The following is a 50,813-nucleotide window of genomic DNA, read 5'->3' on the forward strand; positions in this document are numbered from 1 at the left end:
GGGGGGGGGGCCCCCCCCCCGGGGGCCAGTGGCCCGGGCCGTCAGTTTTCGGACTTGCCGCGGCGCCAGTAGCCCATGAATGCCACCTGCTTGCGGTCCATGCCGGCATCGCGCACCAGATAGCGGCGCATCTCCTTGATCACTCCGGCCTCCCCGGCCAGCCAGGCGTAGAACGGCTGGGTGGACACCGTGGCGGTCTCCCAGAGGATCTGTTCATCCACGTCGACGTCCTCGGGTTCCGCCCCGGTCATCACGGCGCCGGCGGCGGGAATCGCCACGATGTCGCGCACCGCGGCGGCCAGCAGCTCGCCGTGCGGATGGGATCCGCGCGGCAGCCACTGCACCGACACCCCCGAGCGAGTCGATGAGCCCTGGATGTCCCCGGTGTCGGGTACCTCTATCAGCGCATGTCCGGTGACCCCGGCCGGCAATGCCTCAAGGATGGAGCAGATGGCCGGCGCGGCGGTCTCGTCGCCCGCCAGCAGCACGCGCTTGGCAGCCCCGCGGCGGAACTCGATGCCGCCGTAGTTTTCGTCGCACAACCCCGCGTTGGGGCCCAGCAGGAGCATCGCGTCGCCGACCTGAGCCTGCGCGGCCCACACGGTGGCGGGTCCGCCGACCAGCATGCCGCCCTCGGTGCGCAGGTGCAGCACGAAGTCGATGTCGATTTCCGCGTGTTCGCCGCGGTTGTCCCGGTGCCCTGCAGCACGCAGCGCCCGCACGGTGTAGGTGCGCATGTCCCCGCGGGATTCGGCAGGCAGCGCCAGCCAACGGCGGTACCAACCGCCGGCATCCTCGGCATTCAGCCAGGCACCCGGGCGCAGGGAGTCGAATTCGGAAGGCAGCTCCGGCGCCTGGGCACCGGGCTGCGGGGCCGGCGGGATCATGAGCTTGATACGCAAATCCAGCGGCACTTCCCCCGCACCGAAGTGCCCGAGGTCAGCACCGGTGAGGGTGATCCGCCGGTAGTTCGCGCTGAGCTCGGTGGTTGCCAGGACGCGGGTGGAGAAGGCCAGCATCTCGCTGATCTCCTCGGCGCGCTGCAGCCCGTCGCGAGGCGCCGCTTCCGGTGCGTGTGCCCCTGCCACGGCCGAAGCCGGGGCGCCGGCGGATGCTTGAGGTTCCGGGTCCACCGCCGACGTGGCGGCCACGGAGCCCGCCTCCAGCCCGGCATCGGGGTTCTGCGTGCGGTAGATGCCCTTGGCTGCAAGCACCGATTCGGCGCGCAGCACGCGGTGGCGGCCGATCGGCAGCACCAGCGGGGTTCCGGCCACGGGATCCGGGATGACCCGGCACGGCATGCCGAAGACGTTCTTGACCATGTCCTCGGTGACCACCGCGGCGGGGTGCCCGGCCGCGACGATCTTGCCGTGCTTCAGCGCCACCAGGTGGTCCGCGTAGCGCGCCGCAAGGTTGAGGTCGTGCAGCACGATCACCACGGTGGTGCCGCGGGAGCGGTTGAGCTCGGAGATCACGTCGAGCACCTCCAGCTGGTGCGCCACGTCCAGGTAGGTCGTCGGCTCATCCAGCAGCAGCAGCTCGGTTTCCTGGGCCAGGGCCATGGCGATCCAGACGCGCTGGCGCTGCCCGCCGGAGAGCTCGTCGATGGGCCGTTCGGCCAGGTCGGTGGTGCCGGTCAGGTTCATGGCGCGGTCCACCGCCGCCTCGTCCTGGGCGGAGAAGCGCTTGAACCAGCCCTGGTGCGGGTAGCGGCCGCGGCCGATGAGCTCGCGCACCGTGATCCCGTCCGGGGCGACGGGGGTCTGCGGCAACAGCCCCAAGAGCTTGGCGACCTCGCGGGCCGGGCGGGAGTGGATGTCCTCCCCGTCCAGCAGCACCTGTCCCCCGGCGGGCTTGAGCAGCCTGGAGAGTCCGCGCAGCAGCGTGGACTTTCCGCAGCCGTTGGCGCCCACGATGATCGTCACCTCGCCCTTGGGCAGCTGCAGCGAGAGCTCGTCGACGATGCTCACCGAATCGTAGGCGAGTGTGAGGTCCTGTGCTTCGAGAAGTGCCATGCGTACCCTCAGCTTCCTTCCTTGTTGGCGCGCACCAAGACCCAGATCAGGAATGGTGCTCCCAGTGCGCCGGTGACGACGCCGACTGGCAATTGTATGTCGTGCAGGATATTGGTGGCGATGAAGGTCGCCGCGGTGACCAGCAGCGCGCCGATGAACGCCGCGGAGAACAGGTTGCCGCGTCCGGCGCTCAGGCGCAGGGCCAGCGGCCCGGCCAGGAAGGAGACGAACGCCAGCGGGCCGGTGACCGCCGTGGCCACCGCGGTGAGCCCGACCCCAAGCAGGATCAGCCCCAGCCGGGTGCCGCGGACAGAGAGCCCCAGCCCGGCGGCGGTGTCGTCGCCCAGTTCCAGGATCCGCAGTTTTCCTGCGGCGGGCACCAGCAGCGGCAGCAGGATCGCCAGCGCCGCCCCCAGCATTCCCGCCCGCTCCCAGGTGCTGGCGGACAGCGACCCGGTCAACCAGCGCAGCGCATCGGAGGCCATGCGGATGTCGGTGCGGGTGAGCAGGTAGGAGATGATGCCCTGCAGCATGGCTGCGACCGCGATGCCGGCCAGGATCAGCCGCGCCCCGGTGTGCTTGCCGGCATCGGCGATGGCGTAGATCAGCAGCGCCACGGCCAGCGCGCCGGCGCAGGCGATCAGCGAAAGCCCGAGCCCCTGGGCTCCGAAGAACAGCATCCCTGCCACCGCCGCGGCGCTGGCCCCGTAGCCGACGCCGATGACGTCGGGGCTGGCCAAAGGGTTCCGCAGCATGCGCTGGAAGATGGCTCCGGAGGCGCCGAACGCAGCCCCTGCCAGCACGCCGACGGCCGCCTGCGGCAGCCGGTCCTCCCAGAGCATGAACGAGACCCCGGGCACCCGTTCCCCGGACAGGGCCGCCAGCAGGTCGGGCAGGGCAATGGGGTGGTGCCCGGCCACCAGGTTCAGTACGACGGAGACCACGATGCCCGCAGCGGCCAGCAGGTTGACCCGCGCCACCGGCCCGATGCGGCGCCTGGCGCGGGGCCGACGGTTGCCGCTCCCGGTCGCTTCCGGTGGGGACGCAGGTGTTTGCCTGGGCTTCGGCACGCGCACGGCGGCCGGCACGGCTCCGGCCGGCGCCCGTGAATCGCCGGCAAGCTCGATGGGGGGAACGGGGATGGCGGTGTCGCCGAACCCGGCCAGCGTCTGGCGGCTCACAGCGTGACCTTCCTTCCGCGGCGCAACAGCCAGAGGAAGAGTGGCGCGCCAATCACCGCGGTCATGACCCCGACCTGGATTTCCGCGGGCGGGGCGATCACCCGGCCGACCACATCGGCACCCAGCAGCAGCACCGGGCCCGCGAGCATGGACAGCGGCAGCAGCCAGCGGTAGTCCCCGCCTGCCAGCACGCGGATCGCATGCGGCACGATCAGCCCGACGAAGCCGATGGGTCCGGCCAGCGCGGTGGCGGCGCCGCACAGCAGCACCACACCTGCGGCGGAAACGGCGCGGCCGCGGCCCACGCGGAACCCGAGCCCCACGGCGGAATCGTCGCCCAGCGCCAGCGCATTGAACAGCCGGGCACCTGCCAGCACCGCGACGGCACCGAGCGCCAGGAACGGGGCGACGGCGAGCATCTCGGGCACCTCCCGGGCACCGAGCGTGCCGACCTGCCAGAACCTGAAGCGGTCCAGGGCCTCCTGGCCGACCATCAGCACGGCGTTGGTCAGCGACCCCAGGCCCGCGGCCATTGCTGCCCCGGCCAGTGCCAGCTTCAGCCCCGTGGCTCCGTCGCGGCCCAGCGATGCCACCAGATAGACCAGCAGCGAGGCTCCGGCGGCTCCCGCGAACGCGAAAAGGATGTAGCCGTGCAGCGTGGACACGGCGAAGAACTGGATGCCCACCACCACGGCCAGCGCGGCACCCGCATTGACGCCCAGGATGCCCGGGTCGGCCAGCGGGTTGCGGGTGATGCCCTGCATCCCGGCTCCGGCCAGTCCCAGGGCGGCGCCGATCAGCAGCCCGGCAACGGTGCGCGGGATGCGCGAGGCGACGACCGCATGGTCCCCGTTGGCCGGATCCAGGTTGGCCAGGGCGTCGAAGACGGTTGACGGTGCGATGGGCCGGGCGCCGATGAGCAGGGACAGGAAGAGCATCGCGACCAGGGCTGCAGCGAGGACCAGCCCCAGCATGGGTGCCGGCATGAGGCCGGGGCGCCGGGCGGGTATGCGGGAGCCTGATTGGCTCGCGGCCACCGGGCCCGGTGCATCGGGCGCGGACACCGACAACGCCCCTGATCGGTTCCGCTCAGGGATTTGCGCGCTCACGGATTGACCACCGTTTCCCGGTCCAAGGTTGGCGTCGTGGCCCTAGACTGGGGGCCATGAGCAAGCCCCAAGCCACCCGCGCCTCCAACCAGGCCGCCTACTATCTGGCTCCCAATCCCGGACCGATGTCGCTGGACGGAACCAATTCCTACATCCTGCGTGCACCGGGTTCCGAGCATGCAGTCATCGTGGATCCGGGACCCGAGCACGCCGCGCACCTGGGGGCGCTGGCCGCCGAATCCGTCGAGCTGATCCTCATCACGCACCGCCACCATGACCACACCGAGGGCATCGACACGCTGCACCGGCTCACCGGCGCGCCCGTCCGCGCTGCCCTGCCGGAGCATTGCCGCGAGGCCAACGTGCTGGTTGACGGGGAGGAAATCCACGCGGCGGGCCTGCGCCTGCGGGTGCTGGGGACCCCGGGGCACACCTCCGATTCGCTGAGTTTCCTGCTGCCCGACGACGGGGCGAACGGCTCGATGCTCACCGGGGACACCATCCTGGGCCGCGGCACCACCATCCTCGATGCGCCCGACGGCACCCTGGGCGACTACCTGGCCTCGCTGGACAAGCTGGAGGCGGCGCCCGATGCGCTGGTGCTGCCGGCGCACGGCCCGGTGTTGGGGTCCCTGCACGACATCGTGCGCGAATACCGCGCGCACCGGCACGAACGCCTGGCCCAGATCCGCGCCGCGCTGGCGCAGATCCGGGCCGCTTCCGCGGACGGGCCCACCATCGCCCAAGTCACCGACGCCGTCTACGCGGACGTGGATCCGCGGGTGCGACGGGCTGCCGAGATCTCCGTGGCAGCGCAATTGCACTACCTCAAGGAGTCCGAAGCTTCCTGACATTGCGTGTGGGTTCCCGCCTGATCGGTGCCGGTGCGTGGGTGGGGTGTGCCGGCTACTTGCCGGCGGCTGCCTGCGCGCCTGCAGCGAACACCGGGACGACCTTGTCGATGGCGTAGGGCACCGACAGCGGGGACGCTGCCGAGATGGCGAGCACCTCCATGTCGTTGGCCGCTGCCACCAGTCCGCCCTTGCCCACTGCGGGGATCTGGGCGAAGAGCTTGTTCTTGGCGATCGCGTCGGTGCCCGTGGCTTCGTCGGCCCAGGTGAAGAAGAGGTCGGCGTCGAGCTCGTTGGCTCGCTCGGCGGTCCAAGGCAGGTAGAACTCGCCGTCCTTGGCATTCTCATCGACGATCTTGGCCTGGGTCATGCCCAGCGCGGTGAGGAAGCGCGGACGGGAATCCCCGGTGGCGTAGAGGCTGATGGTGTTGTCGGACGGTTCCAGGTTTCCGGCGATGAACGTGGTGTCCTTGAAGACCGGGTTCGCCTCGGCGGCCGCGGCGATCTTGCCCTCGACGCCGGTGATGACGTCCTTGGCCTCGGCGTCCTTGCCCAGGGCCTGGCCAACCGCGGTGGTCACGTCCTGCCAGCCGGCGGTGTAGTTCGGTGCCACCGGGCCGATGACCGGCGCGATCTTCGAGAGCTTGTCGTACTCGTCCTTCGTCAAGCCCGAGTAGCCGGCTACGATCAGGTCCGGCTGCGCCTCGGCCAGGGCGGTGAAGTTCACGCCGTCGGCCTCCGAGTACTGAACCGGGGCCTTCTCGCTGCCGATCGAGGCGCCGAGCTCGGCGAGCTTGGCGTCCTTCCAGTCGGTGGAGCCCTGCTTGTTGTTGCCCCAGGTGTCCTCGGCCATGGCCACCGGAACCACTCCCAGCGCCAACACCGCATCGGCGTTGACCCAGGAAACCGTGGCAACGCGCTCGGGCTTCTCGGTGATCTCGGTGGTGCCGTAGATGTGCTTGATGCTGACCGGGAACGCGGCGCTTGCCGCTGCGGAGCTGCTCGCCGGGGCGCTGTCGGCGGCTCCGCCGCAGGCGCTGAGGGTCAAGGCAAGGGCGGTTGTTGCTGCGGCGATGAGGCCGGCGCGTCGAGTGAACTTCATGTGAGTGTGGAATCCTTTGCGATTCAGCGGTGGAAGCGAGGGAGACGAAGCTTGTTCGGCAGACACGGAGATGAGCTAATTCACAACGACCTGCCGAGTAAGGCTAACCTCACTAAATCCAAATACGCAACATGACTCGGTCCTAATTGGTCACAAAATGCCGCGTCGCAGGATGACAAATCCCCGTCATCTCGCACCCCAACCCGACCCCTGGTGACTAGGCTCACATTATGAACGAAACCTTGCCCCCGGACACCACGAACCCGCACCGCAGCCGGGGCACGGCCCTGGTCACCGGAGCAACCGCGGGGCTGGGGGCCGAATTCTGCACGCAGCTGGCCGCACAGGGTCATGACCTTGTCATCGTGGCCCGAGACAAGCGGCGACTTGGTGAGGTTGCGGCACGGCTGCATGCGCAATTTGCCGTCAACGTGGAAGTCCTCGCCGCGGATCTGGTGACGGACGAGGGGACCGCGGCAGTTGCCGCCCGCCTCGCTCTTGAATCAAGCCCCGTGTCACTACTGGTCAACAGCGCAGGGTTCGGATTGCGCGGGAACTTTGCCGACAACAACCTCGGCGAAGAGCTCGCGCACCTGCGCATCCATGCCCAGACGCCACTGGTCCTGATGCATGCGGCGATCGACGCCATGGGCACCCGCGGCGGCGGGCGGGTCATCAATGTTGCCTCGGTTGCTGCATTCACTCCGCGCGGGAGCTACTCGGCAGCGAAGGCCATGATTGTGAACTTCAGCAGGTGGGCCAACGTCTTCTATGCTGACCGCGGCATCTCCGTCACCGCCTTGTGCCCCGGCTTCGTGCGCACTGAATTCCACGACCGCATGGGCGCCGACAAGTCCAAGATTCCGTCATGGGGCTGGCTGAACGCATCGGACGTGGTGCGCCGGGCCCTGGGCGACAGCGAAGCGGGCAAGTCGATATCGATCCCCTCCAAGCGCTACAAGATCGCCGTCACCTTGGCACGGATCGCGCCCGACGCCTTGGTGGAGCGGTTGGCCCGGCGAGGACGCTGACGAGGACTGCCCATTAAGGCCGCCCGCCACACACCCCGCGAACCGGCGCAGTCCAGCCTCCCCAGCCATTCCGCCCGGACCTCGGCACATGGCGACGTCACGCTCGAGACGCATATCGCAATATGACGGAGATTACTTTTACCGACGAAAGGTGCACAGTTTTCCCGGGTTCACGGCACTCATTAGGCTACCCTTCCCTTCCGTTAGGTCGGAGGCAACAACCCATGAAGGTTGTCCGGTTTGCACATAGGCGTGCCTTATCTATAGCGTTTCAACCAAGTTCATTTACGCAACGAGGTAGTTCGCTAATTGCCGAAGGCCTCGAGCAGCAGCCCCACCATCGGAGTTATACATCGTGAAGACCCCTGTTCGAGTCGTCCTTGGCGCACTCGCCGCCGGCGCATCCCTGCTGGCACTCACCGCTTGCGGTGGCTCCACCGAGGCCGGCGCCAACGCCGCCGACGCGAAGACTGTCAGCATCACCCACGCACAGGGAACCACCGAGGTTCCGGTCAACCCCGAGACCGTCTACACCTTCGACCTGGGCATCCTCGACTCGATGACGGCCCTTGGCCTGGAGGCCGACGGCGTCCCGGAAACCGAATACCCCGAAGCGCTGTCCAAGTACAACGACGCGGCGTTCACCAAGATCGGCGCCATGAAGGAACCCGACTTCGAGGCCATCGCCAACGGCAACCCGGACCTGATCATCATCACCGGCCGCACCGCCCCGGCGTATGAGGAACTGTCAAAGATCGCCCCCACCGTCGATTTGACCGTGGATGCCACCAAGCCGCTGGAGTCCTTCAAGGAGCAGGCCGGCAAGATCGGTGCGATCTTCGACGTCGAATCCAAGGTCGATGAGAAGCTCGCGGCACTCGACACCAAGATCGCCGACGCGAAGGCCAAGAGCGCCAGCGCAGGCAAGGGCCTGATCATCATGACTTCCGGCGGAGAGCTGACCGCCTACGGCGCAGGTTCGCGCTTCGGCCTGATCCACGATGTGCTGGGCGTAGCCACCGTTGCCGACATCAAGTCCGAGGGCTCACACGGCGAATCGATCTCCTTCGAGTTCCTGAAGACCAACAACCCCGACACCCTGTACGTCGTGGACCGCGACTCGGCCATGGGCACCTCGGGCGAGGCCGCCAAGGCCGTGCTGGACAACGAGCTGGTTGCCTCGACCAACGCCGCCAAGAACGACAAGATCGTGAACCTGGACTCCAACGCCTGGTACATGATCGGCTACGGACTGAACAACACCGCGAAGATGATCGACGAGGTCGCTTCGGCCCTGTAGGCACCGCCTCGTCGACGACTCCCACACCATGAGCGCACCAGTACTAAACCGGCCGGCCGCCGCGGAGCAAGTTCCCGCGGTGGCCGGCCGGCGTTCCAGAAAACCCTCGGAATCCACCTGGCTTCTTCTTGGCACCATCGCCGTGCTGTTGCTGTCGGCCGTGAGCCTGTTCGTCGGGGTCTCCAACGTCACCCTGCCGCAGCTGCTGGCCGGCGACCCCGAGGCATGGGACCTGTTGTGGATCTCCCGGGTGCCGCGCACCCTGGCCGTCGTGCTGGCCGGAACCGCGGTGGCGGTCGCGGGGCTGATCATGCAGTTGATGGTGCGCAACCGCTTCGTCGAACCCTCGACCGTGGGCACCGTGGAGTCCGCGACCCTGGGCATCCTGGTGGTCACCGTCGCACTGCCCGCCGCCCCCATCATGCTGAAGATGGGCGTGGCAGGCGTGTTTGCGCTCGGCGGCACCGCACTCTTCCTGGCCGTGCTGGGTCGACTGCCGGCCCGCAACACGCTGCTGGTGCCCATCGTGGGCATCATGCTCGGCGGTGTCATCGGCTCGGTCACCACGTTCTTCGCCTACAAGTACGATCTGCTCCAGACGCTGAGCAACTGGATGATCGGCGACTTCTCCGGGGTGCTGCGCGGGCGCTACGAGCTTCTGTGGCTCGTCGCCGCGCTCACGCTGGCCGGCTACCTCGCCGCAGACAGGTTCACCGTCGCGGGCCTGGGTGCGGACTTCACCACCAATTTGGGCATGAACCACAAGGCGATCATGCGCCTGGGGCTGGTGCTGGTCTCGCTGATTTCCGCCGTGGTGGTCACCACCGTGGGCGCCGTGCCGTTCCTGGGTCTGATCGTGCCGAACATCGTCTCGCTGCTCTTCGGCGACAACCTGCGCCGGGCCGTGCCCTGGACCGCACTCTTCGGCGCGGGCTTCGTGCTGCTGTGCGACATCATCGGACGCACCATCCGTTTCCCCTACGAGGTCCCCGTGGGCATGGTGATGAGCGTGCTTGGCGCCATCATCTTCCTGGCCCTGCTGCTGAAAACCAGGAAGTCCAATGCCTAAGACCCTCGCCCCCGTTCCTGCTTCGGTCCCCGGGAACCCCGGGCCGCGCCGTCCGCGCGCCGGGTTCACGCTGCGTTCGCTGTCCCCCAAGACCATTTCACCCGGAACGCTGATCATCGTCCTGGCGGTCGTCGTCCTGGGCTGCATCGCCGCGTTCATGACCCTGGAGCTACGCGGGAACCTCTCCTACGCGTTGACCCGCCGCGGCATCCGCGTCGGGGCCATGCTGGTGGTCGCGGTCGCCGTGGGCCTGTCGACGTTGATGTTCCAGACCGTGACGGCCAACCGCATCCTGACCCCCTCGATCATGGGGTTCGACGCCCTGTACATCCTGATCCAGACCGCCCTGGTGTTCACGCTGGGCTCCTCCACGCTGCTCACAGCCTCCCCCGCGCTAAAGTTCGGGGTGGAGGTGGGGCTGATGATCGTGTTCTCCGCATTGCTCTACCGTTGGCTGTTCACCGGCGGCACCGGCTCGCTGCACCTGATGCTGCTGGTGGGCATCGTCATCGGCACGCTCTTCCGCGGGTTCTCCTCGCTGCTGCAGCGGTTGATGGAACCGAGCGAATACATCGTGCTGCAGGATCTGTTCTTCGCCTCCTTCAACCAGGTCGACTCGGTGCTGCTGGGAATCTCGGCGGCCATCGTGGCGCTGGTGGCCGGCGTGGTGTGGAAGTTGCGCAAGACCTTCGACGTGCTGGCCCTCGGCCGCGACACGGCCGTCAACCTGGGCGTGGACCACCGGCGCATCGTCACGCTGGTGCTGGTGCTCTGTTCGATCTTGGTCGCGATCTCCACCGCGCTGGTGGGGCCGGTGACCTTCTTCGGGCTATTGGTGGTCTCGCTGGCCTACCAGATGGTGCGCAAGTTCTCCCACGCCGCCCTGATTCCCATCGTCTGCCTTCTCGGTGCCATCACGCTGATCGGCGGCCAGCTGGTGCTGGAGCGCGTCTTCGGCTTTGCCACGGCACTGAGCGTGATCATCGAGTTCGTCGGCGGACTGCTGTTCCTCTACCTGCTGTTGAAGGGTTCCCTGAAGTGATTTGCATTGATTCGGTGACCAAGTCATACTCCGGGACCACCGTGGTGGACGCGGTAAGCACCACCATTCCCGCCGGCGGGGTCACCTCCATCATCGGGCCCAACGGCGCGGGGAAATCCACGCTGCTCTCGCTGATTTCGCGGCTGATCCCGATGGACGCCGGTTCCGTCTCGATCGCCGGCCTGGATATCGGGCGCACCCCCAGCAAGCAACTGGCCAAGTCGATGGCGATCCTGCGGCAGGAAAACCACATCACCATGCGCCTGCGCGTGCGCGACCTCGTGGGCTTCGGCCGCTTCCCGCACTCGGGGGGCCACCCGACCGCGGAGGACGAGCGGCACATCCTTGAGGCGATGGAGCAGCTGGACCTGACGCCGCTGGCCGACAGGTTCCTGGACGAGCTCTCCGGCGGGCAGCGCCAGCGCGCCTACATCGCCATGGTGCTGGCCCAGGACACCGACTACCTGCTGCTTGACGAGCCGCTGAACAACCTGGACATGAAGCACTCGGTGGAAATGATGCGCATGATCCGCCGGCTGGCCGACGAGCTGGGCAAGACCGTGGTCATCGTCATCCACGACATCAATTTCGCCTCCTGCTACTCGGACACCATCCTGGCGATGCGCGAGGGCGTGCTGGTGCACCAAGGGACGCCGGCGGAGATCATGACCGGGGACGTGTTGCGCGACGTGTACGACATCGACATCCGCATTGAGGAGATCGACGGCAACCGGATCGGCGTGTACTTCGCCTGATCGCGCGTGCGGCGAGCGTGCGGCGAGCGTGCGGCGAGCGTGCGGCGAGCGTGCGGCGAGCTGCAGGCGGCGGAAAGTCTCGGGCGGACTCGCGAGGAATTCGGTTCCCCGCGGAGCCGCCCTTTCCATGCCCCGGGGCGGCTCTGGTGGAATCGCGTTCGGGCGAATGAATGGTTTTGCGTAAGGGTGACTGCCCTGCGCATCCCGAATTCGGTCTCTGAAGCCGTGAAAAATACCGGATTTCGGTGGGATTCGGGTAAGTTTGCCCACAATGCGAGACAGCGGCAGCTGCTAATAACTATTCATTGACCTGCATATTGCGCGGTTTTTGGGCGATCGACTGCCAACTGCAGCAAATATCGCGTCCCCGGAAGAATGCAAAAATTGCGTACATGACCACGCACAACATCGCACCGGGCGCCACACGTCCGACGCTGCGCCAGCAACTGGGTGCCCGCAAGCCTATCGAGTCGTTCATCGCCGAGGCCGGCAACGGGACCGGCGACGGACCCAAGCTGCGCCGCACGCTCGGGCTGTTGCACCTGACCATGATCAGCGTCGGCGCCACGCTGGGCACCGGCATCTTCGTGGTGCTCTCCTCCTCGGTGCCCATGGCCGGGCCCGCGGTGTGGATCTCCTTTGCCATCGCCGGACTCGCGGCACTCTTCGCCGCGCTGTCCTACGCAGAAATGGCCGGCGCGGTCCCGGTGTCCGGGTCCAGCTACACCTACACGTACGCGACCATGGGTGAGGGCCTGGCCTGGATCTGCGGATGGTGCCTGGTGCTCGAGTACGCGGTCTCCGTGGCGGCGATCGCGGTGGGTGCCGGAGAATACCTCAATGAGATGGCCCGCTCGCTGGGCATCGACCTGCCCGCGGCACTGACCAATCCCCCGGGCAGCGACGGCGGCGTGTTCAACATCCCCGCCCTGCTGATCGTCCTGTTCGCCACGGTGTTGCTGGTGCGCGGCACCAGGGAATCCGCCATGGTCAACACCGTGCTGGTCTTCATCAAGATCGCGGTGTTGGTGTTCTTCATCGTCATCGCCTTCAGCGCCTTCACCTCCGGGAACTTCGACCCGCTGCTGCCCATGGGCACCGCCGGGGTCTCGGCGGCAGCTGCGCGCCTGTTCTTCTCCTACATCGGCTTCGACGCGGCCTCCACGGCCGGCGAGGAAGCGAAGAACCCGCAGCGCGACCTGCCGCGGGCCATCGTGCTGTCCATGGTCATCATCACCGCGTTGTACATCCTGGTGGCCATCGCCGCGATCGGCGCCCGCCAGTGGACCTGGTTCGAGGGCAAGGAGGCCGCCCTGGTGCAGCTGCTCGAGGAGGTCACCGGGCAGGGCTGGGTGGCACTGCTTTTTGCCGCCGGCGCAGTGCTGGCCATCGTCTCGATCGTGATCACCGTGCTCTACGGCCAGACCCGCATCCTCGTGGCGATGAGCCGCGACGGCATGGTGCCGGCGGTCTTCGGGCGGATCAGCAAGCGCAACGGCGCACCGGTGGCCGGAACCTGGATCACCGGCGGCATCGTGGCCCTGGTGGCCGGTCTGGTTCCGCTGGGCCAGCTGGCCGACGCGACTTCCATCGGCACGCTCTTCGCGTTCTCGCTGGTGTCCCTGGCCGTGATCTTCCTGCGCCGCACGCAGCCGGAGCTGCCACGTACCTTCAAGGTGCCGCTCTACCCCCTGACGCCGATCCTCGCGATCCTCTTCTGCGGCTACCTGATGCTGAACCTCGGGGTCACGACCTGGGTCGTCTTCGCGGTGTGGATGGTCATCGGCGCCGCGATCTACCTCGGCTACGGACGGCGCAACTCGAAGCTTGCCGCCAACTGGGACACGTTCCAGCAGGGCTAAAGGCCTCGCCGGGCAGGCGGTACCGCCCCTCGGGACCGAGTCGTCGGCGGGGGCGGCGGCATCTTGCGACGGACCGGAACCGCTCCGACGATGGTTTGTCCCGGGCCCGTCGGCCACCCACTCCGTGGATCCGTGGCTGGTGGACCTAGAGCTGCGGCGGGTGGACCTAGAGCTGCGGCCGTTCCTTGCCGTCAGGGAGGGGGCGGCCCCGGCGCAACGGGATGGAGCACGCCGCGGCCAACGCCACCATGCAGGCGCCGTAGATCAGGTTATTCAAGGCGAATGCCACGCGTTCGCGCCCGGTGGGCGGGGATGGCAAGAAGAACTTCGGACCGATCGCGGCCAGCAGCGGAATGTGCCCCGCGACGATCGTGCCGGCGGCAATCCGTGCCCAGAGCGGACCGCGGCCGGCCAGCACCATGCCGCCGGCCATGCCCAGCAAGGGGGTCGCGATGGCGTTGGACCCCTCGCCGGTTTCAATGAGTTTGCGCATGAGTCCGGGAAGCGGCAGCGTGCAGGCCGCGAAGACCAGCGGGCTGGCCGAGTACAGGTCCAGGTTTCGTTCCGGGGCGACCGCGCGCAGGTCGGCACTGCGCGCCAGCAACGCGCCCGTGATCGCCCCGGGAAGCATGATCCCCACCATGGTGTTCCGGGCATTGGTCCGCGCGGCGTCGCCGACGAGGTTCCTCATGTAGATGCGCATTGTTGCCGACCACAGCAGTCCGGCGGCAGCTCCCAAGATTGTGCTTCGCATCGTCCCTCGCCCTGTTCCATTGATGGTGGGTCCGATGATCCTCCCAGGCCTCCTTGGGCACAATGGGTGGCTGGCGGGAATCGAATGCGTCTGGCGACGGTTGTACCCCGGTGATGGAACTCGTCCTTTACACCTCCGCCTTTTGCGCACCGTGCGTGCGTGCCCGCTCCGTGCTCGGGAGCGCGGAAAAACTACTGCCGCAGGCACACTTCCGGGAGGTCGATGTGCCGTCGAACCTCGAGACGTCCGAATCCGCCGGCATCGTGTCGACCCCGACGCTGGTGGTGCTCCGCGAGGGCACCGAGGTGTTCCGGGCCTCCGGGGTGCCCAGCGTGCAGCAGGTGCTGGCCGCCGCGGCGCTGGCCCTGGACTAGCTCCACGGGCTGCCGGCCCTCACCTCGCGGCAGTGGCGCGCTAGCGCAACCCGCCGGCCTGAAGGTTCCTCAGGTAGCCCAGGGAGTCGGCCGCGAGCGCATCCTGGCTGCTGGCCAGCGGCCGCCAGATGGACGCGTTGCCGGGCACGAACGATTCGAGGCAGAGCGGCCCGGTGAAGCCGGCCAGGTCCAGCGCGTGGATGAAGCCGTGCCAATCGAAGTGGTCGGCGCCAACCGCCCCTCGGTCGTTCCCGCTGACCTGGACGTGCGCGATGTGCCCCATGGCGCGGGCGATGGCCGCAGCGATGTCCCGTTCCTCGATGTTCATGTGATAGCTGTCAAGGAGCATGCCCAGGCCCGGGCCCAGCAGTGGCTCGAGGGCGTCGAAGGCCTGATCGACGGTGTTGATGAAGCTGGTTTCGTAGCGGTTGAGCGGCTCGATGGCCAGGGTGACGCCGCGGCCCACCGCACGGTCAACCAGCGGGGCGAGGCTGGTGCGCAATTGCGCGTAGGCGGCCTCTCGTTCGGACTCGGTCATCGCCCAGGTGCGCCCGGGCGACGCGTAGAGCGGACCGGCGAGCGTGATGGCGCCGAGCTCGGCGGCCGCATCGATGCACGCCCCCAGGTATTCCTGGGTGGCAGTGATTTCCGCTTCGGGGGCGGCAACCAGGTTCCGGCCCGGGGTCATCACCCCGACGAGCACCGGGGCCAGTCCATGGCGGTCCAACAGCTCGCGGGCGGCAGCGGCATCCCAGTCGCCCGGGTTTTCCAGGGGCAGCTCGATGGCGTCGAAACCCAGGCGTGCGGCATGTGCCGCCAGCTCGGCGAGGGATGCGTCGGTGAGCCGCGGGGTCCACACCCGGGTGCTGACGCCAAGACTGCGTTCCATGGTGGTTCTCCCTTGCCTCGGCGTATCCGTTGCGTTTGTCCGCGGGCGCCGAAGATGCGCCAACGTCCCTGGTGCCAATGCTACGTGCGGCCCGCTGCCCCTGCCAGTGCGGGGGCGGGCACGGTGGCGCCGGCGCCCGGCCGAGGGTCCGCGGCGCGCCGCCGGTTCGCGGTGCGGGGATTTATTGTGAACAATGGGTCAGTGATCCCCTCGCCTGTTGAACCCGCCCCCGCCGCCTGCCTTCGACGCATCGTCGCCGATTCCTCGGACCGGATCGCGTGGCTGCGGGCCCGTTCGCAGGGCATCACCGCCACCGACGCGGCCAAGCTTTCCACCCCGAAGTCCATCCAGTCGGCGGCCTGGGACAAGCTGCACGGTTCTGGCTTCGGCGGGAACCCGTACACCGACCACGGACGGGCACGCGAACCGGTGATCGCCGCATGGGTGCAGGAGAACTTCGGGATCATGCCCTCCACCCAGCTCTTCCACGCGGCGGAGAACCACATCCACCTGGCCACCCCCGACGGGTTGGGGATCCGCGAGGCCGGGCGCGTGGAGCTGGCGGAAATCAAGACCACCAACAAGCCGTTCAAGACGATCCCGCGGAACTACCTGCGGCAGGTGTTCTGGCAGCAATACGTGCTCGGCGCCGAACGCACGCTTTTTGTATGGGAGCCGCACAAGGACTTCGTCCCGACCCATGCCGAACCGCTGACCCGCTGGGTCGACCGGGACGATGCGGCGATCAGGGACCTGATCGCCAAGGCCGACGAGATGGTGGCGATCCTGCGCGAACGCACCGCCGCGGCCCGGGACCGCGCGGATTACGGACCTGCCGCGCTGCACCTCTAAGTACGGCCGGGCGGTCAGGCCGGGGTCGCGCCCGGCATCATGGGCTTGGGCAGCGTGTCGGGATAGTCCCTGCCCAATTCGGCGATCAGGTGCTCGCGGACGTAGTTTCGCAGGTCGTAAAGGTCCCCGGGGTTCCTGGCGCTGAGCGCAATCGTGATCTTCAGGATGCCGCCGATGGCATCGGTCACGTTCAGGTTTCCGGTGCGCCCGTCCCACAAATCGGTGGAGGCGAGCAATTGCTCGGTGCGTGTGCGCAGGTGCTCGATGGGCGCGTTCCAGTTCAAGTCCAGCAGTACGAAACCGCTGATCTCGGTGCTTCGGCGCGACCAGTTCTCGAACGGGGTCGTGGTGAAGTAGGTCGAGGGGATGATCAGCCGTCGCCCGTCCAGCAACAGCACCACCACGTAGGTGAGCGTGATTTCCTCGATGGATCCTCGCTGGGTCTCCACCACCACGGTGTCGTTGACCCGGATCGCATCGGTGAAGGCGATCTGCAGCCCGGCGAAGACATTGGCCAGCGAGGATTGCACGGCGAGCGCCGCGACCACGGAAATCAGGCCGGCCGAGGCCAACAGTCCGGCGCCCAGCGCCCTGACCTCGGGAATCGTGAGCAGGGCCCCTGCAACCGCCAGGGTGATGATCAATGCGCCGACCACCCGGCGCAGCAGTCCGACCTGCGTTTGGATCTTGGCCAGTCGCCGGGGGTTCCCGTCGTCCTCGCGATACTTGGCCAGGAGGATGTCCTCCAGGATTCCCATCGCGGCGATCAGCAGCCAGGCGATGGAGCTGATCAGTCCCAGCAGCAGCAGGAACTGCCAGAGGGTGACCCACTGGTTCGGGGCGAAGGACACCCCCACGGCGATCTTGGTGATGGAGAAGGCCAGGGTGAGCAGCAGCGGCATCCGCCGCAGTCGCCGATCGGGTGCAAGCCCCTGGATCCGGTGGAGCATGCGGTTGAGAATGAACGACACGACCACGGTGATGAGCACGGCGGCCAGTAACCCGATTGCAACCACAACCCACGGTCGGATGGTCTCCGGTAATGCGTTCGTGTTCTCCACAACCTCGTTCAGGGCGTCGTCCAATGTTCCGGTGGCAAAGATCTGCATATCAACAGGTTGTCATACGCCCATGGGCGAGCGCTGGATATCGCCGTACGACGTCCGTCATATCTCCTGTGTGTTGCAATGCCATCGATTGTGCATAACCCCCCTTGCGGCGCCATTTCCCGGCGCGCATGCTGATTTCACCACCCACCTCCACCCGAAATTTCGCCCCTAGCGAGGAACATCATGAAATCCAGGATCACCGCCGGCCTGGCCGGCGCACTACTCATTGCGGGACTCGGCATCTCCCCCGTTTCCCCCGCGGCAACCGCCACTGCGGTCACGGCACCGTATTGCGGCATCATGTGGGGCTCGGTCGCCGACTCGGTCGCCGGATACTCGTCCGCCACGATCACCAACGTCCGCACCGGCCGCCACGCCTGCTTTGACCGGATGGTCATCGACCTCAAGGGCAAGGTGAAAGGCTACGACGTGCGCTACGTCAACGCCGTCTACACCGAGGGACAGGGCAAGTTGGTCCCGCTGTCAGGGGCCGCGGACTTGCGCATCATCGTGAAGGCACCGGCCTACACCAGCTCCGGGGTCCCCACCTACAACCCGGCCAACCGGACCAACGCCAAGAACGTTTCCGGATACACCACCTTCCGGCAAATCGCGTTCCTGGGCAGCTATGAGGGGCAGACTTCCTTCGGCTTGGGCGTCCGCGCCCGGCTGCCGTTCCGCACCTTCGTGCTCACCGGCACCGACGGGACCAGCCGCCTGGTGATCGATGTGGCCCATCGTTGGTAGGGGGGTGCGGGAACCCCGCGGGCACCGGTCCGGCACCACGGTCTCGTGGCGCCGGGCCGGTGCCCTTTCCCTGCACGCCTTTCCCGCCCCGCCCCGCCCCGCCCCGGCCAAGGGGGCGCAACGGGGACGCGGCCGCGGGACTTGGATGACAAAACGGCGTCATCCGGGACGCGGCGCAGGCGGATGTGACACGATTCATCCATGAGTATTGCCCGCCCGTACAAGCAAGTAGACGTCTTCTCCTCCTCCCCCTACACCGGCAACGGCCTGGCCGTGGTGCTTGACGGCGAGGGGCTCAGCGATGCGCAGATGCTGGGCTTCGCCAATTGGACCAACCTCGCCGAGACCGTGTTCCTGCTGCCGGCAACGCACCCGGACGCCGACTACCGGGCACGGATCTTCACCACCACCACCGAGCTGCCCTTCGCCGGACACCCCACCCTGGGGGCTGCGCACGCCTGGCTCGAGGCCGGAGGGGTGCCCAAGAACCCCGCCGGGTTGATCCAGGAATGCGGGGCCGGGCTCATCGAGGTCCGCCGCGTCCCCGGCGAGGACCCCGAGTCCCTGGCGTTCAAGGCCCCGCCGTTGATGCGCACCGGCGAGCTCGAAGACGATGTGCTGGAATGGGCGCTGGGCGGGCTGGGCATCAAGCGCGAGGACGTGCTGGCGCACCAATGGCTGGTCAACGGGCCGAACTGGGCAGGGCTGCTGCTGCGCGATGCGGACCTGGTGCTCTCCCTGGAGCCTGATTATTCGGCCCTTGCCGGGCTGGAGATCGGGGTCATCGGCCCGCACACCGTCGGCGGGGTTCCCGCCCGTTCCTACGACCCGAATGTGCCCGAGGCCCGTCCGGCAGGTGCGCGCGAGGAATTGCGCCCCGTTTCCGCCGCCGACGAACGCCGCGGCGCCCAGCGTTTCCGCAACGTCGTCACCGGGGCGCCGGCCGACTACGAGGTGCGCGCCTTCTGCCCCGGCGAGGGCCTGCAGGAGGACCCTGCCACCGGATCCCTGAATGCGGGCTTCGGCGAGTGGCTCACCGGGACCGGCCTGGCCCCCGCCTCCTACACCGTGCGCCAGGGAACGCGGCTGGGCCGATCGGCGATCCTGCACGTGGATTCCGACGCCGCCGGCGTGTGGATTGCCGGGCATTCGGTGACCTGCATCGACGGCGTCGTCAACCTGCCCTAGGCGCAAAAAACAGTGCACTGTGAGGTGCGGCTCAAGTGTCTGTTGCTGCGCTGCGCCCGGGCGTAAACTCGGGCGGTGAATGTGAACCAGCGCGTGGCGGATACCGAAGCGGACAAGCGTGCGTGGGGTGCCCTGTGGGCGCTGGCCATCGGCTTCTTCATGATCCCGGTGGACTCCACCATCGTCTCCACTGCCATGCCGGCGATCATGAACTCCCTGGACACCGACATCAACGGCGTCATCTGGGTCAACAGCGCGTACCTGCTGGCGTTCGCGGTGCCGCTGCTGATCACCGGGCGGCTGGGAGATCGATTCGGCCCGCGCACCATCTACCTCATCGGCCTGGTCGTTTTCACTGTATCCTCGCTGTGGTGCGGGCTCGCGGGCGACGTCACCACGCTGATCGTTGCGCGCGTGGTGCAGGGACTGGGCGCCTCGCTCATGAGCCCGCAGACCATGACGTTCATTACCCGGATGTTCCCCTATGCCCGGCGTGGCGCGGCCACGGGCCTGTGGGGCGCGGTGGCGGGCATCGCCACGCTGGTGGGCCCGATCCTGGGCGGCATCTTCGTCGACACCCTGGGCTGGGAATGGATCTTCTTCGTCAATGTGCCCATCGGCGTGCTGGCGATCTGGCGGGTGCTTCTCAAGGTGCCCGAACTTGAGCGCCATTCGCACTCGTTCGACTGGCTGGGCGTGGGCCTGAGCGCCGTGGCCATGTTCGCCCTGGTCTTCGGCATCCAGGAGGGCAACACGCATCAATGGGGCCCATTCCTGGGACCCCTCGGATCGTGGCACCTGATCGGTGGCGGAGTGGTGCTGCTGGGGCTGTTCATCTGGTGGCAGGCCGCCACCCGCGCCGAGCCGCTGGTGCCGCTGCGCCTGTTCAGGGACAGGAACTTCTCGCTGGCAAACGTCGCCATCGCCTTCATGGGCCTGTCGATCACCGCCATGAGCTTCCCGATGATCCTCTACCTGCAGTCGGTGCGCGGTCTCACCCCGACGCTCTCGGCCCTGATGCTCGCGCCCATGGCGGTCGTTGCCGGCGCGTTGGCCCCGGTGATCGGCAAGAACGTCGGGAAGGTGGAGGCCAAGTACTTCGCAATCCCCGGATTCTTCCTCTTTGGCGCCTCGATCACCTGGTACGGACTGGTGCTGCGCGCCGACACCCCGTTCTGGCTCTTGCTGCTCCCGCCGGTGTTCATGGGGCTGGGCTCCGCCATGATCTGGCCCGCGGTCTCGCTGACCGCCACCCGCGACCTGGGCCAGGCGGATGCCGGTGCCGGATCCGGGGTCTACAACACCACTCGGCAGGTAGGGGCGGTGCTGGGCTCGGCGCTGATCGCGCTGATGATGGAATCGCGCATCGCGGCGGAATCCGAAAAGGCGGTTGCGGCGCTTGCCGCCGACGGGCCCGCCTCCGTGGTGACAGGCTCCCTGGCCGAGCCGGGAACCGGGGCCGCAGTGCCCGAGTTCCTGCACCAGGCCTTCTCCCTGGCCCTGGGCCAGGCGCTGCTGTTGCCGGGGATCGTGGCCATGGCCGCGGCCCTGCTGGCCGCGATGTTCCGCAAGGGCGCGCGCAGGAACTGACCCCGCACGCGCCCCCTCGCGGGCGCGGCACGGGGACTACTTCTTGGCGGCGACTTCCTTGATCTTGGTCTTGTGCTTGCCGCGGCCGAAGACCAGGGCGATGGCGATGCCGGCGAGCCAGAAGTCCTTGGCCATCGGCACCCCGTTGGGCGTCGGGCGGATGCCGTCTGACTCAGTCAGCCCCGGGGTTTTCAGGTAGGTGGCGACCAGCCCTGCCGCGAAGGCGCCCAGTCCCAGGCCGGCCATGCGCGAGGGGATGAACGGGGTGAGCAGGGCGGAGCCCACGGCGATTTCCCCGGCTGCCAGCGCCTTGCCGAAGAGCGCGGGTTCAATCTTGTTGACCTGCGGGATGGCGTTGGCGGTCATGGATTGCAGGCCCTCGGCGGATTCGGCGGGCATCCGCAGCTTCCCGATGCCGCTGTTGAGGATGTAGGCACCCGAGACGAGTCGTAGTGCGGCGTTGGCAATGTTGAAGCCCATGGTGTTTTTCTCCTGGTCGTGGGTCGCGGTTCTGCTACTTCTCACCCCACCCTATGGTTTGGCCCTCCGCCACGGCTAGAGCTCCCCCGGTGTGGCGCGGGGCAAGTGTGGGTGCCGGCACGGCCTGTGGCTTGAAACACATTCGCGCAATCCGGCGTCCTCCAGGGGGTGGGGGAAACGGGTGGCGTGCTAGATTCGCGTTCATGATCACCTCCTCCGCGGTTCCCGATGCCGCGCTGCGCCTGCTTGTGGAAAAGGGCTTCGACGCCACCAGTGTCGACGCGCTGGCCCAGGCTGCGGGCATCTCTCGTTCCACCTTCTTCCGGCGCTTCGGCTCGAAGGAGGAAATGGTCTTCGCCGACATGGAGACCATCATCCACCACCTGGAAACGGTGCTTGCCACCTCCTCCGCGGGCCCGGTCCGCTCCCTGGTCAACGCGGGACTGACGGTCTTTGATCAGCACACCGCCCGGCCCGAGGCCGCCGAGCTGCGCCACCGGCTGCTGCTGGATGTGCCCTCGTTGCGCGACCGGGAGCTGGTCTCCATCCACCGCTATGAGCGCGTCTTCCGCAACCACCTGCGAGATCGGGGCCTGTACTCGCTGGCTCACGGGCGGGCCATGTGCATTGCCTTCGCGTCCGGAGTGGTCGCGGTGCACAACGACCACCTGCGCCGCTGGCTGCGCCACCCCGAGGAGGCCCGCCGCCCGGAGCTCGAGAGTGAGCTGAACGCACTCGGCGCCCTGTACGCTCCGGTGCTCGAACCCCAGGAATCGGTTCCCGCCCCGGAGCCGACCACGGTGGTCATCACCATCGCCGGCGGCGCCCCGGACACCGAGGCGGTGCTCTCCCAGGTACGCGAGGCCTTGAATAATGTCAGGAGCTGAGCAACAGACCGCCCGCGCAACCGAGGCACGACCGCACACGACAACAACGTTGCGCGATGTGCTGCCCTGGCCGGTGATCACCGAGCGCTTGGAACTGCGCCCGGCGGCTGCCCGGGATGCCGAGGCAACATGGACCTACCGGCAACTGCCGGAGGTCTCGCGGTGGGTCACCACCACATGGGACGACTTTGCGTCGTACCGGGTTTCCTATGATGACCCTGCGCATCTTCGCGAGCGGCTGGTGGTGGTGGAGTTTGATGGCTACGTCGTGGGCGAGGTAGTGATTCGCCGTCAGGATGCCTGGTCCCAGACCGAATCCAAGAATGCCGCCATGAGCGCCGAGGCGGAACTTGGCTGGTCATTGAATCCGGCCTTCTCCGGGCGCGGACTTGCCAGCGAGGCAGTGGCTGCGGCGCTGCGAATAGGTTTCGAGGAGTTGGGTCTGCACCGAGTCCATGCGCGTTGCTTCAGTGCCAATGTACGCTCGTGGAAGCTGATGGAACGCCTCGGGATGCGCCGGGAGGCTCACCTGGTGGCAGGCGCCCTGCACCGTGATGGCACCTGGATGGACGGTTACTGCTACGCACTGCTTGAGACCGAATGGCAGGCACAACCCACCAAATGAAACGCAGTGCCTTGACCTGACACTGAGTTCCAGTATGCTGGTGCCCTAGCGACATTTCCGTCGACATCGAAAGGGCACCAGCCACGCCATGAGCATTGAAGCCAGCCTGAACACCGAATTCCCCGTGGGTGTCGTTGAACCCGAGTACGAGTTGTGGGGCGAGGTTGATGTCGACCCGGCCGGCTTGTTCGAAGATGTCAATGCCGCGGACCGCGAATACTGGGACCGCGCCCGTGCCTTCGGTCTTCAGGAGGTCCGCCCGGTCATCGACAAGTACTGGGACGCCGCCGACTACCCACTGGACTTGGCCAAGCGCCTGGGCGAGCTGGATTTGCTGCGCGACGGGCTCGCCCTCGAGGGCTACCCGGAGATGAGCGTACTGGCCGCCGGACTGGTGAATATGGAGCTCTCCCGCGCCGACGGCTCGGTGGGCACCATTGCCGCCGTGCAGGCAGGCTTGGCCCTGCGCTCCATCACCGAGTGCGGATCCCCCGAACAGATTGCTCATTGGGGCCCCAAGCTGGCCAATGCCGAGGTGCTCGGCGCCTTCGCCCTGACCGAACCCACCCACGGTTCGGACTCCGTCTCGCTGGAAACCCGCGCGGTGCGCGTTCATGGCGGGTACCGGATCAATGGCGAGAAGAAGTGGATCGGCAACGGATCCACCGGCGGGATCACCATCGTGTGGGCGCGCGATGAGGAGAACAAGGTCCGCGGCTTCATCGTGCAGCAGGAGTGGGAGGGCTACACCGGCACCACGATCGAGGGCAAGCTGTCCCTGCGCGCGATCTGGCAGGCGCATATCCGCATGGAGAACGTCTTTGTCCCGGATTCGCACGTGCTGCCCGGAGCCAACAGCTTCAAGGACACCTCCAAGGTCCTCTTCGCCACGCGCCTGGGTGTCGCCTGGTCGGCGGTGGGACACGCGACCGCCTGCTACGAGACGGCCGTGCAGTACGCGGCCCAGCGCATCCAGTTCGGCCGGCCGCTTGCAGCCAGCCAGATCGTGCAGGAACGCCTGGCCCGCATGCACTCGGAGCTTGCCACCATGCAGTTGACCGTCATGCAGGCCACCCGCCGCGAAGAGGCAGGCACGCTGACCCCGGTGCAGGCATCGCTGGCGAAGTTCACCTGCACGCGTCTGGCCCGCGGCATCGCGTCCAACGCCCGTGACCTGCTCGGCGGAAACGGCATCCTGCTCAAGCACCGGGTGGCGCGGCACATCGCCGACATCGAGGCGATCCACACCTATGAGGGCACCGAGACCGTGCAGGCGCTGATCATCGGCCGCTCGGTCACCGGCATTTCCGCTTTCGCCTAGGATCACGGCCGTGGCAAGGGCACCGCTGCGGTGCCCTTGCCATCAGCGCTTCCCGCCACGACCCGCTGCCGATCGACGATCTTTCGAATGATCATTGGATGAGCGAAACTCCCACGCCGCCGGCAGCGCGGTACGTGACCGAAATCCTGTCCCCGGCGATCCTGGTGAGCGTGCTGTTGCTGCCGCAGCCGTTTCTCACGCCGGGAACCAGCTGGCCCCAGGCCCTGGTTGCCTTCTTCTTCGTGACGGGACTGCCCTTTGGCGTGCTGCTATGGATGAAGCACCGCGGAAAGATCACCGATCACCACGTCGGCGATCGCCGGCAACGAGCACCGGTGATGGCGATGGCCGGAACCTCTCTGGTGGTCGGCGCCCTGCTGCTCTTCGTATTTGACGCTCCCCCAAGTCTTTTCAGTGCCGTGGGAACCATATTCCTGGATCTGCTCGTGTGTCTGCTGGCAAACCTCGTCTGAAAGCTTTCGGTCCACAGCGCGGTGGCGGCCTATGTGGCGTTGGAGCTCCTGACACCCGTGGGGCAGGTTGGCCCCGCGTTGGCGCTTGCCCTTGCCCTTGCGGCAACCGTGGGATGGTCGCGCATCGAGCTGAAGGACCACACCTCCACACAGGTGCCGGCCGGTCTTGTGGTCGGCTGCGCCGTGTATGCGGCAGGCCTTGCCCTCCCCTGGGCCCTGGGCCCCGACAATTTAGCTGTCGGAGCCTCCGGGCGCACCGCTCGGCGGGGTTCCGCCGGGTCCGCCGCTGGGTGGCGTTCCGCCCTGACCGCCGCCGCCAGGGGCACCGCCCCCGCCGGGACTCGCCCCTCCGGTCGGCGCGGTGCGGGTATCCACGCCAATATCCAGCACCACCTTGTAGCCGGTGGCGGTGTCCCCGGTGACGGTCGCCAGCTGGCTGGCCCCGCCGTCGTCGCCAAAGACGTTGTCGCTTTCCAGGGACACCTGGGCGAGGTTCTTCACCGAGGACTCGTACCCGGCGCCCGCGTAGACCATCACGGAAACGTCTTCGGGCAGGGCCACCTGCGAGACGGCAATGGCGTTGCCCGAGTCGGTGATCGATGCCGCGTCGGGGTAGACCTCGAAGTGGATGTGCGGCCAGCGCCCGGTGTAGCAGGCAGGAAAGATGCTGGTGAAGCGCACGGCGCCCTTCGCATCGGCGACCTGCACGCCCCGCAGGTAGTTCTCCTGCTCGACGGCCTGCGAGTACATCGAGTAGTTTCCGTCCCTGTCGCAGTGCCACACGTAGACGGCGACGCCAGCGAAGGCCGCCGAACCGTTAGCCAGGTCCTTGATGTTCAGTTCCAGGACCATGGGCACACCGGCGGCGGTGCCGCTGGCATCCCCAAAGCTGGAGCGGATGTCGCTGCGCACGATGCCGCTTTGCTCAAGCACGTCCGGGCCGTTGGACCCGTCGCCCGGGTAGGGGCCGGCTGTTTCGTCGGGGATCTCCCCCGCTGAGGTGCCCGAGGCGCCTGCGGCGTTTCCCGTCGTGCCCGTGGCAGTACACGCGGCCAGGCCCAGGGCGAGGGCGCCGACCCCGAAGGCCTTCAGCGCGCTGCGGCGCCCGAGCAGCGTCTGGACATCGAAGCCGAGCCCCTGGTCCTCGAGGTCCTCGCCTGGCCGCGGCAGGGCCCGTCCCTTGTAGCTCGGGTGGCCCGAAGTCGCTGGCCGGTTCGTGTGCTGGGTGTCCATGGGTTTGGGTCCTTGGTTCTGGGTTGGCCCCTGAGTGGAGCGCTGTCATTTGATGAATACATTAGAAGTCAGGGATTTGTCACGGCTGTGGCCCCGCCCAGAACGAGCCATGTGGCTTGGTGGCGGACGGGTTCCGCGTTCCCGTACACCTAGGGCCAGTCTCCTTGCCATCGGCTCTTCACTGAGGGTCACCGCCAGTAACATTGGCTGGGCACATGGTTTGTCCGCGTCTGCGCCCGGCCGGTTGTCGTGCTGGACGGAATCGGGTATCCGGCTTTTGGGGCGCCCCCGGACGGTGGACCACGCTGTCGGAGCATGCGTTGCGGGCGCACGTCCGCGGTAGGCCGGATCCGGGGCCTTACTTCGTATCCTTCCCGTGCGCTGCGCCGGCCGCCGGCACTGGCCGCGTAGGCTTCGGAGTGGGGTTGTCCCTCCCTATCCTCGGCGAAAGGCACCCATATGCAACGGCGAACGATCGTCATCACCGGAGCGAGCGATGGGATCGGGGCGGCGGCTGCACGCGCGCTCGGCCGCATGGGACACGAAGTGGTCGTGGTTGGCAGGAACAGGGAAAAAACCGCTGCCGTCGCCCGGGATATCCGCGCCGATCACTACCTCGTTGATTTCTCCGATCTCGACGAGGTCAGGGGCCTGGCGGCATTGCTGCTCCAGAAATACCCGCGTATCGACGTGTTGGCAAACAATGCCGGCGGCATCTTCACTCCCGTCCGCCAGCAGACCGCCGACGGGTTCGAGATGACCTTCCAAGTCAACTATCTTGCCCCTTTTCTCCTCACCCATCTCCTTCTTGAACGCCTCATCGCCTCGCAGGCGACGGTCATCAATACCTCCAGCGTGGCAAATCGGCTATACGGCAAGGTGGATTTTTCCGACCTGAATGCCGAGCGCAACTACGATCCCAATCGCGCCTATGGAAACGCCAAGCTGGAACAGATCATGTTCACGCGCGAACTGCAGCGGCGCTTTGGTGCGCAGGGCCTGGCCGCCGCGGCATTCCACCCGGGGATCGTCAGCACAGGATTTTCCCGCGCCCCCGGCGCATCAATGGAAGGCATCTACGGCAATAGGTTCCTCTCCAGGTTCCTCGCAACGCCGAAGAAGGGCGCCGACACGCTGATCTGGCTTGCCGCCGAGGACAGCGGAAGCACCTGGCCCTCCGGCGAGTTCTTCACCCGTCGCAAGGTCGCGCAAACCAATCCGCAGGCCAACGATGCGCCGCTTTCCCGGGATCTGTGGAATCTGACCGAGAAACTCCTCCAGATCGGGTGATCCCACCGGCAGGGGTGCCGGGGTTCCGGGGTGAACACCCGAGGCCGCGTGCTAGGTTTCAGAAATGACTCTTCGATTTAAGGACCGTCTGCGGATACTGACCGCTTCTGCAGGACCCTTGCCCGCTAAACGCCGGGTTGCAGGCATTATCCTCGGTTCATTACTGGCCTTTGCCGGCGTGAGCCACCTGAGTTTTGCCCGCAGGGAGTTCCGGTCGCTGGTTCCCGATTGGGTGCCGGCCGACAGGGACGCCGTGGTTGTCGCTTCGGGCGTGGCGGAGATTGGGCTCGGAGCCGCGCTCATTGCCTTGCCGCGCCATCGCGTTCCCGTGGGATTGGCCGTGGCCGCGTTCTTCGTCGCGGTCTTTCCCGGCAACATCGCCCAGTTCCTTGAACGCCGGGAGGCCTTTGGGCTGGATAGCGATGCGGCCAGGCTGTCGCGCCTGTTTTTCCAGCCACTTTTGGTGATGTGGGCCGCGTGGTCAACCGGCGTCGTTGGGGCCCTTCGCCGCACCAGGCAGCGCTAGGCAACAACCGTTCGGTGATTCGCCGCGGATGCCGGAACCTTGGGTCCTACGCGCCGGCCATCCGCTTCTTGACGTGCTTGGTTGCCGGTGCGGTCCACGGGTCCTCGGGCCACGGGTGCTTGGGGTAGCGGCCCCGGTTCTCGGCCCGCACCTGCGTGTAGGGGCCGGACCAGAAGGACGCCAGGTCATCGGTGACGGCCAGCGGCCGGCCGGCCGGGGAAAGCAGGTGGAAGAGCACCGGCACCCGGCCGCGCACCAGCGCCGGGGAGACCGCCAGCCCGAAGCACTCCTGCAGTTTCACCGCCACGACCGGCGGGGCTTCCGGCTCGTCGATTCCCGGGTAGGCGATGCGGATCTTGGACCCGCTGGGCACCGCGAGGCGTTCGGGGACCAGTTCATCCATGGCGGTGGCCTCGGGCCAGGGCAGCAGGCGGCGCAGAGCGTCGGTGAGGTCCAGGGAGCCCGGGGATTTTCCCCCGGCGAGCGCCTCGAGTTCCGGGGCCAGCCAGTGATCTGCAGCATCCAGCAGCGACGCGTCGTCCATGGCCGGCCACGGGGAGCCGAGTTCGCGGTGCAGCATACCCAGCCTGCTGCGCAGCAGTTGCGCCGAGGGGGAGAATTTCAGCATCCCGAGTCCCCGCTCCCGCAACGCGACCAACACTGCGTCCCGGCCCTGGGCGCGGGTGGGGGGCATGGGGGTGCTGGAAAGTTCGATGGCGCCGAGTCGGTGTTCCTTGCGGGCGGACAGCTTGCCGTTGGCAAAGACCGTATTGACGGCCTCGGTTTCCAGGTGGGATGCGGCGAGCAGGGCCGTGCCCGCGTCGATGGGGGCGGCGGCGCGGATCAAGGCCCCGGTGCCTGCCGCGTCGCGGCCCGCGGCCCGGGCCACCTCGGCGACGGCAATCCAAGGGTGGTGGGCCAGCGGGCTGCCGGCCGGCAGGCCCGCGCGGGTCCCCGAAGCCAGCAGGTAGGTGGTGCCGGTGGCGTTTTCGACCCTGCGGGCCACCTGCCCCGGATAGGCAAGTGCGGTCACCAGGCCAAGCTCGAGACCGGAGGCAAGGTTTGTCGCTGCGTCGATTCCCGCTCCCTTGGAGCTTGTTTCCTGCCGGGCGATCCGCTCCAGGCGCGAACTTTCGCGTTTCCAGGCGGCTGCCTGCGGATGTTGGCCGTTGCGCAGGGCAGCCAGCAGCGCGCCGAGGTCGGCGGCCTGGGCCCGGTAGTCCCCGGCCAGCAGGGCGACAATTTGTGCGACCGGCCCGGCGCCCAAGAGCGGGGCTCCATTAAGCAGGGCACGGCCCAGCCGGGGGTCGGCCGGGATCAAGGCCAGACGGCGGCCCAGCACGGTGGCGTGCCCGGCCTCGTCGATCGCGCCCAGCTGGGCCAGCACCGTGGTGGCCGCCTCGAGGCTTGAGGCCGGCGGGGGCTCGGGCAGGTGCAATCCTGCACCTCCCGGTGCGCCCCAGCAAGCCAGGACCAGGGCCGCGGAGGCCAGATCCGCCACGGTGATTTCGGCCCGCGGATGTGCGGGGGCCGCGGCAAAGCTCTTTTCGGCAAAGCAGCGCACCACGGTGCCCGGCCCCTGGCGCGCGGCACGGCCGGCACGCTGGATGCTCGAGGCCCGCGAAGCGGAGACCGTGACCAGCCCGCTCATCCCCCGGGCGGCGTCCCGGCGCGGTTCGCGGGCCAGCCCCGAGTCGATGACCAACCGCACCCCGGGAACGGTGAGTGAGGACTCGGCCAGCGACGTGGAGACGATGATGCGCGGCGCTCCCTGGGGTTCGCGCCCGGAAACGGCACGGTCCTGCATCGCGGGAATGATCTGCCCGTGCAATTCCAGCACCTCGGTGTCACTCGCCCGGGCGCGGATCTGCGCGGCGACGTCGGCCACTTCCCAGGCACCGGGCACAAACACCAGCGCATCGATGGATTTGTCCCGTGCCAGCGCCTCGGCGTGGGCGGCCGCGGCGGTTGCGGCCACGTGGGTGAGGAAGGTGCGCGAGACCCCGCGGTCGGTCAGCCGGGGCGCAGCCGCAGGTGCCCAGCGGGTTTCCAGGGCGTGCAGCGCGGCGGGGCAGTCAATGATCGGGGCGGCTCCCGTCCCTGTGGCATCGCCCAGCAGCTGGGCAAAGAGCGGGGCGTCAAGGGTTGCCGACATCGCCACCAGCGTGAGGTCCCCGCGCAGTTCGTGGACCTCACGCAGCATGCCCAGCAGCAGGTCGGTTTCCAGCCCGCGTTCGTGAACCTCGTCGATGATGACCGCGTCAATGGATTCCAGCCCGGGGTCCGCCAGCAGCCGGCGCAGCAGGATGCCCGGCGTCACGAATTCAATGAGGGTTCCCGGACCGGTGGTGTTTTCCCCGCGCACGGTGAATCCCACGCGGGTGCCCAGGGCGCTGCCATCCAGGGAGGCCAGGCGGCGGGCGGCGGATCGGGCGGCAACGCGGCGCGGCTGGGTGACCAGGATGCGGGCTTCTCCCCCGGTCCGCGCACCCACCAGGTTGGCCACCAGGGGCGGAACCAGCGTGGTCTTCCCGGTGCCCGGCGGGGCCTGAATGACCGCGGTGCCGGATGCCCCGCCGGCCTCAAGCGAAGCGGCAAGCTCCGGCAGGGATTGGGCAAAGACCAACCCCTGGCCGATGGCTGCCAGGTCGAAGTCGTTGTTCTGCCGGGGCTTTTCTGGCCGGATCCGCTGCGTGCTCACCTGCCCCATTATCCAGTGTTGCCGCGCCGCCCGTGGTCAGGCGGTGCGGCGGCGCAGCGTCATCGATCCCACGACGATGGCAGCCAGGATCCAAGCGGCAACGAACCCGATCCGCAGCCAGATGTATTGCGCGTCCTGGTCGTCCCGGGCCACGGCGTTCAGCGCATCGATGGCGTGGCTCAGCGGCAGCCAGTCCCCGATTCCCTCCAGGACATCTGGCAGCTGGTCGCGGGGCAGGAAGATTCCGCCCAGCAGGATCTGCGGGAAGACGAACGCAGGCATGAATTGCACGACCTGGAATTCGCTGCGGGCAAAGGCGCTGGCCAGCAGGCCCAGCGAGGTCCCCAGCAGCGCGTCGGCGATGGCCACGGCGAACAGCAGCCCCAGGTTCCCGGCGACCTCCAGCCCGCAGACCCACACGGCAAAGCCCACGGCGATCGCAGTCTGGACCACTGACAGCACCCCGAAAGCCAGCGCGTATCCCAGGATGAAGTCGGCCTTGCCCAGCGGGAGGGACAGCAGGCGTTCAAGGGTGCCGCTGCGCCGTTCCCGAAGCGTGGCGATGGAGGTGACCAGGAACATCACGATGAAGGGGAAGAGCGCGATCATCGCCGGGCCGATTCTTCCGAAGACCGGGGTGTCGGTGAAGATCCAGGCGACCAGGCCCACCAGCAGCGCGGGGACCAGCAGCAACAGGGCCAGCGTGCGGTGGTCGTGGCGCACCTGGTTCAGCACGCGCGCGGTCGTGGCCAGGATGCGCGGGATGTTCATGGGGTCCCTCCCGTGGCACGGTGCTTGGGAACATGCGCTTCGCTCGGCTCGGAGTCCGGCGCCCCGGAATCCCGTGCACCGCGGATCAGCGCCAGGAAGGCATCCTCGGCGTTCGTGGTTCCGGTGCGCTCCAGCAGGCCCGCCGGTGTTTCCTGGGCAATGATCTCGCCCTCTCGCATCAGCAGCAGGCGGTCGCATCGGGTGGCTTCGTCCATCACGTGGCTGGAAACCAGCAGCGTCACGCCCTCGGCGGCAAGTTCGGCAAACAATTTCCACAGCGCCACGCGCAGCACCGGGTCCAGCCCGACCGTGGGCTCGTCCAGGACCAGCAATTCGGGTTCGCCCAGCAACGCGATGGCCAGCGAGAGGCGGCTGCGCTGGCCCCCGGAGAGGTCCGCGGCCATGTTCTTGGCCACCGATCCCAGGTCGGTGCGCTCGATCACCTCGGCAACCTGGGCGGCCGGGGCGCCGACGATCCTGGCGAAGTAAGACAGGTTCGCGGCCACCGGCAGGTCGTCGTAGATGCTGGCCTCCTGGGTCATGTAGCCCACCCTGTGGCGCAGCGCCGCGGACCCGGCGGTGTCCCCCAGCACCGTCACCTGTCCGTCGGAAATGATTTGGGTGCCCACGATCGAACGCATCAAGGTGGACTTCCCGCAGCCGCTTGGACCGAGCAGCCCCACGACCTCGCCACGCGGGACCAGCAGGTCAAGGCCGGACAACACGAGGTTCTTCCCGCGCAAGACCTTCAACCCGGTGATCGAGATTGCCGCCGATGGATCGTCCATTCCACGAGTCTTCCCGCAGTTCCATCCCCGGTCAAGGGGCAAATGACCATGCTTCCCGTGAGCGTTGCATTCCCTTTTCGGACAGCGCTGTGTCAGGCTCAGGCTGGGCCCCCGAGAGGCGCCGAACCAACCCGGCAGTCCTTTCAGGAGCACATGGTGAACGAGCCCGACGGATCAAGTTCCGTTGGTTTCCGCTCCGCGGTGCGCGAGGTCACGCTCGCGGAAGGATCCTCCAGTGCGTGCACCGATGACCTTGGTCGACACGGCGTCGGACAGAGAAGGGCAGTCCCGGCCACTGCTCCCGGTGGCCGGAGCGCTCAGGAATTCGCGCGCAGGAACGGCAACACTTCATCCAGGATCGGCTGCGGCGGGAACAACGTTCCACCGTGGGTGCGCCCTTCCAGCTCCACCAGACGGGCTTTGGGCATCACCGAGGCCATGACCCGGGAGTGGTCGATGCGCGGCACATCCCGGGTTCCGGTCATCAATAGCGTCGGGGTGGCCAGCTGGTGGAGCAGGGTTTCGCTGACAGCGCTGCCGGCCTCGGTGGATTCGAAGTACGCTGCCAGCGCCAGGGCGTCGTTGGAGGCAAAGGCAAGCCGGGTTGCCGGATCGAGCTTCCCGCCACCGGCTTCCATGCCGACAATGAACGCGTTCATGTCACCCGTCTTGAGCGCCTCGAGGTAACCCTCGAAGAAGAGCGTGCTGATGTGCTGCGCCTCGATCGCGTGGGTGCCTCCGAGCATGGTCAGGGAGCGGACCATGGACGGGTTCTTGACGGCCAGCGACAGGCCCACGCGCGAGCCGAAGGAGTAGCCCACGATGTGGATCGACTCGTGTCCGGTCGCCGCCAGCACGGCCTTGACGTCCTCCAGGACCAGGTCCATGGCGTAGGCGGACGGTTCGTGCGGCTTTCCTGATCTTCCGTGCCCGCGAAGGTCCATGCGGATGGTGTCGAACTCGGGCTCAAGCGCTTTCACGTACCCCAGCCCGCGCCAGATGGAGCGGGAGAGCGCGGAGCCGTGCAGCAGCAAGACCGGTGGGGCCCCTGTGTCGCTGGCGTCATAGTAGATAGTCTGGGCATCAACCGGGTTCACTGCGTGGGGCATGATATTGAGCTTATGGCACCGAACCGGTCTTTTCCCAAGCGAAGGAAACACCCATGAATGACGACCTGACTCCCGTGATTGTTGCCGGGGCACGCACGCCCTTTGGAAAGTTCCGCGGGGCACTCTCCTCGCTGTCCGCCGTCGATCTGGGCGCCCATGCCATCACCGCTGCCCTGGAACGCAGCGGGGTTCCGGCAGCCCACATCAACCACGTCATCATGGGCCAGGTCATCTTGGCCGGAACCGGCCAAGGCCCCGCGCGCCAGGCAGCACTGAAGGCGGGCATTGGCTGGGACGTGCCCACCGTGACCATCAACAAATTGTGCCTGTCAGGGCTGACGGCCGTGATCGATGCTGCTCGGATGATCCGTGCCGGAGAAGCCGAATTCATTGTTGCAGCGGGTCAGGAATCCATGACCAATGCTCCGCATCTGGTGCGCGGGATCCGCACCGGGCTGGCCATGGGAGACAAACCAATGGAGGACTCGCTGAACCATGATGGCCTTGCTGACCCGTTCACCGGGGAGCTCATGGGTTCGGCCACCGAGGCAGGCAATGCCAAGCTGGGGATCAAGCGATCCGACCAGGATGCCCTTGCGGCCAGATCGCACCGGCGGGCGGAGGCTGCCCGTGGGCAGCTTGACGCCGAGATCGCTCCGATCACCGTAACGCAGCGCCGCGGCGCGGACGTGGTGGTTTCCGGCGACGAGGGCGTGCGCCCGGGTACCACCGAAGAACAGCTGTCCGCCTTGCGCCCCGCATACTCCAAGGATCCGGCGGCAACGATCACCGCCGGCTCATCCTCACAGCTCTCGGACGGGGCCGCCGCCGTGGTGGTTGCCTCCAAGGGCGCAGCCCGCCGTGCGGGACTGGGATGGCTGTGCGAAATCGGCGCCCATGGGCAGACCGCCGGCCCCGATGGCCAGCTGCATTCCCAGCCCAGCACCTCGATCCTCGCCGCCTTGGCCAAGGAGGGATTGAACGTCGCGGACCTGGACCTGATTGAGATCAACGAGGCCTTCGCCTCGGTGGTGCTGCAATCGGCCAAGGATCTCGGCGTGGATCCCGCCAAGATCAATCTGGAGGGCGGGGCCATTGCGTTGGGACACCCGGTGGGTGCTTCCGGTGCACGGTTGGTCCTGCACCAGGCGATGGAACTGGCCCGGAGAGGTTCCGGCACCGGGGTGGTCTCCCTCTGTGGCGGCGGCGGCCAAGGCGACGCCCTGATCCTTCGGGCCTGATTTCACACGTGGTTACCCGCCGGTATTCAGCCGGCGCAAAGGTTGGTTCCCTAGAGTAGTAATCACCTCATGGAGGTGCGAGTGATGAGAGCACCGGTCGGGCACAAGGTAAATTCCCCCCAGCCTTCCGACCGGTGCTCAACCATTTAACACCGGCATTCCGCAAGGCTGGACGTCCCGTATGACCCGCCCTCGACAAGTCCGGCACTTCGGACCAAACTGAAGGTATCGGACGCCGCGACTACGGGGCGACACGTTCCACGAATCAAGGAGTAAGCGAGATGAGTGAACAACCAATCGGCGACGAAGAAGAAACTGCCGCAGAACCAGAAGCCGCCAAGCCAGAACATGTGGCCAGCGAGCACGACGAGGCACTCGTGGAGGAATGGGAAGACGAATCCTTCCCGGCCTCGGATCCACCCTCAAACTACTGACTCACGGCTGACTATCAACTAATCCTCAGCAACCACCTAGATTGTCGAAATAGGCTGAAGCTACCTTCTCAAGGTGCGAGTGATCAGAAGAACCGGTCGCGGCGGAGTTTCACCTCCTTAGCCGTCACGACCGGTTCTTCGCTGTTAACCGCCACCCACTTGGGTCGGGCTTGTTCGCCGATCCCGCCCGTCCGCAATGCGCGAATACCCGGGTCGCATTCCGACGCAATACCTGGCCACCCAGCGCGCCTTGTCCGATACTGTGGACGTTTCGAACAACTTAGGACAAGAATGGACACCGGGAGCGGAATCCGCTTCCGGGAAGATCCATCCACAATCTCCAGGAGCACACCACCACCATGGCCGAAGATCTCCGGTACGCCCCCGTCCCCGAAACCCACGCACCCTATGTGGCCGCCGCGGACCGCTACGAATCCACCGGCTACCGTCGGGTCGGAAACTCCGGCCTTGTCCTCCCCCCGATTTCCCTGGGCCTGTGGTGGAACTTTGGCGACAACCGCCCCTTTGACACCCAGCGCGAGGTTCTGCGCCACGCCTTCGACAAAGGCATCACGCACTTCGACCTGGCCAACAATTACGGCCCGCCCTACGGCTCGGCCGAGGAGAACTTCGGCCGCATGATGCGCACCGACTTCAAGGCCTACCGCAACGAGCTGATCATCTCCTCGAAGGCCGGGTGGGACATGTGGCCGGGCCCGTACGGCAACCTGGGCTCGCGAAAGTACATCATGGCCTCCGCCGACGAGTCACTGGCCCGCTTGGGCCTTGACTACGTGGACATCTTCTACTCGCACCGCCCGGACCCGGACACCCCCATCGAGGAAACCATCGGCGCGCTGGACACCTTGGTCCGCCAGGGCAAGGCGCTCTACGTCGGCATTTCTTCCTATTCCCCCGAATGCACCGCGCAGGCGGCCGCCGTGGCCAAGGACATGGGCACCCCGCTGGTGATCCACCAGCCGTCCTACTCGATGCTCAACCGCTGGGTGGAGGACGGCCTACTCGACACTTTGGTCGAACACGCCATGGGTTCCATCGCCTTCTCCCCGCTGGCCCAGGGGCTGCTAACCGGCAAGTACCTCAAGGACGATGCGGCGGCACCGTCGGGCGGACGCAACTCCCTGGCCAGGCACCTGACCGAGGAAAACCTGGCCAAGGCCCGCGACCTGGCCAAGGTCGCCGAGACGCGCGGCCAGTCGCTGGCCCAGCTGGCGATCGCCTGGCTGTTGCGCGAGGGCGGCGTAACCTCGGTCCTGCTCGGCGCCTCCTCGACCGCGCAGCTCGATGAAAACCTTGGCGCGCTGGGCAACACCGCCTTCAGCGCCGAGGAACTGGAATTGATCGACAGGATCGCCGCCGGGGATGCCGACATCGACCGCGGGCGCAAGGCGGCCACCAGCTAAATCATCGGGGCAACCCGATGCAAAACCCTGCGGGATTCGAATTTCGCAGGGTTTTGCTCAGTTAACGACGAATACCGAAGCGAGCAGGTTCACTGACGGCGGATATGGCTGCCGCGGTCGCGTGACGGGCTTCACAAATCGTCGTTTTCGCGACATGATGGATAGGTACGTGGCGCGCAACGAAGATCCCCGCCGCCCAGTGACTACCAGAAGGAGCATGGCTGTGACCGCCAACGCCCAGACGTCGACCGCCACCGGATACCGGGTCCTCAACCCGGCCACCGGTGCCGTGGTCGAGGAATTCCCCACCGCCACCGACGCCGAGATCCAGGACGCCATCGCCGCGGCCGAATCCGGCTACCAGGAGTGGAAGAACGTCGACATCAATGAACGCGCCAAGATCGTGTCACGCGTGGGCGAGCTCTTCGCCGAACGCGCCGACGAGCTGGCAGCGATCATCACACAGGAAATGGGCAAGCCCCTTTCCGAGTCCAAGGGCGAGGCCGAGTTCTGCAAGGACATCTTCGAGTACTTCGCCACCGAGGGCCCGAAGCTGGCCGCGGACACGGAGATCAAGACCATTGGCGGCGGCAAGGCCATCATCCAGCGCCTCCCCGTCGGCCCGCTGCTGGGCATCATGCCGTGGAACTACCCGTACTACCAGGTGGCCCGCTTCGCGGCCCCCAACCTGATGCTGGGCAACACCATCGTGCTCAAGCACGCCGAGACCTGCCCGCGCTCGGCCCTGGCCATCCAGCAGATCATGAATGACGCGGGGGTCCCGGCCGGCGCGTACAACAACGTCTTCGCCTCCCACGAGCAGATCTCCGCGATCATCGAGGATCCGCGCATCCAGGGCGTCTCGCTGACCGGTTCCGAGCGTGCCGGCGCCATCATCGGCGAGCAGGCCGGACGCAACCTGAAGAAGGCCGTGCTGGAGCTGGGCGGTTCGGACCCGTACGTCATCCTCGACTCGGCGGACATCGCCGGGGACGCCGCCACCGCGTGGACCACCCGCATGGAAAACACCGGCCAGGCCTGCAACTCCAACAAGCGCATGATCGTCATGGAGGACATCTTCGATGACTTCGTGGGCGAACTGACCAAACTGGCCGACGGTCTGGCCCCGGGCGATCCGGCCGCCGAGCTCGAGGGCACCTTTGCCCCGCTGTCCACCCGTGGTGCCGCCGAGGCCCTGGCCGCACAGGTCCAGGACGCCATCGACAAGGGCGCGACGCTTCATGCAGGCGGCACGCTGCACGATGGCCCGGGCGCCTACCTGGCCCCGACCGTGCTTTCGGGAATCACCAAGGAGATGCGCGCCTACTACGAGGAGCTGTTCGGCCCGGTGGCGGTTGTCTACAAGGTCGCATCCGACGAGGAAGCGCTGACGCTGGCCAACGACACCCAGTACGGCTTGGGCGGCGCGGTGTTCTCCACCGACCCGGCCCGCGCGGCCAAGATCGCCGCTGGCCTGAACTCGGGCATGGCCAACGTGAATACGCCCGCGGCCGAGGGTGCTGAAATGCCCTTCGGCGGCGTGAAGCGTTCGGGCTTCGGCCGCGAACTGGGACCGCTGGGCATGGAGGAATTCGTCAACAAGCGCCTGTTCTACGTGGCCGGCTGATTCCAGGCAGTGGCTTAATCGCCTTGGCCGCGGTTCGCCCCATCCTCTGCGATGGAGGTGAACCGCGGCCAAGGCCGTTAACGTCGAGGCGATGCGTCGATGGGCCCGCCCCGGCGAATGGTCAGCGCCCCGTGTACTCGAAGTGCCAGGCCTCGGCGTAGGGCGAACCCTCTTCGAGGATCTTGCGGTGCACCCAGTTGTACTTCTTGGAGTTGGCCTTCAGCCACTTGTAGTACTTGCCCCGGAACGAATAGCCGTAGGTCTCGGGCACGTCGATGGCCGTTCCCCAGCCGTGGTTGGATGTTCCCGGGCGTGCTGCCACATACGGGCCCAGCTCCTCCCAGTACTCGTCCTGGGTGGCACGGGTCCGGTAGGCCAGGTCGATGTCGAGGTTGTGGCCGAACTTCTTCTTGAATGCGGCGTTGAGCCGGTTCAGGTCCTTGAGCGCGGGGGCCGCAATGAGGGTCTTTTCCTTGTCCCAGGCGATCGCCACCAGCATCCGTTCCGGGATCTTGCCGTTCTTCTGTGCCCGTACCTGCTTCGCCGAATACTTTCCCGGCGCGGTGGGGGCCGTCGAAGTGCGGGCCAGCTGGCTGGTTTTCATCCAACCGCTCATGCCCTGCGTCCGTACGAAGATCCAGCCCTTGACCGACCCGGCTGTCTTTTCCATCTTGCCATCCCGGTACACCACGGAATTCCGGGGGATGTCCCCGATACGTTTCTTCCCGTTCACGCTTTCATACAGGTCTCCGCCGGAAACCTTCGTCCAGTACCGGTCGGTGAGCCCGGCACGGTTGGAGGTGTACTTTTGGTCGATGTAGATTTCCCGGCCGGGCTTCTTGGCGACGATCGAAAGGTATTTTCCCTGGATCCATCCGGTCTTGCTGCGACTGGTGATTCGGGCATATCCGCCGGAGATCTCCTTGACCGTGTAGATGCCGCTCTTGGGCACAGTGGCCAGGGCCTTTGAGGTGGTGTTTGGCTTTTGCCGCAACGTCGGCCGGGCCGTGGTCTTGCCAAGCTCCCCGGCCCTGATGGCCTTGGCCACCTTGCGCAGGTAGGTGCTGGAGGCCCAGCCGGTCTTTCCGGCGTAGCGCACCTGGCTCCAGCCGGACTTGGTGGCGCTCACGCTCAGCCGGGTACCCTTGGGCATGGTCGCCAGCTTCTTGCCCGAGGCGGAGGGTGTGGAACGCAGGTTCAGATTTGCGGTGGTTTGCACGGTCCTGGCGGTGCCAGCGCGAACCGCGTCTGGTGGCTGCAGGACGTTTGCGGCAAGATCGGCCGATGCGGCCAGGCTCTGCAGCACCGCCGGCGGGGACGCTTGCGCCGGCACCGGGCCCAGCCCTGCAAGAACCAATGCCGTTCCCAGGAGCAGTGCCGTTCCTGCCCGATTGACCGGCGGTGAACCGTCTCTATTGGATCTATGTTGCATTGTTCCCCCGACCACTAAGTTTTCGTTTCATCTCGGTTGCATGGCCCTCGACGCCCACTAGTACATTATTAGACTAACCTTTTTGCTAAGAGGTTATTTCGGGTAACCGCCCTGTGCCGGCAGTGCATAGAGTGGACCTGTTGACAATTGCGAGGAGTCACTGGATGTCAGCGAAGCTAAGTTTCAAGAGAAGGTCACGCCAGGATCCGCCCGCGACGCCGCCAGCCGCGGGTTCCGCCGTTGCACACCCGGCGCACACCGTATCTGGAATGTGGATCGATCCGTTGGGGCGCATCGCCACGCGCTCGGTCCAATTGCTGGTGGTTCTGATCCTGGCCTCGGCGGTCGTCTTCAGCCTCCTGAAGTTGAGCGTCATTGCCCTGCCGATCCTGATTGCGTTGATCCTTTCCTGCGCACTGTGGCCACTTGTCCGGCTCCTGCGCAATGTCATGTCCCCCCTGTTGGCGGCCTGGACGGTGTTCCTGGGTTCGCTACTTGTGCTCGGCGGCATCGGAACCGCTCTGGTGTATTCGGTGCTTGCCGAATGGCAAACCTTGGTGGACAAGGGCGTTGAAGGCTTCAACAAGCTCCAGGGGATGCTGAACCAGTTGCCTTGGAACATCTCCGAGGAACAGATCGACGACGCCGTCCACCAAGTCACAGGCTTCTTGACGAGCTCCCAATTTGGCGCCGGAGCCCTGAGCGGGCTCTCCGCCGCCGGCAATTTCTTCACCGGCCTAGCGCTGTTGTTGGTGATCTTGTTCTTCTTCCTGAAGGACGGAGACAAGATCTGGGGCTTCTTCCTCTCCTGGATGCCGGACCACCAGATGCACCGTTGGCTGTCCACCGGTGCGCGCACCGTGGAGACCCTGGGCGGCTACATGCGCGGCACGGCCACCGTGGCAGCAGTGGACGCCATCGGCATCACCGTCGCCCTGCTCGTCCTGCGGGTTCCTCTGGCCATCCCGCTGGGCGTGGTGGTCTTCATGAGCTCCTTCATCCCGTTGGTGGGCGCCACCTTTGCCGGAATCCTGGCCACCTTGATCGCCTTGGTGACCAACGGCCCCGTGGTTGCCCTGATTGTCCTGGGTGCGGTGATCGTGGTGAACCAGCTTGAGGGGAACTTCCTGCAGCCCGTGGTCATGGCCCATGCGTTGAACCTGCACGCCCTGGTGATCTTGCTGTCGCTCGCCGCCGGCACGGTGCTGGGCGGCCTGGTGGGCGCAGTGCTGGCAGTGCCCCTGACCGCCGTTGCCTGGGCGATCGTGAAGATCTGGTCCGACCGGGATTTGCCGGGGCTTGACCCGGGTGCCGCTTCGGAGAAAAAGGAAGCGCCGGAGGAAGTCACACCGGAACAGGTCTTGGCTCATGCAGAAGCCACTGCGGCGGCCGAGGCACAGGATGCCGACGCGGTGCGCGAGGCAGGCTCCCAGTCCCCGCTGCAACGTCCAACGAATTCCTAGAAACTGCCCCTGAAAATAGGCCGTGGAACCAACCTCCTTGATTGGTTCCACGGCCTATTTTCATGCGATCTCGACGATGCACATTGGGCTTGGCCTACCGTAGGTACCTGGAGCTAACCCACCCGGTTTTCCCTGAATAGCTGGTCTGCGTCCAGCTGCCGCGGGTTGCCTTGACCGTGAGCTTCTTGCCCTTTGGAATCACCAGCAGCGACCGTGTCGACGTGCTGGTTCCGGCACGCAGATTAAGCCGGTCGGTTGTTGTCTTCGTCTTGGCCGGTGCCTTGTACAAGGAAAGCTGCTTCGCAGGAACCCAGCCGGTCTTGCCGGCATACTTCACCCGCAGCCACGAACCACTCTTCGCATCGACCGACACATTCTTTTTGACCGGAATGCTCACCACCGCGGCAGACTTCGCATCCACCGCCTTTCGCGCAACAACCTTCGCCTTGGTTGTGTACGTCGTCTTCTTCACCGACTGGATCACCGGAGCCTTCGGCTTTGCCGGAGCCTTGTACACGACCAACTGGTTCGACGGAACCCAGCCAGTCTTGCCCGCGTAATTTACCCTCAGCCACGAACCGCTCTTCGCATCCACCGACACATTCTTCTTTGCAGGGATGCTCACCGCCGCGGCGGACTTCGCATCCACCGCCTTTCGCGCAACAACCTTCGCCTTGGTTGTGTACGTCGTCTTCTTCACCGACTGGATCACCGGAGCCTTCGGCTTTGCCGGCTGTTTCGGCGGCGTTGCCACGGGCTTGAGGACGCGCAAGTAGGTGTTGCTGACCCAACCGGTGGCGTTCCCCGCCTTCACCTGGCTCCAGGTTCCCTGACGCTGGAGCTCAATGACATCGGTGCCGCTACCCAGGACCTTGACGATCTTGGTGTTGGTGCCGGCCCCGCTGCGCAAGTTCAGGTTCGCGGTGGTCTCATGCGTTGGCTTGGTCGGCGTGGGCTTCGCTACGGGTGGTTTTGCCGCCTGGGGCGCTACAGAACCGATCTTCTTCATGTCCGTCGTACTGATCCACCCGGAATATTTTCCGGCCTGGACCTGGGACCAGGTGCCTCGGACCTGGCGCACGGCAACCTTTGAGCCCCGCTTGATCGATTGGGTTTCCTTGTAGGTGGTACCGGCTCCCGAACGCAGCTTGAGATCGCGAAGGGCCTCGTGGGTTGCGGGAAGCTTCGCCTGGTCGATCGTGGCGGTCTTGCGCGCCAGTCCCGCCGATACCCAGCCTTCGGTTCCCTTGTACTTCACCCGCAGCCAGCCGGCGGAGCTCTCATAGGCCTCAAAGGTGGCTCCCGCGGGAATCGTCAGAAGCTTCGCATACCAGGTGGCTGCGCCGGAGCGCATGTTCAGGCCATTAGGGTTCCTGTATTTGGCGAAGGGCACCCGTACGCCATTGGTGACTGTTCCCGTGGAAGTCACGGACCATTCGGGCGCTGCCGCCAACTTGTTGGGCGTGACGGCAAAACGATTCATCCAGCCGGTGCGTGAGCCGTGCTTGACCTTGACGAAGGACCCGTTTAGAAGTCCGTTGATGGCACCCGGCTGGCTGCTGACCTTGGCATTGCGGCCCGGCCTGTCAATGACCGTCGAAGTGGCCGAGGGCGAGGCAAATATTTCCGCCTTGCCGCGCGCATAATACGTGCACATCTTCAGCTACTCGGAATAACTGGCGGTGGCGTAAGAACTCAGGTCGAGCCCGCGGGACTTGAGGAACGACGCAGGATTGCGCACGTTCCCGTCATTGGAGTAGAAACGGTCCTTCCAGATTTCCAGATGCAGGTGCGGACCGGTGGAGGGCCCGGAGGAACCCACCAAGGCAATCAACTGCCCGGACTTTACCTCTTGGCCCTCCCTGACCAAGACGTCATTTGGCCACATGTGCATGTAGGCCGATTCATAGGTTGCCCCGTCGATCCGGTGGGTGACCACTACTTGGCCCGAGGTCGAATTGGTGCCATTGACGATCTTGCGCACGGTCCCTGCGGCCACCGCATAGATCGGGGCGTTGTTTCTCGCGCCCATATCCTGGCCCAAGTGGTGGGTGGATCCTCCCACCACCGGCATGCAACGCGGCCCCATCGGAGAGGTCATCCGGTAGGTTTTCGAATCCAGCGGCAACGAGAACTGGCCGGCGCGGACCTTGCTGGAGGTTTCGGCATCCACGCGTATCTGGGAGGTGGCGGGCAGAGCGGTAAAAACCAATCCTGCGACCAACACCCCCGAGAAAAGGGCGCGGAGGGATTTTGGCATGGCCATGGTCAGTGGACTCCCTCTAAAGGTTTGTGGCCCCGGAAGGAATCCACAATTGTTGCGTGTGCGAGGGAGCATCACAAAGCCCTGCCCCCAAACTCATACCTTATGCAATAAGTACACCAAATGGCAGGAAAAGTCGGGGACGAGTTCGCCTGTGTCAGCCCAAATGCGAGCTGTGGACCCAACCTTCAAGATTTCCGGCGCGAACCTTGGTCCACTGTCCGCGGCTGGCCAGGATCTCGAGCTTCTCGCCGGCCCCCAGCTGCGCCAGCGCGCGGTAGTTGGCGGAGGAACCCCGGTACAGCGTGGTCTCTGTGTTGGTTACCGGAGCCTTGGAGACCAGGTAGCGCAATTGCAGCTGGCTCGCCGGGACCCAGCCGGTTTCCTGCTCCAGCATGATCCTGCGCCATGGCCCCAGTTTCCCGTTGACCTTGACCAAGGTCCCGGCCTGCATGATGCGCAGGACAGGGAAGTGGTCGCCTGCGTCCTTGCGGACATTCAGGCGCACCGTGGTGGTGAACTCGGTCGGGGCCATCACCTGTATGCCGGTGGCAGGGCGACTCACGTTGATCCGGGCCAGATAAGCGCTGGGAACCCAGCCGACGTCCTTGCCCGTGGAGACCTTTGCCCAGGTGCCCAGCTCGTCCACCTTGCGGATCTGGATGTTTGCCGCCAGCACGCGCAACACCGGATAGTTGGTGCCCGAGCCCTTGCGCAGGTTCAGGTCCGCGGTGCTGCGGTGGGTGGGGATGAAGTCTTCATCGGGCACTTCCGGTGCGCTTGGTGCTCCGCCGACTGGGGCTGCATTCTCCGGCAGCTGGCTGGCCACCGGGCGCACCGGAACCTGCGGCAGACGCCGGGGTGCCTCGATTCGTTCAAGGCATTGGGCTGGGAGCCAACCAAAGGTCTGGCCGTGCTGCACGCTTGCCCACAGCCCGCTGACCCGCAGCAGGTACACCGGGGTGCTTTGGGGAATCAGGTATTGGACTGAGTAATGCCTGCCTGCACCCTTGCGCAGCTTGAGTTCTGCAGTGGTCCGGTGCGTGGGTCCCGCGGCTTGAACCGGGGCCGGCATCGGCGCGGTGCGTGCGAAGTCGAACTTCTTCATGCGGCCCTCCCCCACCGGGACGCGCCCGCACCGGGGTTGGTCAAAGCCAGGCGTGCACGGACGTGAAACACGTTTTGATGACCTCACTGAACAAGTGGTTGACCGGGGACTGGCATGCGTGGCGCAACGTCTTGCACGGCGTCACGATTCGCCCGGACCGTTCACGAAAAACCACGTATCGGGGCGCGGCACCTGGACATGCCTTACCCCATGTTATTGCACGTACGACCAAGGCCCCCAGTCGCGTACCGGGGGCCTTGGTCACATCATCGTCCCGGGTGACCCCGCGACCGCCGTTTCTAGCGGGCAGCCAGTTCGCCGTCCAGGCGAAGCAGGCCGTTGCCGTCGTTGTTAATCATCTTCACGCGGTCAAGGATTTCACCGACGGTGGCTTCCTCTTCGACCTGCTCCTCGATGAACCACGTCAGCAGCGGCACCGAGTCGATGTCGCCCTCGTTGTGGGCCAGGCGGTAGAGGTCGCGAATCGATTCGGAGACCTTCTTCTCGTGGTCCAGGGAGGCCTGGAAGGCTCCGGCCACCGTGGTCACCTCCAGTTCAGGGGCCCCCATGGCGCCGATCGCGGGGTGTGCCCCGCGGTTGGTCATGTGGGTGATGAACTTTTCCGCGTGATCCAGTTCCTCGGCGGACTGGGCACGGAACCAGGCAGCGACGCCGGGCAGGCTCAGTACATCCATTTCGATGGCCAGCTGGCGGTACACAGTCGAGGCCTGGAGTTCCAGGGTGATTTGGTCGTTGAATGCGTCTGCAAGCTTTCCGGTAAGTTCCATGGCACCCACGCTACGCACTCCTTTGGGCCTTGTCACCGAAGTATGGCCGTACTTACCTTGAGGTAAATATGGCATGCTTTGGGTCCCGGGGAGGTGCTACCAAGGTGATGCTCACCTTGGTTCGGACTCCCGGGCCAGGCCCAGGTCAAGACGAAACGATGCGTTCCCCGGCGTGGATCTTGGCAACCGCCCGGTTGGCGTCGCGCAGCCCAAGCAACACGCCGCCCAGCATTATGGCCACGCCCGCCATCGTGGCTGCGGGGTGGACAAAGGCCGGAAGCGTCACCAGCACGGAGACGATGCCGCTGGCGGCCATGAGCGCCGCGGCAAGCCAGCAGCCCATCGTGCCCTTGGCCGCCGCCGCGTGGTGCCCCAGGAGCCAGCACGCATCGCAGTGCATCAGGGCAGCGGTGCGGATCCCGATCCAGGCATTGCGCTTGATCTGCCCGGTGGCCGCGGCCCTCATCATCCAGGCCATTGCGGCCATGAGCAGCACCATGAATGTCGTCGTGATCAATTCGGTCAGTGTTTCGCCGTCCATGGTGCGCTTCTCTCCTTGCGGTTCGCGTCCAGCACGCCGGTGCAGGCCCGCGCGGTATCGCTGACAACGGTACGCCACTACCGGGAGGCACGACGTTCATGGCCTGGCGACCGGTATCCAGTGGCGGCCACGTATCGGGGCCGCCACCGCGTCGTTGGTGCGTTCGACCGGTGCTAGCCGCTCAGTCCGGCTCGGCGCAGGGCCTCGGCCATGGCCGTGTTTCCGCCGGAAGGTTTGGGGCTCCCTTGCTGCCCGCTCTTGTTGCCGCGCGGGGCGCCATGGGTCTCTCGCGGGACGCGCGGTTCCGGTCCCCGGGGGCCGCGTGGTGCTCGGTCGTTCCGGTCGGCCTTGGCACCCGGCTCGTCATCCAGGCGCAGGGTCAGGGAAATGCGCTTGCGCGCCGGGTCCACCTCGAGGACCTTGACCTTGACGACCTGACCCGAGGTGACGACCTCGCGCGGATCGGAAATGAATTTGTTGCTCATGGCCGAGACATGGACCAGCCCGTCCTGGTGGACGCCCACGTCAACGAATGCTCCGAAGGCTGCAACGTTGGAAACGGTGCCCTCCAGGATCATGCCCACCTCCAGGTCGGAAATCTTTTCCACGCCCTCCTTGAGGTTCGCGGTCTTGAAGTCGGGGCGCGGGTCGCGGGCAGGGCGCACCAGCTCGGCGATGACATCCTTGACGGTGGGCAGGCCGAATTGCTCGGTGACGAAGTCCTCCGCATTCAGCGAGGCCACAGACTGGTTCTTCGCGGTGGCCGCGGCCAACAGGGTCTCGGCCAGCCCGTAGGCCTCGGGGTGCACGGCGGAGGCATCGAGCGGCTGCTTGCCACCGGTGATGCGCAGGAATCCGGCGCACTGCTCGAAGGCCTTGGCGCCCAGGCGCGGGACCTTCAGCAGGGACCTACGGGTACTGAAGGGACCGTTGGCGTTGCGGTGCTCGACGATGTTCCGGCTGAGCAATGAACCAACGCCCGCCACCCTTGCCAGCAGTGCCGGGGATGCGGTGTTCACATCGACGCCAACGGCGTTCACGCAGTCCTCAACCACCGCATCAAGCGAGCGGTCGAGCTTGGCGGGGGTCAGGTCGTGCTGGTACTGGCCCACGCCGATGGACTTCGGCTCGATCTTCACCAATTCGGCCAGGGGGTCCTGCAGACGGCGGGCAATGGACACCGCACCGCGGATGGAGACATCCAGCTCCGGAAGCTCGGCGCTGGCCAGGGCGGAGGCCGAATAGACCGAGGCCCCGGCCTCGGAGACGATGACCTTGGCCGGCTTGTTGGTCAGCTTGGCGATGACCTCGCCGGCCAGCTTGTCGGTTTCCCGGCTTGCGGTCCCGTTGCCCACGGCAATCAGTTCCGTGCCGTGCTTGGCTGCCAGCGCCACCAGGGTCGCCACGGAGGCATCCCACTTGTTGGCCGGGGCGTGCGGGTAGATGGTGGCGATGTCCACGACCTTGCCGGTGGCATCCACGACGGCGACTTTCACCCCGGTGCGCAGCCCGGGGTCAAGTCCCAGCACCGCCCGGTTCCCGGCCGGGGCAGCGAGCAGCACGTCGCGCAGGTTGGCGGCGAAGACCTTGACGCTTGCTTCCTCCGCGGCTTCAAAGAGCCGTGTGCGCAGATCCGCCTCGAGCCGGGCCAGCAGGCGTCCGCGCCAGGCCAGGCGCACGGTTTGGGCCAGCCACTTGCCGGCCGGGGCATCGGCCCCTGCCCTGATGCCCAGCGAACGGGCAACGGCGGCCTCGTAGCCGGCGCGTGCCGCGGTGAGCGCCTCGTCGTCGCGCGGGTCGGCCTCGGCAAGCTCGAGGTTCAGCGCACCCTCGCGCTCGCCGCGCAACAGCGCGAGGATCCGGTGCGAGGGCTGGGAGGCGACGGGCTGGACGAAGTCCTCGTAGTCGGAGAACTTTGCGGCGTCCGCGGCCGGCGCGCCGGGGGCGATTTTGGAGGCGATCTTGCCGCCGGTCCACAGCCGTTCACGCAGTTCGGAGACCAGCACCGCATCCTGCGAGGCGCGTTCGGTGAGGATGGCCCGGGCACCTGCCAGCGCATCGGCGGCGGCGTTGACTTCATGTTCGGGGTTCAGGAACGTGGCCGCCAGCGCATCGGGGTCCTGGGCGGGGTTGCTGACCAGCGAGTCTGCCAGCGGCTCGAGCCCTGCCTCGCGGGCGATCTGGGCGCGGGTGCGGCGCTTGGACTTGTACGGCAGGTACAGGTCCTCGAGCTCTGCCTTGGTGCCCGCAGCCATGATGGCGTCCCGCAACGCGTCGGTGAGTTTGCCAGCCTCCTCGATCGTCTTCAGGATCGCTTCCCGGCGGTCCTCCAATTCACGAAGGTAGCGCAGCCGCTCCTCGAGCAGGCGCAGCTGGGTGTCATCCAGGGTCCCGGTGGCTTCCTTGCGGTATCGGGCAATGAAGGGGACGGTGGATCCGGCGTCGAGCAACTCGACGGCGGCCTTCACCTGCCAGTCGGCAACCGAAGCACCCCCGGAAGCTAGCTCGGCGGCAATGGTCTGGATTATTCGCATCTGGCTCACCCACACTAGTTTGCCGCATCCGCACCCCTGCCCGCTGGCAGGGAGAGAGCGGGTCCGGAGTGTGTCGCCCGTCTGCCCGCCCGCGGATTCGGCATTGCAGCTGTCGACGTCGGGCGAGTTGCATTGGACGGCCTTCCCAGCCTTCTCCCACCCGGGAACAACATAGGATGGAACCCATGACATTTTCACGTTCCAAAAGTGCACTGCTGGTTTCCGGCGCCGTCTTGCTGCTGTCGGTAACCGGTTGCGCAACCATTGCCGACACCGCTTCTTCCGCCGCTTCGTCCGCCGCCACGCAACTGGCCGACGGCGCCAAGAAGGAACTCATCAAGCAGGTGTGTGCCCCCATCAAGGACGGCACCATCAACGCCGCCGACCTCAAGGTCGTTTCCTCCATGATCGATGCCGTCCGCGAGGGCGGCCTCCCCCAGGAGATCGTCAGCGCGCTGGATGATGTGGCGGCCTCCGGCGACAAGGTCCCGGCCGATGTACAGGCCCGACTCGTGACCGCTTGCGACAATGCTCTGGCCTAGGTAACCAACTGCCATGAGAGGAAAACGTCGCCTCCGCAGTGCCGCCCCTGTGCTCGTTCTTTGTGCAGCGGTCGCCGCCGGCTCATGGCTGTTGATGCCCGAGGCCGACCGTGGCCTCGAGGAACCAACCGGTGCATCGCGTGTACCTGTCAAACAAGCAAGTGCGACCGTCCAGCATGTGGTTGACGGCGACACCGTCTACCTCATGCTGGACGGAAAACGAACCAAGGTCCGGCTGCTCAATGTCGATGCACCCGAAATTGCGCACCCTGACCAACGCGGGGAATGTTTTGGCCAGGAGGCGGCCGATTTCCTGGCCAAGAAGCTGCCCGAGGGTTCGAAGGTCGAGCTCGATTTCGATTCCGAACGCCTGGACCAATATGGGCGCACTCTTGCCGCGCTGAGCCGCAAGGGTGAATTCATCAACGAAACACTTGTCGCATCCGGGCACGCCACGGCGATGAAGGTCGAGCCGAACATGAAGTTTTACAAGCAGCTGCGCGCCGCGCAAACGCAGGCGGAGCGAAGCAAGAAGGGAATGTTTGATCCCGCCAACGGATGCACGTAGTAGCACTTGATCGCCATCTGTGCGCGTGTCCGATTCCACCTTTGCATGTTGTCTGCGGGACGTTGTCTTTCAAGGTTCCCCTCGGCCGTCCCCCCGGTTACTTGGCGCGCACAGCCGAGGTCTGCCCACGTCCAGCGCAACATAACCGGTCCCGTTGCGCTGCAGTGGCTAGACTGGCGAGGTGAAGCAGGAATCCAAGGCCGTCAGAATCGATGCCTGGCTATGGTCGATTCGAATCTACAAGACCCGCTCGGCGGCGACCACGGCGTGCCGGGCCGGCCATGTACGCCTGAACGACAAGCCGGCCAAGGCAGCACAAATTGTCGTTCCAGGGGACACCATCAGGGTCAGGCAGTCCGGCTTCGACCGGATCCTCGAAGTGACAGCCGTCATATCCAAGCGGGTTGGCGCCGACATCGCAGCCCGCTGCTATCTCGACCACACCCCGATCCGCCCCAAAGAAGTCATCCCGCAGGTTCCCGTCAGGGACAGGGGCGCAGGCCGTCCGACGAAAAAGGACCGGCGTGAGATGGAACGGCTTCGGGACCAATTCCAATAGTCCGAGGGCTACGATGGCTATTGGTAGCCGGATGCGCCGCGAGGTGCCCTACGCATCCGCATTCACTAATGAGGAGAAGCATGGCTCGGAACAAAAGCTGGAACGAACTATCGGTCGTTGCTCGGTGGCGAATCGCCATTTTGGGACTTGCCCAGCTGGCTCTCCAATTTGTTGCCCTGCGCGATCTGATCAAGCGTCCCGCAACCGAGGTCAACGGTCCGAAGAGCGCCTGGGCCGCCGCTTCGTTCATCAATTTCCTTGGGCCGCTCGCGTACCTTGCGTTTGGCCGCTCGCAGAAGAAGTAGTCCCCCGCCCGGTCCGATCCGAGCACCTGCCAGGGCCCGTCCGTACCTCGTCATGCGAAGCTGTCAGCGACCCACGGCCTTAGCACCGACCCAGCCCAATAATTTCGACCATGCGGATTTGGTATTGCCTTGCATCTACTTTGCTGTCCAGCTCGGTAGCACTCGAGTTAACCCAAGGCGTGGCTTTGGAGCCCCTTGCCGGATCCCGCCGCAACCCGGAATTTGACTGTGATATTTCCGTTTACCGCTCAGGGCAAATTCGCTCCAATTTTGGCAAGACAGCGGACGCATGCAATTGGACAGCGCTTTGCCTGACAATATCGCCCGAAGTCCGTTGGGTGGCGCAATCCAGGGGAAAGCCGCAAACATGTGCCCAATAGCGGCTAAGGCATAGGCGATGACGATGGTGCGCAACCAATCTGGCCGGAAACGACTCGATGTCGTTTCGAGCGCCACCTGGGACTTTCAGGTGTCATCGGTTGGGCGCCTATTATGCCTTTGATGATCAACTTTTGAGTTGATTTGATTCGTACTCGCCGTACTCACTGAACCGATATTTTTGAAGATGGAATGTATTAAGGGCAGGTCGGTCCCGTCAAATCATTGACGGGACCGACCTGCCCTTAGTTACTCGGCTATTACAGCCATTCGGTCTTGCGACGTGCCACCATGATGCCACCGGCGATCAGCAGCAGGAGTGCAATTCCTCCGGTCACCAGGATTCCACTCGCACCAGTATCGGCAAGGCCGTTGTCTGGCTTGGCACCAGCTGGTGTTGAGCTTCCATCAGCATCAGTCCCGGCATCAGCGTCTGTCGCCGCAGGCGCAGTCGACGTGAACGCAACCTCAGCTGTCGACCCGTCAACGTCCTGGGTGGCAACCACCGCGTGGTCGCCGGCCGGAACATCGGTGAACGTCACGGTCCAGTTGCCGTCAACATCAACGACCGCGGTCTGCGGA

Annotated in this window: 47 protein-coding genes and 1 pseudogene; 27 read left to right on the forward strand and 21 right to left on the reverse strand. The window is 66.1% G+C overall.

Features of this window, described 5'->3' with window-relative positions; all coding sequences use genetic code 11:
• Positions 1-41: 41 nt before the first annotated feature.
• The 3 genes from ACLQ7E_RS02070 to ACLQ7E_RS02080 are packed head-to-tail and all read right to left on the reverse strand — an operon-like array spanning position 42 to position 4,182.
• On the reverse strand, positions 42-2,015 hold the full coding sequence (locus tag ACLQ7E_RS02070) for an SIP domain-containing protein (RefSeq protein WP_411730884.1): 1,974 nt from the start codon (positions 2,013-2,015) through the stop codon (positions 42-44).
• Positions 2,016-2,023: 8 nt separating this feature from the next.
• On the reverse strand, positions 2,024-3,196 hold the full coding sequence (locus ACLQ7E_RS02075) for a FecCD family ABC transporter permease (protein WP_411730885.1): 1,173 nt from the start codon (positions 3,194-3,196) through the stop codon (positions 2,024-2,026).
• Complete coding sequence (locus tag ACLQ7E_RS02080; RefSeq protein ID WP_411730886.1) at positions 3,193-4,182, reverse strand: FecCD family ABC transporter permease; 990 nt, start codon at positions 4,180-4,182, stop codon at positions 3,193-3,195. Before ACLQ7E_RS02080 ends, ACLQ7E_RS02075 begins: the two co-directional genes overlap by 4 nt.
• A 179-nt stretch (positions 4,183-4,361) precedes the next feature.
• Here ACLQ7E_RS02080 and ACLQ7E_RS02085 point away from each other — a divergent pair, with 179 nt between their 5' ends.
• Entirely contained in the window at positions 4,362-5,156 is a 795-nt protein-coding gene (locus ACLQ7E_RS02085; protein WP_411730887.1) for an MBL fold metallo-hydrolase, read from the forward strand.
• 55 nt (positions 5,157-5,211) lie between these two features.
• Here the strand turns inward: ACLQ7E_RS02085 and ACLQ7E_RS02090 are convergent, their stop codons facing one another.
• The gene (locus tag ACLQ7E_RS02090) at positions 5,212-6,258 is read right to left on the reverse strand and encodes an ABC transporter substrate-binding protein (RefSeq protein ID WP_411730889.1); all 1,047 of its coding nucleotides are present in this window, start codon (positions 6,256-6,258) and stop codon (positions 5,212-5,214) included.
• Between the two features lie 230 nt (positions 6,259-6,488).
• Between ACLQ7E_RS02090 and ACLQ7E_RS02095 the strand changes: the two genes are divergently transcribed.
• The 6 genes from ACLQ7E_RS02095 to ACLQ7E_RS02120 all read left to right on the forward strand — a co-directional run bounded on the left by ACLQ7E_RS02095 (position 6,489) and on the right by ACLQ7E_RS02120 (position 13,317).
• A complete protein-coding gene (locus ACLQ7E_RS02095) occupies positions 6,489-7,289 on the forward strand; it encodes an SDR family NAD(P)-dependent oxidoreductase (RefSeq protein ID WP_411730890.1) in 801 nt (266 codons plus the stop codon).
• A 355-nt stretch (positions 7,290-7,644) separates the two neighbouring features.
• Positions 7,645-8,589: a siderophore ABC transporter substrate-binding protein gene (locus ACLQ7E_RS02100; RefSeq protein WP_411730892.1), complete on the forward strand. Its 945-nt coding sequence runs from the start codon at positions 7,645-7,647 to the stop codon at positions 8,587-8,589.
• Between the two features lie 28 nt (positions 8,590-8,617).
• A complete protein-coding gene (locus ACLQ7E_RS02105) occupies positions 8,618-9,658 on the forward strand; it encodes an ABC transporter permease (RefSeq protein ID WP_411730893.1) in 1,041 nt (346 codons plus the stop codon).
• The gene (locus tag ACLQ7E_RS02110; protein ID WP_411730894.1) at positions 9,651-10,700 is read left to right on the forward strand and encodes an iron chelate uptake ABC transporter family permease subunit; all 1,050 of its coding nucleotides are present in this window, start codon (positions 9,651-9,653) and stop codon (positions 10,698-10,700) included. The genes ACLQ7E_RS02105 and ACLQ7E_RS02110 overlap by 8 nt, the downstream gene beginning before the upstream one ends.
• Positions 10,697-11,455 carry an ABC transporter ATP-binding protein gene (locus ACLQ7E_RS02115; protein WP_411730895.1) on the forward strand — a complete coding sequence of 253 codons (759 nt, stop codon included), beginning with the start codon at positions 10,697-10,699 and terminating at the stop codon, positions 11,453-11,455. Before ACLQ7E_RS02110 ends, ACLQ7E_RS02115 begins: the two co-directional genes overlap by 4 nt.
• Positions 11,456-11,847: 392 nt before the next feature.
• Positions 11,848-13,317 carry an amino acid permease gene (locus ACLQ7E_RS02120; protein ID WP_411730896.1) on the forward strand — a complete coding sequence of 490 codons (1,470 nt, stop codon included), beginning with the start codon at positions 11,848-11,850 and terminating at the stop codon, positions 13,315-13,317.
• A gap of 166 nt (positions 13,318-13,483) precedes the next feature.
• On the opposite strand, the gene ACLQ7E_RS02125 is transcribed toward ACLQ7E_RS02120, so the two are convergent.
• Positions 13,484-14,071 carry a hypothetical protein gene (locus ACLQ7E_RS02125; RefSeq protein WP_411730897.1) on the reverse strand — a complete coding sequence of 196 codons (588 nt, stop codon included), beginning with the start codon at positions 14,069-14,071 and terminating at the stop codon, positions 13,484-13,486.
• Between the two features lie 113 nt (positions 14,072-14,184).
• On the opposite strand from ACLQ7E_RS02125, the gene ACLQ7E_RS02130 reads away from it, so the two are divergent.
• Positions 14,185-14,445 (forward strand): thioredoxin family protein, encoded by a 261-nt coding sequence (locus ACLQ7E_RS02130; RefSeq protein ID WP_411730898.1) that lies wholly within the window; start codon positions 14,185-14,187, stop codon positions 14,443-14,445.
• 40 nt (positions 14,446-14,485) lie between these two features.
• On the opposite strand, the gene ACLQ7E_RS02135 is transcribed toward ACLQ7E_RS02130, so the two are convergent.
• Positions 14,486-15,334, reverse strand: a complete 849-nt coding sequence (locus ACLQ7E_RS02135) for a sugar phosphate isomerase/epimerase family protein (protein ID WP_411730899.1) — start codon at positions 15,332-15,334, stop codon at positions 14,486-14,488.
• Between the two features lie 186 nt (positions 15,335-15,520).
• On the opposite strand from ACLQ7E_RS02135, the gene ACLQ7E_RS02140 reads away from it, so the two are divergent.
• Positions 15,521-16,186 carry a YqaJ viral recombinase family protein gene (locus tag ACLQ7E_RS02140; RefSeq protein ID WP_411730900.1) on the forward strand — a complete coding sequence of 222 codons (666 nt, stop codon included), beginning with the start codon at positions 15,521-15,523 and terminating at the stop codon, positions 16,184-16,186.
• 14 nt (positions 16,187-16,200) lie between these two features.
• Here the strand turns inward: ACLQ7E_RS02140 and ACLQ7E_RS02145 are convergent, their stop codons facing one another.
• A complete protein-coding gene (locus ACLQ7E_RS02145; RefSeq protein ID WP_411730901.1) occupies positions 16,201-17,295 on the reverse strand; it encodes a mechanosensitive ion channel family protein in 1,095 nt (364 codons plus the stop codon).
• 183 nt (positions 17,296-17,478) lie between these two features.
• Between ACLQ7E_RS02145 and ACLQ7E_RS02150 the strand changes: the two genes are divergently transcribed.
• The 3 genes from ACLQ7E_RS02150 to ACLQ7E_RS02160 all read left to right on the forward strand — a co-directional run bounded on the left by ACLQ7E_RS02150 (position 17,479) and on the right by ACLQ7E_RS02160 (position 20,820).
• Complete coding sequence (locus tag ACLQ7E_RS02150) at positions 17,479-18,042, forward strand: hypothetical protein (RefSeq protein WP_411730902.1); 564 nt, start codon at positions 17,479-17,481, stop codon at positions 18,040-18,042.
• A gap of 201 nt (positions 18,043-18,243) precedes the next feature.
• The gene (locus ACLQ7E_RS02155) at positions 18,244-19,230 is read left to right on the forward strand and encodes a PhzF family phenazine biosynthesis protein (protein WP_411730903.1); all 987 of its coding nucleotides are present in this window, start codon (positions 18,244-18,246) and stop codon (positions 19,228-19,230) included.
• A 93-nt stretch (positions 19,231-19,323) separates the two neighbouring features.
• On the forward strand, positions 19,324-20,820 hold the full coding sequence (locus tag ACLQ7E_RS02160) for a DHA2 family efflux MFS transporter permease subunit (protein ID WP_411730904.1): 1,497 nt from the start codon (positions 19,324-19,326) through the stop codon (positions 20,818-20,820).
• A gap of 36 nt (positions 20,821-20,856) precedes the next feature.
• On the opposite strand, the gene ACLQ7E_RS02165 is transcribed toward ACLQ7E_RS02160, so the two are convergent.
• The gene (locus tag ACLQ7E_RS02165; RefSeq protein ID WP_411730905.1) at positions 20,857-21,345 is read right to left on the reverse strand and encodes a hypothetical protein; all 489 of its coding nucleotides are present in this window, start codon (positions 21,343-21,345) and stop codon (positions 20,857-20,859) included.
• Positions 21,346-21,503: 158 nt separating this feature from the next.
• Between ACLQ7E_RS02165 and ACLQ7E_RS02170 the strand changes: the two genes are divergently transcribed.
• The 4 genes from ACLQ7E_RS02170 (at position 21,504) to ACLQ7E_RS02185 (ending at position 24,606) form a co-directional block, all read left to right on the forward strand.
• Positions 21,504-22,187 (forward strand): TetR family transcriptional regulator, encoded by a 684-nt coding sequence (locus tag ACLQ7E_RS02170; RefSeq protein ID WP_411730906.1) that lies wholly within the window; start codon positions 21,504-21,506, stop codon positions 22,185-22,187.
• Complete coding sequence (locus tag ACLQ7E_RS02175) at positions 22,174-22,812, forward strand: GNAT family N-acetyltransferase (protein WP_411730907.1); 639 nt, start codon at positions 22,174-22,176, stop codon at positions 22,810-22,812. Before ACLQ7E_RS02170 ends, ACLQ7E_RS02175 begins: the two co-directional genes overlap by 14 nt.
• An 88-nt stretch (positions 22,813-22,900) precedes the next feature.
• A complete protein-coding gene (locus ACLQ7E_RS02180) occupies positions 22,901-24,133 on the forward strand; it encodes an acyl-CoA dehydrogenase family protein (protein ID WP_411730908.1) in 1,233 nt (410 codons plus the stop codon).
• A 98-nt stretch (positions 24,134-24,231) separates the two neighbouring features.
• On the forward strand, positions 24,232-24,606 hold the full coding sequence (locus ACLQ7E_RS02185; protein ID WP_411730909.1) for a hypothetical protein: 375 nt from the start codon (positions 24,232-24,234) through the stop codon (positions 24,604-24,606).
• A 231-nt stretch (positions 24,607-24,837) separates the two neighbouring features.
• On the opposite strand, the gene ACLQ7E_RS02190 is transcribed toward ACLQ7E_RS02185, so the two are convergent.
• The gene (locus ACLQ7E_RS02190) at positions 24,838-25,839 is read right to left on the reverse strand and encodes an intradiol ring-cleavage dioxygenase (protein WP_411730910.1); all 1,002 of its coding nucleotides are present in this window, start codon (positions 25,837-25,839) and stop codon (positions 24,838-24,840) included.
• A gap of 459 nt (positions 25,840-26,298) precedes the next feature.
• Between ACLQ7E_RS02190 and ACLQ7E_RS02195 the strand changes: the two genes are divergently transcribed.
• Together ACLQ7E_RS02195 and ACLQ7E_RS02200 are read left to right on the forward strand one after the other, a co-directional pair.
• Entirely contained in the window at positions 26,299-27,129 is an 831-nt protein-coding gene (locus tag ACLQ7E_RS02195) for an SDR family NAD(P)-dependent oxidoreductase (RefSeq protein WP_411730911.1), read from the forward strand.
• 64 nt (positions 27,130-27,193) lie between these two features.
• A complete protein-coding gene (locus ACLQ7E_RS02200; RefSeq protein WP_411730912.1) occupies positions 27,194-27,655 on the forward strand; it encodes a hypothetical protein in 462 nt (153 codons plus the stop codon).
• Positions 27,656-27,701: 46 nt separating this feature from the next.
• On the opposite strand, the gene hrpB is transcribed toward ACLQ7E_RS02200, so the two are convergent.
• The 4 genes from hrpB to ACLQ7E_RS02220 all read right to left on the reverse strand — a co-directional run bounded on the left by hrpB (position 27,702) and on the right by ACLQ7E_RS02220 (position 33,024).
• Positions 27,702-30,365 carry an ATP-dependent helicase HrpB gene (gene hrpB / locus ACLQ7E_RS02205; protein WP_411730913.1) on the reverse strand — a complete coding sequence of 888 codons (2,664 nt, stop codon included), beginning with the start codon at positions 30,363-30,365 and terminating at the stop codon, positions 27,702-27,704.
• Positions 30,366-30,392: 27 nt separating this feature from the next.
• On the reverse strand, positions 30,393-31,127 hold the full coding sequence (locus ACLQ7E_RS02210; protein WP_411730914.1) for an ABC transporter permease: 735 nt from the start codon (positions 31,125-31,127) through the stop codon (positions 30,393-30,395).
• Positions 31,124-31,915 (reverse strand): ABC transporter ATP-binding protein, encoded by a 792-nt coding sequence (locus ACLQ7E_RS02215; protein ID WP_411730916.1) that lies wholly within the window; start codon positions 31,913-31,915, stop codon positions 31,124-31,126. Before ACLQ7E_RS02215 ends, ACLQ7E_RS02210 begins: the two co-directional genes overlap by 4 nt.
• Positions 31,916-32,232: 317 nt before the next feature.
• On the reverse strand, positions 32,233-33,024 hold the full coding sequence (locus ACLQ7E_RS02220; protein ID WP_411730917.1) for an alpha/beta fold hydrolase: 792 nt from the start codon (positions 33,022-33,024) through the stop codon (positions 32,233-32,235).
• A gap of 53 nt (positions 33,025-33,077) precedes the next feature.
• Here ACLQ7E_RS02220 and ACLQ7E_RS02225 point away from each other — a divergent pair, with 53 nt between their 5' ends.
• The 4 genes from ACLQ7E_RS02225 to ACLQ7E_RS02240 all read left to right on the forward strand — a co-directional run bounded on the left by ACLQ7E_RS02225 (position 33,078) and on the right by ACLQ7E_RS02240 (position 37,750).
• Positions 33,078-34,265 (forward strand): acetyl-CoA C-acetyltransferase, encoded by a 1,188-nt coding sequence (locus ACLQ7E_RS02225; RefSeq protein ID WP_411730918.1) that lies wholly within the window; start codon positions 33,078-33,080, stop codon positions 34,263-34,265.
• Between the two features lie 281 nt (positions 34,266-34,546).
• Positions 34,547-34,699 (forward strand): hypothetical protein, encoded by a 153-nt coding sequence (locus tag ACLQ7E_RS02230; protein ID WP_411730920.1) that lies wholly within the window; start codon positions 34,547-34,549, stop codon positions 34,697-34,699.
• 359 nt (positions 34,700-35,058) lie between these two features.
• Positions 35,059-36,123: an aldo/keto reductase gene (locus tag ACLQ7E_RS02235; RefSeq protein WP_411730921.1), complete on the forward strand. Its 1,065-nt coding sequence runs from the start codon at positions 35,059-35,061 to the stop codon at positions 36,121-36,123.
• Between the two features lie 223 nt (positions 36,124-36,346).
• A complete protein-coding gene (locus ACLQ7E_RS02240) occupies positions 36,347-37,750 on the forward strand; it encodes an NAD-dependent succinate-semialdehyde dehydrogenase (RefSeq protein WP_411730923.1) in 1,404 nt (467 codons plus the stop codon).
• Between the two features lie 121 nt (positions 37,751-37,871).
• Here the strand turns inward: ACLQ7E_RS02240 and ACLQ7E_RS02245 are convergent, their stop codons facing one another.
• The gene (locus ACLQ7E_RS02245; RefSeq protein ID WP_411730924.1) at positions 37,872-39,107 is read right to left on the reverse strand and encodes an SH3 domain-containing protein; all 1,236 of its coding nucleotides are present in this window, start codon (positions 39,105-39,107) and stop codon (positions 37,872-37,874) included.
• A 344-nt stretch (positions 39,108-39,451) separates the two neighbouring features.
• Between ACLQ7E_RS02245 and ACLQ7E_RS02250 the strand changes: the two genes are divergently transcribed.
• Positions 39,452-40,645, forward strand: a complete 1,194-nt coding sequence (locus ACLQ7E_RS02250; RefSeq protein ID WP_411730925.1) for an AI-2E family transporter — start codon at positions 39,452-39,454, stop codon at positions 40,643-40,645.
• 94 nt (positions 40,646-40,739) lie between these two features.
• Here the strand turns inward: ACLQ7E_RS02250 and ACLQ7E_RS02255 are convergent, their stop codons facing one another.
• From ACLQ7E_RS02255 to ACLQ7E_RS02280, 6 genes are all read right to left on the reverse strand, one after another.
• Entirely contained in the window at positions 40,740-42,302 is a 1,563-nt protein-coding gene (locus ACLQ7E_RS02255; RefSeq protein ID WP_411730926.1) for an SH3 domain-containing protein, read from the reverse strand.
• Positions 42,303-42,308: 6 nt separating this feature from the next.
• On the reverse strand, positions 42,309-42,911 hold the full coding sequence (locus ACLQ7E_RS02260) for a M23 family metallopeptidase (RefSeq protein WP_411730927.1): 603 nt from the start codon (positions 42,909-42,911) through the stop codon (positions 42,309-42,311).
• 154 nt (positions 42,912-43,065) lie between these two features.
• Positions 43,066-44,016: an SH3 domain-containing protein gene (locus tag ACLQ7E_RS02265; protein ID WP_411730928.1), complete on the reverse strand. Its 951-nt coding sequence runs from the start codon at positions 44,014-44,016 to the stop codon at positions 43,066-43,068.
• Between the two features lie 299 nt (positions 44,017-44,315).
• Positions 44,316-44,804 carry a ferritin gene (locus ACLQ7E_RS02270; RefSeq protein ID WP_411730935.1) on the reverse strand — a complete coding sequence of 163 codons (489 nt, stop codon included), beginning with the start codon at positions 44,802-44,804 and terminating at the stop codon, positions 44,316-44,318.
• A gap of 145 nt (positions 44,805-44,949) precedes the next feature.
• Positions 44,950-45,345 carry an SdpI family protein gene (locus ACLQ7E_RS02275; protein WP_411730929.1) on the reverse strand — a complete coding sequence of 132 codons (396 nt, stop codon included), beginning with the start codon at positions 45,343-45,345 and terminating at the stop codon, positions 44,950-44,952.
• A gap of 173 nt (positions 45,346-45,518) precedes the next feature.
• Complete coding sequence (locus tag ACLQ7E_RS02280) at positions 45,519-47,879, reverse strand: Tex family protein (RefSeq protein ID WP_411730930.1); 2,361 nt, start codon at positions 47,877-47,879, stop codon at positions 45,519-45,521.
• A gap of 185 nt (positions 47,880-48,064) precedes the next feature.
• Between ACLQ7E_RS02280 and ACLQ7E_RS02285 the strand changes: the two genes are divergently transcribed.
• The 4 genes from ACLQ7E_RS02285 (at position 48,065) to ACLQ7E_RS02300 (ending at position 49,853) form a co-directional block, all read left to right on the forward strand.
• Positions 48,065-48,421: a hypothetical protein gene (locus ACLQ7E_RS02285; protein ID WP_411730931.1), complete on the forward strand. Its 357-nt coding sequence runs from the start codon at positions 48,065-48,067 to the stop codon at positions 48,419-48,421.
• A 13-nt stretch (positions 48,422-48,434) separates the two neighbouring features.
• Positions 48,435-48,989 carry a thermonuclease family protein gene (locus tag ACLQ7E_RS02290; RefSeq protein WP_411730932.1) on the forward strand — a complete coding sequence of 185 codons (555 nt, stop codon included), beginning with the start codon at positions 48,435-48,437 and terminating at the stop codon, positions 48,987-48,989.
• A 181-nt stretch (positions 48,990-49,170) separates the two neighbouring features.
• Positions 49,171-49,548 (forward strand): RNA-binding S4 domain-containing protein, encoded by a 378-nt coding sequence (locus ACLQ7E_RS02295; protein WP_411730933.1) that lies wholly within the window; start codon positions 49,171-49,173, stop codon positions 49,546-49,548.
• Positions 49,549-49,628: 80 nt separating this feature from the next.
• Entirely contained in the window at positions 49,629-49,853 is a 225-nt protein-coding gene (locus ACLQ7E_RS02300; protein WP_411730934.1) for a PLD nuclease N-terminal domain-containing protein, read from the forward strand.
• Positions 49,854-50,491: 638 nt separating this feature from the next.
• Here ACLQ7E_RS02300 and ACLQ7E_RS02305 read toward each other — a convergent pair.
• Positions 50,492-50,813, reverse strand: a pseudogene (locus ACLQ7E_RS02305) (hypothetical protein); the annotation flags it as partial.

The sequence above is a fragment of the Paeniglutamicibacter sp. genome, from assembly GCF_046714615.1.
Lineage (GTDB): Bacteria > Actinomycetota > Actinomycetes > Actinomycetales > Micrococcaceae > Paeniglutamicibacter.

Bases quoted from the DNA above. Each gene is read 5' to 3' on its own strand.
- ACLQ7E_RS02070 (WP_411730884.1), bottom strand. From the start codon at position 2,015: ATGGCACTTCTCGAAGCACAGGACCTCACACTCGCCTACGATTCGGTG.
- ACLQ7E_RS02080 (WP_411730886.1), bottom strand. From the start codon at position 4,182: ATGCCGGCACCCATGCTGGGGCTGGTCCTCGCTGCAGCCCTGGTCGCG.
- ACLQ7E_RS02085 (WP_411730887.1), top strand. From the start codon at position 4,362: ATGAGCAAGCCCCAAGCCACCCGCGCCTCCAACCAGGCCGCCTACTAT.
- ACLQ7E_RS02090 (WP_411730889.1), bottom strand. From the start codon at position 6,258: ATGAAGTTCACTCGACGCGCCGGCCTCATCGCCGCAGCAACAACCGCC.
- ACLQ7E_RS02095 (WP_411730890.1), top strand. From the start codon at position 6,489: ATGAACGAAACCTTGCCCCCGGACACCACGAACCCGCACCGCAGCCGG.
- ACLQ7E_RS02105 (WP_411730893.1), top strand. From the start codon at position 8,618: ATGAGCGCACCAGTACTAAACCGGCCGGCCGCCGCGGAGCAAGTTCCC.
- ACLQ7E_RS02110 (WP_411730894.1), top strand. From the start codon at position 9,651: ATGCCTAAGACCCTCGCCCCCGTTCCTGCTTCGGTCCCCGGGAACCCC.
- ACLQ7E_RS02120 (WP_411730896.1), top strand. From the start codon at position 11,848: ATGACCACGCACAACATCGCACCGGGCGCCACACGTCCGACGCTGCGC.
- ACLQ7E_RS02125 (WP_411730897.1), bottom strand. From the start codon at position 14,071: ATGCGAAGCACAATCTTGGGAGCTGCCGCCGGACTGCTGTGGTCGGCA.
- ACLQ7E_RS02130 (WP_411730898.1), top strand. From the start codon at position 14,185: ATGGAACTCGTCCTTTACACCTCCGCCTTTTGCGCACCGTGCGTGCGT.
- ACLQ7E_RS02135 (WP_411730899.1), bottom strand. From the start codon at position 15,334: ATGGAACGCAGTCTTGGCGTCAGCACCCGGGTGTGGACCCCGCGGCTC.
- ACLQ7E_RS02145 (WP_411730901.1), bottom strand. From the start codon at position 17,295: ATGCAGATCTTTGCCACCGGAACATTGGACGACGCCCTGAACGAGGTT.
- ACLQ7E_RS02150 (WP_411730902.1), top strand. From the start codon at position 17,479: ATGAAATCCAGGATCACCGCCGGCCTGGCCGGCGCACTACTCATTGCG.
- ACLQ7E_RS02155 (WP_411730903.1), top strand. From the start codon at position 18,244: ATGAGTATTGCCCGCCCGTACAAGCAAGTAGACGTCTTCTCCTCCTCC.
- ACLQ7E_RS02170 (WP_411730906.1), top strand. From the start codon at position 21,504: ATGATCACCTCCTCCGCGGTTCCCGATGCCGCGCTGCGCCTGCTTGTG.
- ACLQ7E_RS02175 (WP_411730907.1), top strand. From the start codon at position 22,174: ATGTCAGGAGCTGAGCAACAGACCGCCCGCGCAACCGAGGCACGACCG.
- ACLQ7E_RS02180 (WP_411730908.1), top strand. From the start codon at position 22,901: ATGAGCATTGAAGCCAGCCTGAACACCGAATTCCCCGTGGGTGTCGTT.
- ACLQ7E_RS02185 (WP_411730909.1), top strand. From the start codon at position 24,232: ATGAGCGAAACTCCCACGCCGCCGGCAGCGCGGTACGTGACCGAAATC.
- ACLQ7E_RS02190 (WP_411730910.1), bottom strand. From the start codon at position 25,839: ATGGACACCCAGCACACGAACCGGCCAGCGACTTCGGGCCACCCGAGC.
- ACLQ7E_RS02195 (WP_411730911.1), top strand. From the start codon at position 26,299: ATGCAACGGCGAACGATCGTCATCACCGGAGCGAGCGATGGGATCGGG.
- ACLQ7E_RS02200 (WP_411730912.1), top strand. From the start codon at position 27,194: ATGACTCTTCGATTTAAGGACCGTCTGCGGATACTGACCGCTTCTGCA.
- hrpB (WP_411730913.1), bottom strand. From the start codon at position 30,365: ATGGGGCAGGTGAGCACGCAGCGGATCCGGCCAGAAAAGCCCCGGCAG.
- ACLQ7E_RS02210 (WP_411730914.1), bottom strand. From the start codon at position 31,127: ATGAACATCCCGCGCATCCTGGCCACGACCGCGCGCGTGCTGAACCAG.
- ACLQ7E_RS02215 (WP_411730916.1), bottom strand. From the start codon at position 31,915: ATGGACGATCCATCGGCGGCAATCTCGATCACCGGGTTGAAGGTCTTG.
- ACLQ7E_RS02220 (WP_411730917.1), bottom strand. From the start codon at position 33,024: ATGCCCCACGCAGTGAACCCGGTTGATGCCCAGACTATCTACTATGAC.
- ACLQ7E_RS02225 (WP_411730918.1), top strand. From the start codon at position 33,078: ATGAATGACGACCTGACTCCCGTGATTGTTGCCGGGGCACGCACGCCC.
- ACLQ7E_RS02230 (WP_411730920.1), top strand. From the start codon at position 34,547: ATGAGTGAACAACCAATCGGCGACGAAGAAGAAACTGCCGCAGAACCA.
- ACLQ7E_RS02235 (WP_411730921.1), top strand. From the start codon at position 35,059: ATGGCCGAAGATCTCCGGTACGCCCCCGTCCCCGAAACCCACGCACCC.
- ACLQ7E_RS02250 (WP_411730925.1), top strand. From the start codon at position 39,452: ATGTGGATCGATCCGTTGGGGCGCATCGCCACGCGCTCGGTCCAATTG.
- ACLQ7E_RS02255 (WP_411730926.1), bottom strand. From the start codon at position 42,302: ATGTGCACGTATTATGCGCGCGGCAAGGCGGAAATATTTGCCTCGCCC.
- ACLQ7E_RS02260 (WP_411730927.1), bottom strand. From the start codon at position 42,911: ATGGCCATGCCAAAATCCCTCCGCGCCCTTTTCTCGGGGGTGTTGGTC.
- ACLQ7E_RS02265 (WP_411730928.1), bottom strand. From the start codon at position 44,016: ATGAAGAAGTTCGACTTCGCACGCACCGCGCCGATGCCGGCCCCGGTT.
- ACLQ7E_RS02270 (WP_411730935.1), bottom strand. From the start codon at position 44,804: ATGGAACTTACCGGAAAGCTTGCAGACGCATTCAACGACCAAATCACC.
- ACLQ7E_RS02275 (WP_411730929.1), bottom strand. From the start codon at position 45,345: ATGGACGGCGAAACACTGACCGAATTGATCACGACGACATTCATGGTG.
- ACLQ7E_RS02280 (WP_411730930.1), bottom strand. From the start codon at position 47,879: ATGCGAATAATCCAGACCATTGCCGCCGAGCTAGCTTCCGGGGGTGCT.
- ACLQ7E_RS02285 (WP_411730931.1), top strand. From the start codon at position 48,065: ATGACATTTTCACGTTCCAAAAGTGCACTGCTGGTTTCCGGCGCCGTC.
- ACLQ7E_RS02290 (WP_411730932.1), top strand. From the start codon at position 48,435: ATGAGAGGAAAACGTCGCCTCCGCAGTGCCGCCCCTGTGCTCGTTCTT.
- ACLQ7E_RS02300 (WP_411730934.1), top strand. From the start codon at position 49,629: ATGGCTCGGAACAAAAGCTGGAACGAACTATCGGTCGTTGCTCGGTGG.